We start from the raw sequence: 45,524 nt of genomic DNA, 5'->3' as shown, positions 1-45,524 counted from the left end.
CCTCGAGGCCGTCCCCGCCGCCCCCGCACGCCGTCAGGGGTACGAGGAGGGCGGCGGTGAGCGCGGCGAGACGGGGCCCTCTGCTGTGCCACAGGCCTTAGGGGTAGACCGGCAATCCGTCCGTGGAGATGGTCCACTCGGCGATGGTGACGTAGCGGGGCCCTCGGGCGTCTGATGGGTCTCGGTTATGAGGTGGGTCTCTCGGGGCGGGTGGTGTAGGCGTACCCGTCGGCTCGTTGGAGGAGGCGGAAGTGTTTGTGGTGGATGCCCTGGATAAGGCCTTTGGTGGTTTTGATATTGAAGCTGCCGGTGGTGCGGACTGCGATGCGGCCGGTGTGGGTGCCGGTCTTCTTGCCGGTGGGGACGACGGCGCGGGCGAGGTCTCCGGTCTGGTAGCCGAAGAACTGCTTTTGCCTCGGCAGACGTAGGCGGGGGAAGCCGTACTTGTCGGTGCGGGTGCGGGTGTAGGTACCGCGTCCGGTCGCGGTGACCGCAAGGACGCGGACCGGCGTTCGGGTCACAGAGCTGAGTTCGCCGACGCACAGGGCGTCGAGGCTGTGGGTTTTGGGCAGGCCGGTCCGCTGCCGGTTCCATTTGGTGCGGCCACCCGATGCGGTGCGCACCGCGGGGAACGCGCTATCGAGAGCGTTCCACAGCGCCCAGCGGGTGCCGTTGACGGCTGCCGCGTCGCGGAGCGAGGCCTTGGCCTGGGCGAGGATGCGGGCCAACTGGCGCGGGGATTCTTTGAGGAAGTCTTCGACCGGCTGGTTGGACTTCTTCTGGTTGCAGGGGATGCAGGCGGTGCACAGGTTGGAGATGCGGTCGCTGCCGCCGCGTGAGCGGGGTGGATGTGGTCGATGTTGAGGGGTACTCCGGTGGCGCCGCAGTAGGCGCAGGACCGGCCCCATTTGGCGAGGGTGGTCCACGACATGGTGGTGTCCACGCGGTGACGCAGCGACGGGGCGAGCCAGCCCTTGGGACGGGCCCGGTTGGAGAATCGAGGTGCGCGGTAACGCAGGTTGCGCGTACGCCGGCCACGTCGGTAGGCGGCACGAGCTGTGAGCTTGTCCCGGATGGCGCCGCCCCGGTGGGCGAGTTCGACCGCGTACAGGCCACGACGTACGCCGTCCTTCGCGCTGAACACAGCGATGCCGGTGTGTTTGGAGCCGGGGTCGATCCCGAGTTCCACACCGTCTACCTGCGACTCATCCATAGTGCGGTCTTTCAACCTGATCACGAACGGAGTGTGCCGGGCAACGACGGCCCGCCCCTGATGGAGGAGCTTGCGGGCCCTGGCGGGGCTGGTGGGTTGCAGCGGTGTGCCGTGCTTGTCCAGGACGAACACGACGGGATGGCCCGCACGGGCCTTCTCCCCAACCTCGCGGTTGGGGGTGACGCCATCGATGCCAGGTGAAGCATCGGCGGTCTCCCCTCGCACATGTTCCACGCCGGTTACCGCAGAGCGGTGTTCGAGTCCCGTTTCGTTCCCGATCCGGGGGGTGTCTGCTGACTCGAATTCCAGAGCAGCCCGCTGAGGAAGCACGGACTGGTGGGTCTTCTCACCTACGTGGAACGTAGCCAACTTCGTTCACCTCCACATCCGCGTTGGCTCGTGCTGGTAACGGCGGCCCTCAACCACATTGGCTGAGAGCCCCCTCCTTCAGGAGAGGGATCCCGTTACGCCAGGCAGCCTCCGTCGTCTCGGTACGGCACTCGCCGCACAGGCCCGGCTCAGGGGCGCGGAAGGCGAGGCCGCACTCCTCGTCCTGGCAGGTCTGGAACGGATCCGGTGGCACGTACGGGGCCTGGCGCGGTACGTCCGCCAGCTCGGGGGGCAGCTGGACGGTGAGCCGGTAGGCGACCAGGCCGGCCGGGTTGTGTGGCTGCGGCGGAAGGTTCGAGGCCAAGGCGGTGGTGATGGCGGCGGGGCGGACCCCCCGTTCCAGCCAGGCCTCCACGGCGGGCGCCAGCCGCTCGATGTCCTGAGTGCCGAGGGTGAGGCGGGAGTCGACGCGGCGCAGCTCGCGGAGGATCTCTGTGGCGGCGAGGCTCCGCCAGGGGTTGCCAGTGTCGGCGGGCCGGGGGAGTGGGGCGGGTGCGGGTGAGGGATCCGCGGGCGGGGCGGGGGCTGCGGGGGCCGGGGGTGGGGCCGGGGCCGGGTTCTGCGGTGCGCGCAGGTGCGCGGCCTCCTCGGCGGCGGACAGGTACCCGGGCCGGTTGTAGGAGACCGTACGGGTCACCACCTGGCCCCCGGGCAGCCGCTCGCGGGTGCGCTTGAGGTAGCCGTGGGCCTCCAGCTCGCGCAGGGCGCGGGCGACGCGGTGCTCGCTCTCGGGGAACCGCGCGGCGAGGTCCTTGATGCCGATGCGGGCCCCGGTCGGCAGCGACTGGATGTGCAGCGCCAGACCGATCGCCACCAGCGACATCTCGGCGTGCTGGGCGAGGTGGTTGCCGACGACGGTGAAGCTCCGGGTGTGCCGGACGCTGACGTGGACGACACCGGATCGGGGGGTCTCGCCGTGATTCCGGGCGGACGCGCGGCCGAGCACGATAGGGTTCGGAACATCCATGAGGAAGGTGCTACTTCCTTGCTGGTAGGCCCTCGGCCGGGATTGCGAGTCCCGCCGGGGGCCGACGTATTTCTGGAGCTGTTGCCGCGAGGATATGCCAGCGTCCCCCCTGAATTGCCAGCCCAGTTGGCGTAGTTCACCCGTGTGGGGGACGGGCTCGGTGCGGGGGGCTGGTGGGGTCTGGCAATGGTTCTTTGCTTCCGAAGTACTCATACCTATACGTCTAAGGCCACCAGGTCTCCCGCCACCGGGACGCGGCCCCCCTGACCCGGTCGGGCCCTGGTCGGGGACATGTCAGTGAGCTGTGAAAAACTCCGCAACGCACGGTGCGAACAGGGCGCCGGGGTATTCACAGGGGTGGGACGCATGGGGCAGCAGGACGCCGGCGGGCCGGAGATCTCCGACGAGGAGTGGGCCCGGTTCGCCGCCGAGGCGGGGAGGGGGAGCGGGGAGGTTCCCAAGGAGCCGTCCGCGCGGGCGCGGATGGTGACGGAGCGGCTGCGGCGCGAGGACGAGGAACGGGCGAAGGCGGCGCGGGGGCGGTTCGGGCGCAGGCCGAAGACCGTGCGCGACGATCCGCCCGGATGGCGGACCGGGCCCGCATGGCAGGAGATGGAAGGCCGGGGCAGGGGTCGGCGGCGGGTGAAGGCCGCGCTGGCGATCGTCTTCGTCGTGGGGCTGGCCCTGGTGGCCCTGCGGCCGGAGCTGGTGATCGACCGGCTGACGGGGAAGGCCGAGGCCCGCAAGGAGGCCGCCGTCCCGCTGGCCGCGGAGTCCGTACGTCCCACCGCGCCGCCCCCGCCGGTCCACCCGGACGAGGGGACCCTGGCGGATCCCTTCCGGGGCTCCCCGGCCCTCCAGTGGGCCGACGGGGCCGCCGGCATCGAGGTCCCGCAGGCAGAGGCCGTCGGCGGAATGTCCAAGGACCAGGTCGCGGACGCGCTGGCGAAGGCGAAGCAGTTCCTGGTCGCGGCCAATCTGGACCCCGCGACCCTGCGCGGGGAGCGGCCCGAGGCTGCGCTGGCCCTGCTCGACCCGAAGGACGACAGGACGTCGCAGGAGGTGGACCGTGCGTACGCCCGGCCCAGCTCCGAGCACGACCCGCTGAGCCTGTTCACCCGGTACGACCCGGCGGAGCTGAAGCCCGTGGGTGATGTGGTCAAGGTGCGCGGCCGGATGTGGGTGCGGGCCGGGCAGAACCCCGGGCAGGCCGAGATCCTGGTCGACTACTCCTTCGTCTACCCGCTGACGAAGGTCGGGGCGGGCTCCCAGCAGCGGGTGTCGCGGACGATCGTGCGCCGCGAGGCCACCTTCTCCATCGCCGACCCGCGCAAGTGGACGGCGACCCCCGGAAAGCTCTGGCTCGTCGCGTACCGGCAGGACATCGCGAACAGCGCGTGCGACCGGTACGACGGATACATGCACCCGGCCTTCGACGACGACCCGGTGACCGGACCCACCCCGTCCGGCACGCCGATGGACCCGTACGACCGGAGCAAGGGCATCGAGGAGACCCCGGCCGAGAGCTGCGGGAGCGTGTCCCGGTCCTGAGGGGCGGTCCGGCCTGCGGCAACCCCGCCGGGGGAGGGCGCGTGGTGCGGTTTGACGTGTTCGTGCGGCCGGGTATTGTCTTCCGCCCGATTGGCCAGGTACGTGCCTCGTATGGCAGACTACTCAAGTTGCTCGGTTGAGTATCGATGCTGCGCGCCTCCCGCCGGGAGGACCGGAAGCGAGTCCCACAGTACTCGTCGTCCTTAATCTGCCTCTCGGGGCAGCAATGAGGACGGACGTACGGGAATCTTCTGGGAAGCGTCCGCACGGTGCCCACCAGGCACTCGGCGGGTGTCTCTCCCCCGATACGCGGCCCAGGGCCGCACCCCCTTCGAGAGGGAATTTCCGTATGGGAATTTTCTGTAGAGGGTGTGCGACACGCCCGACCGCGTGGGTCGGAGAAGAGACCGCGGGACCTGATCCCGCAGCCGGCCGAGGGGCCAGAGCGTTTCCACATACAGACAGGACTACGGAGTAGCCATGGCGGGACAGAAGATCCGCATCCGGCTCAAGGCCTACGACCACGAGGTCATCGATTCGTCGGCGAAGAAGATCGTCGAGACGGTGACGCGCACTGGTGCGTCGGTCGCGGGCCCGGTGCCGCTGCCCACTGAGAAGAACGTGTACTGCGTCATCAAGTCGCCGCACAAGTACAAGGACTCGCGCGAGCACTTCGAGATGCGCACGCACAAGCGCCTGATCGACATCCTCGACCCGACTCCCAAGACCGTTGACTCGCTGATGCGCCTGGACCTTCCGGCCGGCGTTGACATCGAGATCAAGCTCTGAGAGGCGTCGAGAAGATGGCAAAGCAGATCAAGGGCGTCCTGGGCGAGAAGCTCGGCATGACCCAGGTCTGGGACGAGAACAACCGTGTCGTCCCGGTGACCGTGGTCAAGGCCGGGCCCTGCGTTGTGACCCAGGTCCGTACGAACGACATCGACGGCTACGAGTCGGTCCAGATCGCCTTCGGCGAGATCGACCCGCGCAAGGTGAACAAGCCCCTCAAGGGCCACTTCGCCAAGGCCGACGTGACCCCGCGCCGCCACCTGGTGGAGCTCCGCACCTCCGACGCCAGCGAGTACACGCTCGGCCAGGAGATCACTGCTGAGGTGTTCGAGTCCGGCGTCAAGGTCGACGTCACGGGCAACAGCAAGGGCAAGGGCTTCGCCGGTGTCATGAAGCGTCACAACTTCAAGGGCCTCGGCGCCGGCCACGGCGTCCAGCGCAAGCACCGCTCCCCCGGTTCGATCGGTGGCTGCGCCACCCCTGGGCGTGTCTTCAAGGGCATGCGCATGGCCGGTCGCATGGGCAACGAGCGCGTCACCACCCAGAACCTGACCATCCACGCGGTTGACGCGGAGAAGGGTCTGCTCCTCATCAAGGGCGCGGTCCCCGGTCCGAACGGCGGCCTCGTCCTGGTCCGTACCGCGGCCAAGGGGGCTTGAGGTAATGAGCACCATTGACATCCTTTCGCCGGCAGGCGACAAGGCCGGTACCGTCGAGCTCCCCGCGGAGATCTTCGACGCGAAGACCAGCATTCCGCTGATCCACCAGGTCGTTGTCGCCCAGCTGGCAGCTGCCCGTCAGGGCACGCACAAGACCAAGCGTCGTGGCGAAGTCCGTGGTGGTGGCCGCAAGCCGTACCGCCAGAAGGGCACCGGCCGCGCTCGCCAGGGTTCGACCCGCGCTCCGCAGTTCGTGGGCGGTGGCGTCGTACACGGCCCGCAGCCGCGTGACTACTCGCAGCGGACCCCCAAGAAGATGAAGGCCGCCGCTCTCCGTGGTGCGCTTTCGGACCGTGCGCGTCACTCCCGCATCCACGTCATCACCGGCGTGGTCGAGGGTGCCGCCTCCACGAAGGCCGCCAAGACGCTGTTCGGCAAGATCTCGGAGCGCAAGAACCTGCTCCTGGTCGTCGACCGCGCCGACGAGGCCGCGTGGCTGTCCGCCCGCAACCTGCCCCAGGTTCACATCCTGGAGCCGGGCCAGCTGAACACGTACGACGTGATCGTCTCTGACGACGTGGTCTTCACTCAGGCCGCTTTCGAGTCCTTCGTGTCTGGGCCCAAGGCTCATGAGACCGAAGGGAGCGACGCCTGATGTCTGAGGCGACCGTTACCAGCAAGACCTTCACTGACCCGCGCGACCTGCTGATCAAGCCGGTTGTCTCGGAGAAGAGCTACGCGCTGCTGGACGAGAACAAGTACACGTTCATCGTCGCGCCCGGCGCCAACAAGACCCAGATCAAGCAGGCCGTCGAAGCGGTCTTCTCGGTCAAGGTCACCGGGGTCAACACGATCAACCGTCAGGGTAAGCGCAAGCGCACCAAGACCGGTTTCGGCAAGCGCGCGAACACCAAGCGCGCCATCGTGACCCTCGCTGAGGGCGACCGAATCGACATCTTCGGCGGCCAGGGCTCCTAACGGAGTCCTGAGTCGTCCGGAATCGGACGAGGACTGAGAAATGGGTATCCGCAAGTACAAGCCGACGACCCCGGGCCGTCGTGGCTCCAGCGTCGCCGACTTTGTCGAGATCACGCGGTCCACGCCGGAGAAGTCGCTGGTTCGCCCGCTGCACAGCAAGGGCGGCCGTAACAACACCGGTCGGATCACCGTTCGCCACCAGGGTGGTGGACACAAGCGCGCCTACCGCGTGATCGACTTCCGTCGTCACGACAAGGACGGCGTGCCGGCCAAGGTCGCGCACATCGAGTACGACCCCAACCGCACCGCGCGCATCGCGCTGCTGCACTACGCCGACGGCGAGAAGCGCTACATCATCGCGCCGCGCGGTCTGCAGCAGGGTGACCGGATTGAGAACGGCCCGACGGCCGACATCAAGCCCGGTAACAACCTGGCGCTCCGCAACATCCCGGTCGGTACCACGATCCACGCGATCGAGCTCCGTCCCGGTGGCGGCGCCAAGTTCGCGCGCTCCGCTGGTGCTTCGGTGCAGCTGCTGGCGAAGGAGGGCACCATGGCCCACCTTCGTATGCCGTCCGGCGAGATCCGTCTCGTCGACGCCCGCTGCCGCGCCACGGTCGGCGAGGTCGGCAACGCCGAGCAGTCGAACATCAACTGGGGCAAGGCCGGCCGCATGCGCTGGAAGGGCGTTCGCCCGTCCGTCCGCGGTGTCGCGATGAACCCGGTTGACCACCCGCACGGTGGTGGTGAGGGCAAGACCAGTGGTGGTCGCCACCCGGTCTCCCCGTGGGGTCAGAAGGAGGGTCGTACTCGCTCGCCGAAGAAGGCTTCGAGCAAGTACATCGTCCGCCGCCGCAAGACGAACAAGAAGCGCTAGGAGCGGGTTTAGATGCCGCGCAGTCTCAAGAAGGGGCCCTTCGTCGACGACCACCTCGTAAAGAAGGTGGACGTCCAGAACGAAGCCGGCACCAAGAACGTCATCAAGACCTGGTCCCGTCGCTCGATGATCATCCCCAGCATGCTGGGTCACACCATCGCGGTGCACAACGGCAAGACCCACGTCCCGGTGTTCGTCACCGAGTCGATGGTCGGCCACAAGCTCGGCGAGTTCTCGCCGACTCGCACCTTCCGCGGCCACGTCAAGGACGACCGGAAGTCGAAGCGCCGCTAAAGGCGGGGTGGTTACGACTATGACTTACACCGAAGGGACAACCATGGAAGCCAGGGCCCAGGCGCGGTACATCCGCGTCACGCCCATGAAGGCCCGCCGAGTGGTGGACCTTATCCGTGGCATGGATGCCACGGAGGCTCAGGCGGTCCTGCGTTTCGCCCCGCAGGCCGCGAGCGTGCCGGTCGGCAAGGTGCTTGACAGCGCCATTGCCAACGCCGCACACAACTACAACCACCCGGACGCCTCCACGCTGGTCATCAGCGAGGCGTACGTGGACGAGGGCCCGACCCTGAAGCGGTTCCGTCCGCGTGCCCAGGGCCGTGCCTACCGGATCCGCAAGCGGACCAGCCACATCACCGTGGTCGTCAGCAGCAAGGAAGGTTCCCGGTAATGGGCCAGAAGGTAAACCCGCACGGGTTCCGGCTCGGCATCACCACCGACTTCAAGTCGCGTTGGTACGCCGACAAGCTGTACAAGGACTACGTCAAGGAAGACGTCGCCATCCGTCGGATGATGACGTCCGGCATGGAGCGCGCCGGCATCTCGAAGGTTGAGATCGAGCGCACCCGTGACCGCGTGCGTGTGGACATCCACACCGCTCGTCCGGGCATCGTCATCGGCCGCCGTGGCGCCGAGGCCGACCGCATCCGCGGCGACCTCGAGAAGCTCACGGGCAAGCAGGTCCAGCTGAACATCCTCGAGGTCAAGAACCCCGAGCTCGATGCCCAGCTGGTTGCCCAGGCCGTTGCCGAGCAGCTCTCCTCCCGCGTCTCCTTCCGTCGCGCCATGCGTAAGAGCATGCAGGGCACGATGAAGGCCGGCGCCAAGGGCATCAAGATCCAGTGTGGCGGCCGTCTCGGCGGCGCCGAGATGTCCCGCTCCGAGTTCTACCGCGAGGGTCGTGTGCCGCTGCACACGCTGCGCGCGAACGTGGACTACGGCTTCTTCGAGGCCAAGACCACCTTCGGCCGTATCGGTGTGAAGGTCTGGATCTACAAGGGCGACGTCAAGAACATCGCCGAGGTTCGCGCCGAGAACGCTGCGGCCCGTGCGGGTAACCGCCCGGCCCGTGGCGCCGCCGGCGCAGGCGAGCGTCCCGCCGGCCGTGGTGGCCGTGGTGGCGAGCGCGGCGGCCGTGGTGGCCGCAAGCCGCAGCAGGCTGCTGGTGCCGAGGCCCCCAAGGCCGACGCTCCCGCCGCCGCTCCGGCCGAGAGCACCGGAACGGAGGCCTGACCGACATGCTGATCCCTCGTAGGGTCAAGCACCGCAAGCAGCACCACCCCAAGCGCCGCGGTATGGCCAAGGGCGGTACTGAGGTCTCGTTCGGCGAGTACGGCATCCAGGCGCTTACCCCGGCCTACGTGACGAACCGCCAGATCGAGGCGGCTCGTATCGCGATGACCCGCCACATCAAGCGTGGCGGCAAGGTCTGGATCAACATCTACCCGGACCGTCCGCTGACGAAGAAGCCTGCCGAGACCCGCATGGGTTCCGGTAAGGGTTCTCCCGAGTGGTGGATCGCGAACGTGCACCCGGGCCGGGTCATGTTCGAGCTGTCCTACCCGAACGAGAAGATTGCTCGTGAGGCGCTCACCCGCGCTGCTCACAAGCTTCCGATGAAGTGCCGGATTGTTCGGCGCGAGGCAGGTGAGTCGTGATGGCGACGGGAACCAAGGCGTCCGAGCTGCGTGAGCTCGGTAACGAGGAGCTCGTTGGCAAGCTGCGCGAGGCCAAGGAAGAGCTGTTCAAGCTGCGCTTCCAGGCGGCCACGGGTCAGCTGGAGAACAACGGCCGGCTCAAGTCCGTCCGTAAGGACATCGCTCGCATCTACACCCTGATGCACGAGCGTGAGCTCGGTATCGAGACGGTGGAGAGCGCCTGATGAGCGAGAACAAAGTGACTGAGACGACCGAGCGCGGCTTCCGCAAGACCCGTGAGGGTCTCGTCGTCAGCGACAAGATGGACAAGACCGTCGTCGTCGCTGTCGAGGACCGTGTGAAGCACGCCCTGTACGGCAAGGTCATCCGCCGTACGAACAAGCTCAAGGCTCACGACGAGCAGAACGCTGCCGGCGTCGGCGACCGCGTCCTCATCATGGAGACGCGTCCGCTGTCGGCGAGCAAGCGGTGGCGCATCGTCGAGATCCTCGAAAAGGCCAAGTAAGTATCTGAGGCCCCGGGAGCAATCCCGGGGGCCCCTCAGGTTCGTTCCGCCAGGCTCGGTGGGGGCCGCAGCTCTTCGGAGTGAAGCCCCCGCCGGGAACCGGCAGACAAACAGGAGATAGACGTGATCCAGCAGGAGTCGCGACTGCGTGTCGCCGACAACACTGGTGCCAAGGAGATCCTTTGCATCCGTGTTCTCGGTGGCTCCGGTCGCCGCTACGCGGGCATCGGTGACGTCATCGTTGCCACCGTCAAGGACGCGATCCCCGGTGGCAACGTGAAGAAGGGTGACGTCGTCAAGGCGGTCATCGTTCGCACCGTGAAGGAACGCCGCCGCCAGGACGGCTCGTACATCCGCTTCGACGAGAACGCCGCTGTCATTCTCAAGAACGACGGCGACCCTCGTGGCACCCGTATCTTCGGCCCCGTGGGCCGTGAGCTGCGCGAGAAGAAGTTCATGAAGATCATCTCGCTCGCGCCGGAGGTGCTGTAAGCATGAAGATCAAGAAGGGCGACCTGGTTCAGGTCATCACCGGCAAGGACAAGGGCAAGCAGGGCAAGGTCATCGTTGCCTTCCCTACTGAGAACCGTGTCCTCGTCGAGGGTGTCAACCGGGTCAAGAAGCACACCAAGGCCGGCCAGACCGCTGGTGGCGCGCAGACCGGTGGCATCGTGATCACCGAGGCGCCGATCCACGTCAGCAACGTTCAGCTGGTTGTGGAGAAGGACGGCCAGAAGGTCGTCACGCGTGTCGGTTTCCGCTTCGACGAAGAGGGCAACAAGATCCGCGTTGCCAAGCGGACGGGTGAGGACATCTGATGGCTACCACTCCGCGTCTCAAGACGAAGTACCGCGAGGACATCGCGGGCAAGCTGCGTGAGGAGTTCTCCTACGAGAACGTCATGCAGATTCCCGGCCTCGTCAAGATCGTGGTCAACATGGGTGTGGGCGACGCCGCCCGCGACTCCAAGCTGATCGACGGCGCCATCCGCGACCTGACGACGATCACCGGTCAGAAGCCGGCCGTCACGAAGGCCCGCAAGTCCATCGCGCAGTTCAAGCTGCGCGAGGGTCAGCCGATCGGCTGCCACGTCACCCTCCGTGGTGACCGCATGTGGGAGTTCCTGGACCGTACGCTGTCGCTCGCGCTGCCGCGTATCCGTGACTTCCGTGGTCTGTCGCCGAAGCAGTTCGACGGCCGTGGCAACTACACCTTCGGTCTCACGGAGCAGGTCATGTTCCACGAGATCGACCAGGACAAGATCGACCGTACCCGGGGTATGGACATCACCGTGGTCACCACGGCGACCAACGACGACGAGGGCCGCGCCCTCCTTCGTCACCTCGGCTTCCCCTTCAAGGAGGCGTAAGCGAGATGGCGAAGAAGGCTCTCATCGCGAAGGCTGCCCGTAAGCCCAAGTTCGGTGTGCGTGCGTACACCCGCTGCCAGCGCTGCGGTCGCCCTCACTCCGTGTACCGCAAGTTCGGCCTGTGCCGCGTGTGCCTTCGTGAGATGGCTCACCGTGGCGAGCTGCCGGGCGTGACCAAGAGCTCCTGGTAATTCCCTTCCGTCCGTAAGGACTTGGGAAGTTCCAGAGACTCTCGGTAAGCATCTGGTCGGCGGATGCCCGGCCCCGCATGCCTTAGGCTTGTGTGGTTGGGCGTCCGCCGCCCATAACGACTTACTACGCCGTAGGTCCCCGCGCCGCACCCGTCCCGCCTCTGAGTGGGGAGAGGGATGGCGCATACAGGAAACCCCGGCGAGAGAGGCCGAAGGCCACTTCATGACCATGACTGACCCGATCGCAGACATGCTCACGCGTCTGCGTAACGCTAACTCGGCGTACCACGACACTGTCGTGATGCCGCACAGCAAGATCAAGTCGCACATCGCGGAGATCCTCAAGCAAGAGGGTTTCATCACCGGCTGGAAGGTCGAGGACGCCGAGGTCGGCAAGAACCTCGTCCTCGAGCTGAAGTTCGGGCCGAACCGTGAGCGCTCCATCGCGGGCATCAAGCGGATCTCGAAGCCCGGTCTGCGCGTGTACGCGAAGTCCACCAACCTGCCGAAGGTCCTCGGCGGTCTGGGCGTGGCGATCATCTCCACGTCCCACGGCCTCCTGACCGGCCAGCAGGCAGGCAAGAAGGGCGTAGGTGGGGAAGTCCTCGCCTACGTCTGGTAGTCGGGAAAGGAAGGAAAGCTCATGTCGCGAATCGGCAAGCTCCCCATCCAGGTTCCCGCCGGTGTGGACGTCACCATCGATGGCCGTACGGTCGCGGTGAAGGGCCCCAAGGGTTCCCTCTCGCACACCGTCGCCGCGCCGATCGAGATCGTCAAGGGTGAGGACGGCGTTCTGAACGTCACCCGCCCCAACGACGAGCGTCAGAACAAGGCCCTGCACGGCCTGTCCCGCACGCTGGTGGCGAACATGATCACCGGTGTGACCACGGGGTACGTCAAGGCTCTCGAGATCAGCGGTGTCGGTTACCGTGTCGCCGCGAAGGGCTCCGACCTGGAGTTCCAGCTTGGCTACAGCCACCCGATCCTGATCGAGGCGCCCGCGGGCATCACGTTCAAGGTCGAGTCGCCGACCAAGTTCACGGTCGAAGGCATCGACAAGCAGAAGGTCGGCGAAGTCGCCGCCAATATCCGCAAGCTGCGGAAGCCCGACCCGTACAAGGCCAAGGGTGTCAAGTACGCCGGCGAAGTCATCCGCCGCAAGGTCGGAAAGGCTGGTAAGTAGCCATGGCATACGGTGTGAAGATCGCCAAGGGTGACGCGTACAAGCGCGCTGCCAAGGCTCGCCGCCACATCCGCATCCGCAAGAACGTCTCGGGTACGGCGGAGCGTCCGCGCCTCGTCGTGACGCGTTCCAACCGCAACATCGTTGCTCAGGTCATCGACGACCTCCAGGGTCACACCCTGGCGTCCGCGTCGACCCTGGACGTTTCGATCCGCGGTGGCGAAGGCGACAAGAGCGCTCAGGCCCAGCAGGTCGGCGCACTCGTCGCCGAGCGTGCCAAGGCCGCGGGTGTCGAGACCGTCGTGTTCGACCGCGGTGGCAACCGATACGCCGGGCGCATTGCCGCTCTGGCTGACGCCGCCCGCGAAGCCGGGCTGAAGTTCTAAGCCCCGGTTCCGGGACTCACGGACGTAACAGAGAGAGGTAATCCAATGGCTGGACCCCAGCGCCGCGGAAGCGGTGCCGGTGGCGGCGAGCGGCGGGACCGGAAGGGTCGCGAAGGTGGCCCTGCCGCCGAGAAGACCGCTTACGTTGAGCGCGTTGTCGCGATCAACCGCGTCGCCAAGGTTGTCAAGGGTGGTCGCCGCTTCAGCTTCACCGCGCTGGTCGTGGTGGGCGACGGTGACGGCACTGTAGGTGTCGGTTACGGCAAGGCCAAGGAAGTTCCCGCGGCCATCGCCAAGGGTGTCGAGGAAGCCAAGAAGAGCTTCTTCAAGGTCCCGCGCATCCAGGGCACGATCCCTCACCCGATCACGGGCGAGCGTGCCGCTGGCGTCGTGCTCCTGAAGCCGGCTTCCCCCGGTACCGGCGTTATCGCCGGTGGCCCGGTGCGCGCCGTTCTGGAGTGCGCCGGCGTTCACGACATCCTGTCGAAGTCGCTCGGCTCTTCGAACGCGATCAACATCGTGCACGCGACCGTGGCGGCCCTCAAGGGCCTCCAGCGTCCCGAGGAGATCGCGGCTCGCCGTGGTCTGCCGCTCGAGGACGTCGCCCCGGCGGCGCTCCTTCGTGCGCGTGCTGCGGGAGCGGGTGCGTAATGGCCCGTCTCAAGATCACGCAGACCAAGTCGTACATCGGCAGCAAGCAGAACCACCGCGACACTCTGCGTTCGCTCGGGCTCAAGCGCCTGAACGACGTGGTCGTCAAGGAGGACCGCCCCGAGTTCCGCGGAATGGTGCAGACCGTCCGCCACCTCGTGACGGTTGAGGAGGTTGACTAACATGGCTGAGAACAGCCCGCTGAAGGCCCACAACCTCCGTCCCGCCCCCGGTGCCAAGACCGCGAAGACCCGTGTCGGTCGTGGTGAGGCGTCGAAGGGTAAGACGGCCGGTCGTGGTACGAAGGGCCAGAAGGCCCGTTACCAGATCCCGGTGCGCTTCGAGGGTGGGCAGATGCCCCTCCACATGCGCCTGCCGAAGCTCAAGGGCTTCAAGAACCCGTTCCGCACCGAGTTCCAGGTCGTGAACCTGGACAAGCTCGGCGCTCTCTACCCCGAGGGTGGAGAAGTCACGGTGGCCGACCTGGTCGCCAAGGGCGCGGTTCGCAAGAACAGCCTCGTCAAGGTCCTGGGCCAGGGCGAGATCTCCGTGGCGCTGCAGGTTTCGGTTGACGCCGTCTCCGCATCCGCCAAGGAGAAGATCGCCGCCGCTGGTGGCACTGTGACCGAGCTCGTCTAAGACGAAACTCAGTGACAAATAGCTAGAAACCCGACCGGGGATGCCTCACATATGGGGCATCCCCGGTTGGTCGTTCCACGGGGGGCGCAGTCGCCGGTAAGGTGGCCTGCACCTTTGCATGTACGTATTCGTCGATCCCTCAGACCGTCACCTCTGACGCAGTAGCGCGGGGGTCGCAGGAGGCACCGTGCTCACCGCGTTCGCCCGGGCGTTCAAGACGCCCGACCTGCGCAAGAAGCTGCTCTTCACGCTCGGCATCATCGTGCTGTTCCGGCTCGGGTCCCATATCCCGGTACCCGGCGTGAGCTACAAGAACGTTCAGATCTGTGTGGACCAGATGGGGAGCGGCAACAACAGCCTCTTCGGTCTCGTCAACATGTTCAGCGGTGGCGCGCTGCTGCAGATCACGATCTTCGCGCTCGGCATCATGCCGTACATCACGGCGAGCATCATTCTGCAGCTGCTGACCGTGGTCATCCCGAAGCTGGAGACCCTCAAAAAAGAGGGCCAGTCCGGCACGTCGAAGATCACTCAGTACACGCGCTATTTGACGGTCGCACTCGCGATCCTGCAGGGCACCGGCCTCGTGGCCACCGCCCGCACGGGTGCCCTGTTCTCGACCTGCTCCGTCGGCCAGCAGATCGTTCCCGACCGGTCGATCTTCACCACCGTCGTCATGGTGATCACCATGACCGCCGGCACCTGTGTCGTCATGTGGCTCGGTGAGCTCATCACCGACCGCGGCATCGGCAACGGCATGTCGATCCTGATGTTCATCTCGATCGCCGCCGGCTTCATCGGCGCCCTGTGGGCCATCAAGGAGCAGGGCAAGATCGCCGACGGCTGGGTCGAGTTCGGTGTCGTGATGCTCGTCGGGCTCGCGATGGTCGGCCTGGTGGTCTTCGTCGAGCAGGCGCAGCGCAGGATTCCCGTCCAGTACGCGAAGCGCATGATCGGCCGCCGTGCCTACGGCGGTACCTCGACCTACATCCCGCTCAAGGTGAACCAGGCGGGCATCATCCCCGTCATCTTCGCCTCGTCGCTGCTCTACATCCCGGCGCTCGTCGTGCAGTTCAGCGGTTCCACCGCGGGCTGGGCCACCTGGATCAACAAGCACTTCGTCAAGGGCGACCACCCGTACTACATCGCCGTCTACTTCCTGCTGATCGTCTTCTTCGCGTTCTTCTACGTGGCGATCTCGTTCAACCCCGAGGAAGTTGCGGACAACATGAAGAAGTATGGTGGGTTCATCCCGGGCATCCGCGCCGGCCGGCCCACCGCCGAGTACCTGAGCTACGTACTCAACCGGATCACCTGGCCGGGGTCGCTGTACCTGGGTCTCATCGCTCTTGTGCCGACGATGGCGTTGGCGGGCTTCGGGGCGAACCAGAACTTCCCGTTCGGCGGGACGAGCATCCTGATCATCGTGGGTGTGGGTCTGGAAACCGTGAAGCAGATCGAGAGCCAGCTCCAGCAGCGCAATTACGAAGGGTTCCTCCGCTGATGCGAATCGTCCTCGTCGGACCCCCGGGTGCGGGCAAGGGAACGCAGGCCGCGTTCCTCGCCAAGAACCTTTCGATCCCGCACATCTCCACGGGCGACCTCTTCCGCGCCAACATCAGCCAGAACACGGAGCTGGGCCGGCGCGCGAAGGCGTTCATGGACGCCGGTGACCTCGTCCCCGACGAGATCACCATCGGCATGGCCAAGGACCGCATGGAGCAGCCGGACGCCGCGGGCGGCTTCCTGCTCGACGGCTTCCCGCGCAACGTCTCGCAGGCCGAGGCGCTCGACGTGATGCTCCAGGCCGAGGACATGAAGCTGGACGCCGTCCTCGACCTGGAGGTCGAGGAGGACGAGGTCGTCAAGCGGATCGCCGGTCGTCGGATCTGCCGCAACGACTCCGCGCACGTCTTCCACGTCACGTACGCCCCGCCGAAGGCCGCGGGCGTCTGCGACACCTGTGGCGGCGAGCTGTACCAGCGCGGTGACGACTCCGAGGACACGGTCCGCAACCGGCTCGAGGTCTACCACACGCAGACCGAGCCGATCATCGATTACTACAAGGCCCAGGGCCTGCTGGTGACCATCCCCGCCCTCGGTGAGGTCGCGGACGTCACGCGGCGCGCGATGGACGCCCTGAAGAAGTAGTCATGTGAGTGCGCGTAACCCTTTGTGAGTGCGTGCTGTGAGTGCAGGTCGGCCGCGGTGTCCTCTGGGCATCGCGGCCGTACTGTTGAGACGACCCGTTTCGAAGCTGGGAAGGCATTTTTCATGGTCCAGATCAAGACCCCCGAGCAGATCGCGAAGATGCGCGAGGCAGGGCTGGTCGTCGCCGCGATCCACGCGGCGACCCGTAAGGCGGCCGTTCCGGGCGCCACGACGCGGGATCTGGACATGGTGGCCCGCAAGGTGATCGCGGACGCCGGGGCCAAGTCCAACTTCCTCGGCTACGGCGGCTTCCCCGCGACCATCTGCACCTCGGTCAACGAAGTCGTCGTCCACGGCATCCCGGACGACAAGACGGTCCTCAAGGACGGCGACATCATCTCCATCGACGCCGGCGCGATCGTCGACGGCTGGCACGGTGACGCGGCCTACACGGCCTTCGTGGGCACCGGGCACGCCCCGGAGCTCATCGAGCTGTCCCGGGTCACCGAGGAGTCGATGTGGGCCGGTATCGCGGCCATGAAGCTCGGCAACCGCCTGGTCGACATCTCGAAGGCGATCGAGACGTACATCAAGCGCCAGCCGCGCCCGTCCACCGGCGACCACAGCCTCGGCAAGTTCGGGATCATCGAGGACTACGGCGGCCACGGCATCGGCTCCGAGATGCACATGGACCCGCACCTGCTGAACTACGTCTCGCGCAAGCGGGGCAAGGGCATCAAGCTGACCCCGGGCGTCTGCCTGGCGATCGAGCCCATGGTCTCCCTGGGCACCGCCCAGACGGAGGTACTGGCGGACGACTGGACGGTCATCACGACGGACGGCACCTGGTCCTCGCACTGGGAGCACTCCATCGCGCTGACGGAGGCCGGTCCGATCGTCCTGACCAGCCCGGACTGCGGCAAGGCGAAGCTGGCGGAGTACGGCGTGACCACCGCGCCCGACCCGCTGGGGTGATCCGGCCGGCAAGGCGACAGCCGGGCTGTACCCCCAGGGTCGACGGACGGAGTCCGGCGCAGCCTCGCGAAGCTTGTGAGGCGCGCCGGCGCCGAGCCCGCGAGCGGGCGTCGGGAAATGGTCGGCACTTGGTCCTCGCACTGGGAGCACTCCATCGCGCTGACGGAGGCCGGTCCGATCGTCCTGACCAGCCCGGACTGCGGCAAGGCGAAGCTGGCGGAGTACGGCGTGACCACCGCGCCCGACCCGCTGGGGTAGCCGCAGGTTAATGATCTAGACTCATGGGCAAACTTTCCGGATTCGTCTTTCTGGGTGCCCTGACGTAGACTGACTCGTCGGCTCTCGTGCACATCCATGCCTGGGAGCCGATCAAGGTAGCCGATTCGAAAGGCGAAGCGTGGCCAAGAAGCAAGGTGCCATCGAAATCGAGGGCACCGTGATCGAGTCCCTCCCGAACGCGATGTTCAAGGTGGAACTCCAGAACGGTCACAAGGTCCTCGCGCACATCAGCGGCAAGATGCGCATGCACTACATCCGCATCCTCCCTGATGACCGGGTTGTCGTGGAGCTTTCCCCGTACGACCTCACGCGTGGCCGGATCGTCTACCGATACAAGTAGATCTTGTCCTCACTCCTGCCTGGGCGTCTTGTCCCGGTGCGGGTGGTGGCACTGACCCGGAGAACCTCACCCACATGAAGGTCAAGCCGAGCGTCAAGAAGATCTGCGACAAGTGCAAGGTGATCCGCCGTCATGGTCGGGTCATGGTCATCTGCGACAACCTGCGCCACAAGCAGCGCCAGGGCTGACGCACGCCGACCGACCTGCACTACGCAGTTCTTCGCGCGACGTAAGAAAACGTACATACGCAGAACCCGCCCAGCCCTCCAGAGGGGCCGGCGGTACCTCCGGCGGGGGCCGGGGACCCGGACGTACCATCACCCATTCGGGTGGTCGGCGGTCGGGACTGGTTCTGCGGAAGACCCCCGAACACACAGGAGCCATTGAATGGCACGCGTTTCCGGTGTTGACATCCCGCGCGAAAAGCGTGTGGAGATCGCACTTACCTACGTCTTCGGTGTCGGTCGCACCCGGTCCAAGGAAATCCTTGCGGCCACCGGTGTGAACCCGAACACCCGCGTTCGTGACCTGGCCGAAGAGGACCTCGTCAAGATCCGCGAGTACGTGGACGCCAACCTCCGCACCGAGGGTGACCTCCGCCGCGAGATCCAGGGCGACATTCGCCGCAAGATCGAGATCCAGTGCTACCAGGGCATCCGCCACCGTCGTGGCCTGCCGGTGCACGGTCAGCGCACCAGCACGAACGCACGTACCCGCAAGGGTCCGCGTCGCGCGATCGCCGGTAAGAAGAAGCCGGGCAAGAAGTAGTCCTGTTCAGCGGTCTTGCGCTGTAGGACCGACCACCTCCCGTAGGAGATTTAGATGCCCCCCAAGGGTCGTCAGGGCGCTGCCAAGAAGGTGCGCCGCAAGGAAAAGAAGAACGTCGCTCATGGGCACGCCCACATCAAGAGCACGTTCAACAACACCATCGTGTCGATCACGGACCCCGCGGGCAACGTGATCTCCTGGGCCTCCGCCGGCCACGTCGGCTTCAAGGGCTCGCGCAAGTCCACCCCCTTCGCCGCGCAGATGGCCGCCGAGTCGGCCGCCCGCCGCGCGCAGGAGCACGGCATGCGCAAGGTTGACGTCTTCGTCAAGGGTCCGGGCTCCGGCCGCGAGACCGCGATCCGCTCCCTCCAGGCCACTGGCCTCGAGGTCGGCTCGATCCAGGACGTCACCCCCACCCCGCACAACGGCTGCCGCCCGCCGAAGCGCCGCCGCGTCTGACGCAGCGGACGCACTTGTGCGTTCTTGAGTGTCCGGGCGGTACGAACCCTTCGCGGGGGACGTGCCGCCCGTACCCTTGTAAGTCCGCAGCTCGCGCTGCGTCCGTCGGGCGTCAAATAGTGGGCGTCCACGACTGAAGGAACACAGACATGCTTATCGCTCAGCGTCCTTCGCTGACCGAAGAGGTCGTCGACGAGTACCGCTCGCGGTTCGTGATCGAGCCGCTCGAGCCGGGCTTCGGCTACACCCTCGGCAACTCCCTGCGCCGTACCCTCCTGTCCTCGATCCCGGGTGCAGCGGTCACCAGCATCCGCGTGGACGGCGTCCTGCACGAGTTCACCACCGTGCCGGGTGTCAAGGAAGACGTCACCGACATCATCCTCAACATCAAGCAGCTGGTCGTCTCCTCGGAGCACGACGAGCCGGTCGTGATGTACCTGCGCAAGCAGGGTCCCGGCCTGGTCACCGCTGCCGACATCGCGCCCCCGGCCGGTGTCGAGGTGCACAACCCGGACCTGGTCCTCGCCACGCTCAACGGCAAGGGCAAGCTGGAGATGGAGCTGACCGTCGAGCGCGGTCGCGGCTACGTCTCCGCCGTCCAGAACAAGCAGCTGGGCCAGGAGATCGGTCGCATCCCGATCGACTCCATCTACAGCCCGGTCCTCAAGGTCACCTACAAGGTCGAGGCGACCCGAGTCGAGCAGCGCACCGACTTCGACAAGCTGATCGTCGACGTCGAGACCAAGCAGGCCATGCGCCCGCGTGACGCCATGGCGTCCGCCGGTAAGACCCTGGTCGAGCTGTTCGGTCTGGCGCGCGAGCTCAACATCGACGCCGAGGGCATCGACATGGGCCCGTCCCCGACGGACGCCGCGCTCGCCGCCGATCTGGCGCTGCCGATCGAGGAGCTCGAGCTCACGGTCCGCTCGTACAACTGCCTCAAGCGCGAGGGCATCCACTCCGTGGGTGAGCTCGTGGCCCGCTCCGAGGCGGACCTGCTCGACATCCGCAACTTCGGTGCGAAGTCGATCGACGAGGTCAAGGCGAAGCTGGCCGGCATGGGCCTGGCCCTCAAGGACAGCCCGCCCGGATTCGACCCGACCGCTGCCGCCGACGCCTTCGGCGCCGACGACGACGCGGACGCCGGTTTCGTCGAGACCGAGCAGTACTGATTCTTCCCGTCGCCGGCGGCTGAGGCTCTCGCCTCAATCGCCGGCCGGGCTTGTTCTACTTCCGCGGGGCAGCCGCTCCGGGGGAACTGACACCGGTACCTGACACGGCCGGTGCAGATATGAAGGAGTAATTCCATGCCGCGTCCCGCAAAGGGTGCCCGTCTGGGCGGCAGCGCCGCGCACGAGAAGCACCTCCTCGCGAACCTCGCGAAGGCGCTCTTCGAGCACGGCCGCATCACCACCACCGAGGCCAAGGCCCGCCGCCTGCGTCCCTACGCCGAGCGTCTGGTCACCAAGGCCAAGAAGGGCGACATCCACAACCGTCGCCTGGTGCTGCAGACGATCACGGACAAGAGCATCGTGCACACGCTGTTCACCGAGATCGCCCCGCGCTACGAGAACCGCCCCGGTGGTTACACGCGCATCACCAAGATCGGCAACCGTCGTGGCGACAACGCCCCGATGGCGGTCATCGAGCTGGTCGAGGCCCTGACGGTCGCCCAGCAGGCCACTGGTGAGGCCGAGGCCGCCACCAAGCGCGCGGTCAAGGAGGCGGAGGCCAAGGCCGAGGCCACCGAGACCCCCGCTGAGCCCGCCGACGAGTCGGCTAAGTAGTTAGGTCAAGGAGGCCTGATCCTTCGGGATCACGCTTGCTTGAACGGCTCTGAACGGGCCCGCCCCCTTCCGGGGCGGGCCCGTTTGCCGTTCGTCCGAAAGACGCAGCGAGAGGATCGGTCACGTGAGTGACGAGGTGGAGCCCGGACACGTCCGGGTGCGGCTGGACCTGAGTTACGACGGCAAGGACTTCTCCGGCTGGGCGAAGCAGCGCGTGCTGCGGACCGTGCAGGGGGAGCTGGAGTCCGCCCTGAAGACCGTGATGCGGCTGTCCGAGCCGGTCGAGCTGACCGTGGCCGGGCGGACGGACGCCGGTGTGCACGCCCGCGGGCAGGTCGCGCAGTTCGACCTGGCCGAGGAGGTGTGGGCCGAGCACCAGGACAAGCTGCTGCGCCGCCTCGCGGGCCGCCTCCCGCACGACGTACGGGTCTGGAGGGCCGCGCGGGCCCCCGAGGGCTTCAACGCCCGGTTCTCGGCCATCTGGCGCCGCTACGCCTACCGGGTCGGCGACCACCGGGCCGGCGTGGACCCGCTTCGCCGTGGGCACGTGCTGTGGCACCAGTGGCCGCTCGACGTGGACGCCATGAACCAGGCGGCCGCCGTGCTGCTCGGGGAGCACGACTTCGCCGCGTACTGCAAGAAGCGCGAGGGCGCCACGACCATCCGTACGCTCCAGCAGCTCAGCTGGGAGCGGGCCGAGGACGGGATCGTCACCGCGACCGTCCGCGCCGACGCCTTCTGCCACAACATGGTCCGCTCGCTGGTCGGCGCCCTGCTGCACGTGGGCGACGGGCACCGGCCGGTGGAGTGGCCCGGACAGGTGCTGGCCGCGGGCGTACGGGACTCCTCGGTGCACGTGGTGAAGCCGCACGGGCTCACCCTGGAGGAGGTCGGCTACCCGGCGGACGAGCTGCTGGCCGCCCGCAGCAAGGAGGCGCGGAACCTGCGCACCCTGCCCGGAGCCGGCTGCTGCTGAGCGGGGACGTTTATCGGTTTGGGCGGATCGCGCCCTGCCTGGACAATGCGCGGCATGGGACATCTCGAAGCCGGCCACCTGGAGTACTACCTTCCCGACGGGCGGGTACTGCTCCCCGACGTCTCCTTCCGCGTGGGGGAGGGCTCGGTCGTCGCCCTGGTGGGGGCGAACGGGGCGGGCAAGACCACCCTGCTCAAGCTGATCTCGGGGGAGCTCCAGCCGCACGGCGGCGGGGTCTCCATCAGCGGCGGGCTCGGTGTGATGTCGCAGTTCGTGGGGTCCGTCCGGGACGAGACGACCGTGCGTGACCTGCTGGTATCGGTGGCGCAGCCGCGGATCCGGGAGGCGGCGAAGGCCGTCGACCGGGCCGAGCACCTGATCTTGACGGTGGACGACGAGTCCGCCCAGATGGCGTACGCGCAGGCGCTCAGCGACTGGGCCGACGTCCAGGGCTACGAGGCGGAGACCCTGTGGGACGTCTGCACCATGGCCGCGCTGGCGATCCCGTACGACAGCGCGCAGTACCGCGAGGTGCGCACGCTGTCGGGCGGTGAGCAGAAGCGGCTGGTGCTGGAGGCGCTGCTGCGCGGGCCGGACGAGGTGCTGCTGCTCGACGAGCCGGACAACTACCTCGACGTCCCCGGCAAGCGGTGGCTGGAGGAGCAGCTCAAGGTCACCCGCAAGACCGTGCTGTTCGTCTCGCACGACCGGGAGCTGCTGTCCCGGGCGGCCGAGAAGATCATCAGCCTGGAGCCGGGCCCGATGGGCACGGACGTGTGGGTGCACGGCGCGGGCTTCGACACGTACCACGAGGCCCGCAAGGAACGTTTCGCCCGCTTCGAGGAGCTCAAGCGCCGCTGGGACGAGGAGCACGCCCGGCTGAAGGCCCTGGTGCTGCGGCTGCGCAACCAGGCGGCGAGCAGCCCCGACATGGCCTCGCGCTACCGGGCGATGCAGACCCGCTTCCAGAAGTTCGAGGAGGCCGGCCCGCCGCCGGAGCCGCCGCGCGAGCAGGACATCCGGATGCGGCTCAAGGGCGGCCGTACGGGCGTGCGGGCGCTGACGGTGGAGAACCTGGAGCTGACCGGCCTGATGAAGCCGTTCTCGCTGGAGGTCTTCTACGGGGAGCGGGTCGCGGTGCTCGGCTCGAACGGCTCCGGGAAGTCGCACTTCCTGCGGCTGCTGGCGGGCGAGGACGTCAAGCACTCGGGCACGTGGAAGCTGGGCGCGCGGGTGCTTCCCGGCCATTTCGCGCAGACGCACGCCCACCCGGAGCTGTTCGGCCGCACGCTCGTCGACATCCTGTGGGCGGAATGCTCCAAGGACCGGGGCGCGGCGATGTCCGTGCTGCGCCGCTACGAGCTGGAGCGTCAGGGTGACCAGCCGTTCGAGAAGCTCTCGGGCGGCCAGCAGGCGCGTTTCCAGATCCTGCTGCTGGAGCTGGCCGGTACGACGGCGCTGCTGCTGGACGAGCCGACGGACAACCTGGACCTGGAGTCGGCGGAGGCCCTCCAGGACGGCCTGGAGGCGTACGACGGCACTGTGCTGTGTGTCACGCACGACCGTTGGTTCGCGCGCACATTTGACCGTTATCTGGTCTTCGGTTCGGACGGTGTTGTACGGGAGACTCAGGAACCCGTGTGGGACGAACGTCGGGTCGAACGCAAGCGCTAGGGGCGACCACCCCTCGGCGGGTCGAGGGGGAGGCGCTGTGGGGCTGCGGCCTAGCATCTGGCTCATGCGTATCTGGTTCGCGCGGCGGGACCACGCGTCCACGGGGGACCGGCTGGTGGCCTGGCTGCTGAGGCCGGCGCCCCGGTCCTTGCGGGTGGTCTCCCTCGTCGTCCTCCTCGCCATCGCGGTCTCGACGAGCCTGCGGGCGAACTGGGGATCGGACAACGCCTTCGTGGTCAAGGCGGCCGACGCGCTGCTGGCGGGGGTCTCCCCGTACGAGGACAAGCGGTTCCTGTACCTGCCGAGCGCCGTGATCATGGCGGTGCCGGAGGCGCTGGTGCCGCAGGCGGCGCTGCGCTGGCTGTTGCCGCTGGGGATGTCGGGGCTGCTGGGGCTCGGGTGGTGGGCCGCTCTGCGGCTGTTCTCGGTGCCGGTGTGCTCGCGCTTCGCGGTCGGTGGTTTCGCGCTGTTCGCGCTCGCCTACAAGCCGTACCTGAACCTGGTGCTGATCGGGAACTGGACGGCGATCTCGGCGGCCGCGCTGCCGGTGGCCCTGCTGCTCGCCCACCGGCGGTCGTGGGTGGCCGCCGGGCTGGTGGTGGGGCTGGCGATCGCCTGTAAACCGATGCTCGTGCCGCTCGGGCTGCTCTTCGTACTGGCCCAGCGGTGGCGGGGGCTGGCCGTGGCGGTGGGCGTGCCGGTGGGGCTGTCGCTGGCCGGGGCGCTGCTGATGCCGAACCCGACGCTGTTCTTCACCAAGACACTGCCGTTCCTACTCCAGGGGCAGGACTCCTACGCGCTGCCCTGGGACGCGTCGCCGATCGCCGCGCTGCCCCGGCTCGGGGTGCCGGCGCCGCTGGCGGTGCTGGTGGCCTTCGCGGGGGCCGGGTGCGGGCTGTGGGCGGCCTGGCGGCGCTGGCGGCGTCCGGAGGCCGCCGACGGCGACGGGGGCGAGCTGAGGCTGGTGGAGACGGCCTGCATGGTGATGCTCGCCGCATTCCTGGTGTCGCGGCCGTCCTTCGACCACTACCTGCTGGTGGTGCTTCCGCTGCTGCTGGCGTCGGGGGTGCGGGCGGGCTCGATGCCGCGCTCGCCCTGGTTCTGGCTGGCTCTGGTGCCCCAGACGGCGGGCATTCCGTGGCCCTCGGAGTTGGAGGCCAAGCGGCGGGCGTTCCGGGACATGGTGACCTTGTGCGCGCTCTCCGGGCTGCTGGCGCGGCGCGCGCTGCGGCCCGGCCGGGTTAGGCTGGAGGCCGTACGAACTGCGGGGTCCCCACCCAGGACCGATCCGGAGTGCACCGCGACCCCCGTCGAGACGGGGTCGCGGACCGCGTTTTGACCCTTCCAGGTCTTCACGGGTATCCTGCTGGTTCGTTATGCGTATTGGCTTGCTCATTCTCACGTGAATTGGCCTTACGCCGGTCCACCGGGCCGATGACCAGCGGTACACACGGGTTGCGTCCCCGATGTGAACCAGGGCTGTCGTGATCGTCCGTGGTGACCCATGTCAGGACCCGTCCCTTCGGGCTCACCCCCCGGGGATGACCCACCACTGAAGAAGCGAAGGCATACGCGTGCGTACGTTCAGCCCCAAGCCCGGCGACATCTCGCGCCAGTGGCTCGTCATCGACGCCCAGGACGTGGTCCTCGGCCGTCTGGCGACCCAGGCCGCTGCCCTCCTGCGGGGCAAGCACAAGCCGACCTATGCCCCCCACATGGACATGGGCGACTTCGTCATCATCGTCAACGCCGACAAGGTTCACCTGTCCGGCAACAAGGCGACCCAGAAGATGGCGTACCGCCACTCCGGTTACCCGGGTGGTCTGCGTTCGGTCCGCTACGACGACCTCCTGGCGAACAACCCGGAGAAGGCCGTCGAGAAGGCCATCAAGGGCATGCTCCCCAAGAACACCCTGGGCCGTCACATGCTTTCGAAGCTGAAGGTCTACTCGGGCGACCAGCACCCCCACGCTGCCCAGCAGCCGGTGCCGTTCGAGATCACCCAGGTCGCGCAGTAGTTCCGGCCACACCCCCTAAGACGTAGAAAATTCTGAGGAGCATCGTGGCCGAGACCACCGCCGAGACGACCCCCGTCGAAGAGTTCGAGGGCAACGTCGAGGAGTACACCAGCGAGTCCGAGGCCGTCGTCGAAGGCGACTACACCTCCGAGTCCCTTGCCGGCCGCTTCGGCGACCCCCAGCCGGCCGCCGGCCTGGGCCGTCGCAAGAACGCCATCGCCCGCGTCCGGATCGTTCCGGGCACCGGCAAGTGGAAGATCAACGGTCGCACCCTTGAGGACTACTTCCCCAACAAGGTGCACCAGCAGGAAGTCAACGAGCCGTTCAAGCTCCTTGAGCTCGACAACCGCTACGACGTCATCGCCCGCATCTCGGGTGGCGGCGTCTCCGGTCAGGCCGGTGCCCTGCGCCTCGGCGTGGCCCGTGCGCTGAACGAGGCGGACGTCGACAACAACCGCCCGGCGCTGAAGAAGGCCGGCTTCCTCTCCCGCGACGACCGTGCGGTCGAGCGCAAGAAGGCCGGTCTCAAGAAGGCCCGTAAGGCTCCGCAGTACAGCAAGCGTTAATCTGCGCCTGCTGTTCTGCAACGAAACCGCCCCGGCAGCACTCTCTGTGCTGTCGGGGCGGTTCGTTTACCGCCACAAGCGGCAAATACCTGTCACAAGCGGTCACAAGCGAAGCGTGAACTCGGGAGGACAACAGTGGGACGACTCTTCGGGACGGACGGTGTACGAGGCGTCGCCAACGCGGATCTGACGGCTGAGCTCGCGCTCGGCCTCTCCGTGGCGGCCGCACATGTACTGGCCGAGGCGGGCACCTTCGCGGGCCACCGGGCCACCGCGGTCGTCGGCCGCGATCCTCGTGCGTCGGGCGAGTTCCTGGAGGCCGCGGTCGTCGCGGGCCTCGCGAGCGCGGGCGTGGACGTCCTGCGCGTCGGTGTGCTGCCCACCCCGGCGGTGGCGTATCTCACCGGTGCGCTGGGCGCCGACCTCGGCGTGATGCTCTCCGCCAGCCACAACGCGATGCCCGACAACGGCATCAAGTTCTTCGCGCGCGGCGGCCACAAGCTCGCCGACGACCTGGAGGACCGGATCGAGTCCGTCTACGAGGAGCACCGTACGGGCGCGCCCTGGGACCGGCCCACCGGCTCCGGCGTCGGCCGGGTCTCCGACTACGACGAGGGCTTCGACAAGTACGTCGCCCACCTCATCGGCGTCCTGCCGAACCGGCTCGGCGGGCTCAAGGTCGTCCTGGACGAGGCGCACGGCGCGGCCGCCTTCGTCTCGCCCGAGGCCTTCACCCGGGCGGGTGCGGAGATCGTCACCATCGGCGCCGAGCCCGACGGGCTGAACATCAACGACGGCTGCGGCTCCACCCACCTGGACCTGCTGAAGCAGGCCGTCGTCGAGCACGGGGCCGACCTCGGCATCGCGCACGACGGCGACGCCGACCGCTGCCTCGCGGTGGACGCCACCGGCGCGGAGGTGGACGGAGACCAGATCCTCGCGGTGCTGGCCCTGGCCATGCGCGAAGCGGGCGGGCTGCGCGAGAACACCGTGGTCGGCACCGTCATGTCCAACCTGGGCTTCAAGCTGGCCATGGAGTCCGAGGGCATCGCGGTCGTGCAGACCGGGGTCGGCGACCGCTACGTGCTGGAGTCGATGAAGGAGAACGGCTACGCGCTCGGCGGTGAGCAGTCGGGCCACGTGATCATCCTCGACCACGCGACGACCGGCGACGGCACGCTCACCGGGCTGCTGCTGGCGGCGCGGGTCGCGGCCACCGGGCGCACGCTGGCCGACCTGGCCGGGGTCATGAAGCGGCTCCCGCAGATCCTGATCAACGTGCCCGACGTGGACAGGTCCCGGGTCGGGACCTCGGCCGAGCTGGCGGTCGCCGTCGCCGACGCCGAGCGCGAGCTGGGCGCCACCGGGCGGGTGCTGCTGCGTCCGTCCGGTACGGAGCCACTCGTACGGGTGATGGTGGAGGCCGCCGACATCGAGCAGGCCCGCGCGGTCGCCGGGCGGCTGGCGGACGTCGTGAAGTCGGCGCTGGGCTAGGGCGTGTTTCGAAAGTAGCGCCGTCCGCCCGCAGGGCGGGGCCCACGGCGTCTGGTGCGTGCAATCGCAAGGCGGAGGATCATCCTCGTACTGGACGTACTTGGATGACTCCGACAACGCAGCGAGTGCGCGTGCCAGGCGTCGCGGGCCAGGCGGGACTTTCGAAACACGCCCTAGCCCTTCACATGGTGGTGCGTCACATGGTGGTGCGTCACTTGACGATGCGTGGTGGCACATCCGGCGACCGGAGCATCCGGTTCTGCTGGGTGCGCCACAGCAGTTTCTGGGCCAGGAGCGTCAGGGAGCCCGCGAGCATGATGCCGCCGAGGTTCAGCAGGAGCTGCTCGGCGGAGCCCCACATCTGGCCGAGGTCGCCGTAGCTGAGCGCCACGGCGGCGTTGGCGGCGGCCGGAACGGTGGTCACCGAGATGGCCACGCCGACCAGCGCGCCGGACTTCGCCGAGGTCAGCGACAGGACCCCGGCCGCGCCGGCCAGCAGGGCCACGATGAAGGAGAACGGGTCCGGCTGCCAGATGAAGCTCGTGTTCGGGCGCGGGTTGTCGAGCATGCCGGGGTCGAACTGGCCGAGCGAGTCCATCAGCAGGCTGAACCCGGTGGTCGCCACGATCGCCGTCGCGAAGCCCACCAGCAGCGCGGTCAGCGAGCGCGCCGCCAGCCGCGGCACCCGCTGGACCAGACCCGTACAGACACCGGCGAGCGGGCCGAACTCCGGGCCGACCGCCATCGCGCCCACGATCAGGATCGCGTTGTCGAGCACCACACCGCAGGCCGCGATCATCGTCGCGAGGGAGAGGAACGCCAGGTAGGTGACGGAGAGGGTGGACTCCTCGTGGGTCGCCTCGGTCAGCTGCTCCCAGATCACCGCGTCGGCGGGATCCCCCGGAGCCTCGTCCTCCGCCTCGTCGGCCGTCCGGGAGAGGGAGAGGTCGATGTTCTCGACGGCGATGGAACCCCGCTCGTCCAGCCGTATGGCGCGGAGCTCGGCGAGCAGCTCGTCGGCGGATTCACGGGCCACGTCACACATCACCACATCGCCCACCGGATCGCGGGCAGCGCCCGCCAGTACGGCCAGATGGGTGGTCCCGACCGTCTTCTCGACGAGCGAGACCACTTCGTCGGTGAGGTCGTGCGGGGTGATCATCCGCAGATGCAGCATCCCCGCACCTTAGCCAGTGGATCGGCTACAGCTTGCGCAGACTGAGTTTCTGCACCTTGTGATCCGGGCCCTTGCGGACGACGAGGGTGGCACGGCCGCGGGTGGGGGCCACGTTCTCCAGCAGGTTGGGCCGGTTGATGGTCCGCCACATCGTCTGCGCGTACTCCATGGCCTCCTCCTCGGAGACCTGCGTGTACTTGCGGAAGTAGGAGAAAGGATTCTGGAAGGCGGTCTCGCGCAGCTTGCGGAAGCGGCCCAGGTACCAGCGCTCGATGTCCTCGGGGCGCGCGTCCACGTACACGCTGAAGTCGAAGTAGTCGGCGAGGCCGACGCGGGTCCGGCCGTCCTTGCCCGGCAGGGCGGGCTGGAGGACGTTGAGCCCCTCGACGATGAGGATGTCCGGGCGGCGTACGACGAGCTGCTCGCCCGGGACGATGTCGTAGATCAGGTGCGAGTAGACCGGGGCCGTGACCTCGTCCTTGCCCGCCTTGATGTCGGCGACGAAGCGGGTGAGCGCACGGCGGTCGTAGGACTCCGGGAAGCCCTTGCGGGAGGTCAGGCCGCGCCGCTGGAGCTCCTTCATCGGGTAGAGGAAGCCGTCCGTGGTGACCAGCTCCACACGGGGGTGCTCGGGCCAGCGGGCGAGCAGTGCCTGGAGCAGACGGGCCACGGTGGACTTGCCGACGGCGACCGAGCCGGCGACCCCTATGACGAAGGGGGTGCCCTGCTGGGCGCCGTGGCCGTTGCCCGCGTCACCGAGGAAGGTGTTCAGGGTGCCGCGCAGGTTGCTGGTGGCGCCGACGTAGAGGTTCAGGAGGCGCGAGAGCGGGAGGTAGACGTCCCGCACCTCGTCGAGGTCGATGACGTCGCCGAGGCCGCGCAGCCGCTCGACCTCGTCCGCCGTCAGCGGCAGGGGCGTCCGCTCGCGCAGGGCGCTCCACTCCGCACGGGTGAGGTCGACGTAGGGGGAGGCGTCGGGCACCCGGCGGGGGCCGGTGCGCTCCGTTGCGCGGTCCGGCGTGCAACGCGTCGGCGATGTGATCACACGGCCATTGTCGGGGCTCGGCGGCCGTTGTGGGTGGTGGGGTCGGTCACGTAGGGCGGGGAGGGCGTCCGGTGAGGTTGTACGCGATCCGGTCTCGATCAGGGCCACAGCGGATCTCGTCGCCATCACGATCGGGCGTGGGCCGGAAAATCGGCCGGTCGCGTGATCGATTGACCCGTACATTACTGATCACCGCAGCCTGGATCACTGGATTCCGGCTGTCCTGTCGTTCCCTGGGGGAGATCCTTCGTGCGTACCGCTCTTGTCCGTCGTACCGTCCTGACCGCGTCCGCGGTGTCCCTGGCCGTGCTGGCCACCGCCTGCGGCTCCGGTGACGCCGACAAGAAGACGGACGCCAAGCCGTCCGCCGGGGCCAGCGCCCCGGCGACCTCCGCGGCGCCCGCCGCGAAGGGCAAGACGGACGCCGAGGTGGCGGCTCTGGTCGTCACCCAGGCGGAGCTCCCGGACCAGAAGGTCTCGCCCGAGAGCGCCGCCAAGGCCGCCCTGGTCGCGGCCGAGGCCGACAACGCCGCCTGCAAGCCGCTGGTCCAGATCCAGTCGGCCGCGAAGATCGGCGCAGCCACCGGCATCGGCCGTACCGGCGCCAAGGTCAAGGCCAAGGAGCTGGGCGCGGACGCCACCCCCGAGCAGAAGATCGAGGCCGCCCTGCTGGCGATCGGCGGGGCCCAGACCCTGGTCACCGTCACCTCGTACGACGGCAAGGGCGCCGAGGAGGCCTTCGCCTCCGTCAAGGCCGCGGGCACTGCGTGCGCCGCCGGGTACACGGTCACCTCCGAGGGCGAGAAGCTCAAGCTCAACAACGTCACCCCGGGCGCGGCCGTCACCGGCGGCGACGAGGCCCTGTCCTACACCGCGCCCATGGACCTGGAGGACGGCGAGAAGTCCACCACCCACTTCGTGGTCGTGCGCAAGGGCAACTCCCTGGCCACCTTCTACACCTGGGGCCTGAAGACCGAGCTGCCCAAGAGCATCGTCGACGCGCAGGTCAAGAAGCTGGGCTGAAGCCCGCCCGCCCGGTGGGGCGCGCTTGTTCGAACGGCCGTCAGCCCTGCTCCGGTGAATTCACCGGAGCGGGGTTTTCGTCTTGTCGGGGTACCCGGTCGACGGACAACTACGGCGTACCCTGCGGCCTATGTGCGGAATTGTGGGTTACGTAGGAGCGCAGTCGGCGCTCGATGTGGTCATCGCCGGACTGAAGCGGCTGGAGTACCGCGGCTACGACTCGGCGGGTGTCGCCGTGCTCGCCGACGGGGGACTCGCCAGCGTCAAGAAGGCCGGAAAGCTCGTCAACCTCGAGAAGGAACTGGTCGCGCGCCCCCTGCCCGCCGGCTCCACGGGCCTGGGGCACACCCGTTGGGCGACCCATGGCGGGCCCACCGACGTCAACGCCCATCCCCACCTGGACAACGCCGGCCGGGTGGCCGTCGTACACAACGGCATCATCGAGAACTTCGCCGCGCTGCGCGCCGAACTGGCCGAGCGCGGGCACCGGCTGGAGTCCGAGACGGACACCGAGGTCGTGGCGCACCTGCTGGCCGAGCACTTCGCGCGCACCGGGGACCTCACCGAGGCGATGCGGCAGGTCTGCCGGCTGCTGGAGGGCGCGTTCACGCTGGTCGCGGTGCACGCCGACGAACCGGACGCCGTGGTCGGCGCGCGGCGGAACTCGCCCCTGGTGGTGGGCGTTGGAGAAGGTGAGAACTTCCTCGCCTCGGACGTGGCCGCGTTCATCGCCCACACCCGGTCCGCGATCGAGCTGGGGCAGGACCAGGTCGTCGAACTCCGCCGCGACGGGGTCACGGTGACCGACTTCTACGGTGCGCCCGCGTCCGTTCGGGCGTACCACGTGGACTGGGACGCCTCGGCGGCCGAGAAGGGGGGCTATGACTACTTCATGCTCAAGGAGATCGCCGAGCAGCCGAAGGCTGTCGCCGACACCCTCCTGGGCAGGATCGACGCGAGCGGCCTGCTGACCCTGGACGAGGTGCGCATCCCCACCTCGGTGCTCCGGGAGGTCGACAAGGTCGTGATCGTGGCGTGCGGTACGGCGTACCACGCGGGCATGATCGCGAAGCTGGCCATCGAGCACTGGACCCGCATCCCGTGCGAGACCGAGCTGGCCAGTGAGTTCCGCTACCGCGACCCGATCCTGGACCAGCGGACGCTGGTGATCGCGATCTCGCAGTCCGGCGAGACCATGGACACCCTGATGGCGCTGCGGCACGCGCGGGAACAGGGTGCGAGGGTGCTGGCCGTCTGCAATACGAACGGGTCGACGATCCCCCGCGAATCGGACGCGGTGCTGTACACGCACGCCGGTCCGGAGGTGGCCGTCGCCTCGACCAAGGCGTTCCTGACGCAGCTGGTCGCCTGCTACCTCGTCGCGCTGTACCTGGGACAGGTGCGGGGCACGAAGTGGGGCGACGAGATCGAGGCGGTGATCCGGGAGCTGTCGGACATCGCCGCGGCGGTGGACACCGTACTGGAGACGATGGAGCCCGTACGGGCGCTGGCGCGCTCGCTCGCGGACAAGAACACCGTGCTGTTCTTGGGGCGGCACGTCGGGTACCCGGTGGCGCTGGAGGGTGCGCTCAAGCTCAAGGAGCTGGCGTACATGCACGCCGAGGGCTTCGCGGCGGGCGAGCTCAAGCACGGGCCGATCGCGCTCATCGAGAAGGACATGCCGGTGGTCGTGGTCGTGCCGTCGCCGCGCGGGCGGTCGGTGCTCCACGACAAGCTCGTGTCGAACATCCAGGAGATCAGGGCGCGCGGTGCGCGGACGATCGTGATCGCGGAGGAGGGTGACGAGGCGGTGGTCCCGTACGCCGACCACCTGATCCGCATCCCCGCGACGCCGACGCTGCTCCAGCCGCTGGTGGCGACGGTGCCGCTCCAGGTCTTCGCGTGCGAGCTGGCGACGGCGCGGGGGAACGAGGTCGACCAGCCGCGTAACCTCGCCAAATCGGTCACTGTGGAGTAGTTGGGTTGGGGTTGTCGTTGTGATTATCGGTGTGGGGATCGACGTTGCGGAGATCGACCGGTTCGGCGCGGCGCTGGAGCGGACGCCGAACATGGCGCAACGGCTGTTCGTCGACGCCGAGTTGACGCTGCCCAGCGGCGAGCGGCGCGGAATCGCCTCGCTCGCCGCGCGGTTCGCCGCCAAGGAGGCACTGGCCAAGGCCCTGGGCGCGCCCGGCGGAATGCTGTGGACCGACGCCGAGGTCTACGTGGAGGACTCCGGCCGGCCGCGGCTGCGGGTGTGGGGCACGGTCGAGGCCCGGGCCGTGGCGCTGGGCGTGAAGTCCTGGCACATCTCGCTGAGCCACGATGCCGGTGTCGCGTCCGCCGTGGTGATCGCCGAGGGATGACGGGCAGGGCAGGCTGGTGTCATGCGTACTGCTTACAGCGTGGAGACCGTACGGGCCGCCGAGCGCGAGCTGATGAGCCGGCTGCCGGAAGGCGCCCTGATGCAGCGGGCGGCGGCCGGACTGGCCGCCGTGTGCGCGGGGCTGCTGGGACGGCGGCGGGAGCGGCTGTACGGGGCGCGGGTGTACGGGGCGCGGGTCGTGCTGCTGGTGGGGCCGGGGGACAACGGCGGCGACGCGCTGTACGCCGGAGCCCGCCTGGCCCGGCGCGGCGCCGGGGTGACGGCCGTACCGCTGGACTCCGCGCGGGTGCACGTGGGCGGGATGGCCGCGCTGCTGGCCGCCGGCGGCCGGGTGAGCGGCTCCGTACCGGCGCGGGCGGACCTGGTACTGGACGGGCTCGTCGGAATCGGCGGCCAGGGCGCGCTGCGGCCCGGCGCCGCCGCACTGGTGGAGCGGATCCCCGACGGCGCGGTCGTGGTCGCCGTGGACCTGCCCAGCGGGGTGGACGCGGACACCGGCGAACTCGCCGGGCCCGCCGTCACGGCCGACGTGACGGTGACCTTCGGGGCGTACAAGCCGGGACTGCTGATCGACCCAGGGGCGTCGAAGGCGGGCACGCTGCGGCTGGTGGACCTCGGGCTGGAACTGCCGTCACCCGAGGTGGAGGCCCTGGATCACGCCGACGTGGCGGGGCTGCTGCCGGTGCCGACGCCGTCCAGCGACAAGTACCGGCGCGGCGTTGTCGGCATCGTCGCCGGGTCGACCCGCTACCCGGGGGCGGCGGTGCTGGCCGTGGCCGGAGCGCTGCGCGGCGGCGCGGGGGCGGTGCGGTACGTGGGCCCTGCGGCGGACGCCGTGCTGGCCCGGTATCCCGAGACGCTGATCGGGCACGGGCGGGTGCAGGCCTGGGTGGTCGGCCCCGGGCTCGGCGACGAGCGCGGCCCGGAGGTCGCGCGGGCCCTCGCGGACACGGACGTACCGGTGCTGGTGGACGCCGACGGGCTGCGCGGGCTGGACGACGGGGTCGTGCGGGCGCGCCGGGCGGCGACCCTGCTGACCCCGCACGCCGGGGAGGCGGCGGCGCTGCTGGGGGTGTCGCGGGAGTCGGTGGAGGCCGGGCGGCTCGGCGCCGTACGGGAACTGGCCGGGCGGTACGGGGCCACCGTCCTGCTGAAGGGCTCGACGACGCTGGTGTCCTGCGGCGGTGTGGTCCGGGTCAACCCCACCGGGACCCCGTGGCTCGCCACCGCCGGGAGCGGCGACGTGCTGTCCGGGCTGGCGGGGTCGCTGCTGGCCGGCGGGCTGGACGGGGTCGACGCGGGCGCGGTGGCCGCCTATCTGCACGGGGTGGCCGGTCGGCTGGCCGCCGGTCGGCTGGCCGCCGGTGGTGCGCCGGTGTTGGCCCAGGAGGTGGCCGAGTTCCTGCCGGTCGCGTGGCGGGAGGTCACGGGCTGACCCCGCGGCGCCGTCGCGCGAGCGGCCCCGGGCTGCGCCCGGGCTTCCCGGGGCTCCGCCCCGGACCCCGCGCCTCAAACGCCGGCGGGGCCGGATTGGGCTGGGGTGGGCGTCGCGGGGGTTCTGAGAGACTGTGGGGGATGAACGAGACACCGACGCGCGTGTACGCCGAGATCGATCTTGACGCGGTACGGGAGAACGTACGCGCACTGCGCGCACGGGCGCCCCGGGCCGAGCTGATGGCCGTCGTCAAGGCGAATGCCTACGGGCACGGGATGCTGCAGTGCGCCCTCGCGGCCCAGGAGGCCGGCGCCACGTGGCTCGGGACCGCCACCCCCGACGAGGCGCTCGCGCTGCGCGCCGCCGGGGTCGAGGGGCGGATCATGTGCTGGCTCTGGACCCCCGGCGGGCCCTGGCGGGAGGCCGTCGAGGCCGACCTGGACGTGTCCGTCAGCGGCCTGTGGGCCCTGGACGAGGTACGGGCCGCCGCGCGCGCGGCCGGCCGTAGCGCCCGTATCCAGCTCAAGGCCGACACCGGCCTCGGCCGCAACGGCTGTCAGCCCGCCGACTGGGCCGAGCTGGTGGGCGCGGCCGTCGCCGCCGAGGCGGAGGGCACCGTCCGAGTCACGGGTATCTGGTCGCACTTCGCCTGCGCGGACGAACCCGGCCACCCCTCCATCCAGCTCCAGCTCGACGCCTTCCGCGACATGCTCGCGTACGCCGAGAAGGAGGGCGTCGAGCCGGAGGTCCGGCACCTCGCCAACTCGCCGGCCACCCTGACCCTTCCCGACAGCCACTTCGACCTGGTGCGCCCCGGCATCGCCCTCTACGGCGTGTCGCCCGCGCCCGAGCTCGGCACTCCCGCCCAGCTCGGCCTGCGCCCCGCCATGACCCTCAAGGCCTCTCTCGCGATGGTCAAGCGGGTCCCCGCCGGGCACGGGGTGAGCTACGGCCACCACTACGTCACCGAGGCCGAGTCGAACCTCGCCCTGATCCCGGCCGGTTACGCCGACGGCATCCCGCGCAGCGCATCCGGCCGCGGGCCGGCCCTGGTCGGCGGCCGGATCCGGCAGGCCGCCGGGCGGATCGCCATGGACCAGTTCGTCGTGGACCTCGGCCAGGACCTCGCCCGCGTCGGTGACGAGGTCGTCCTCTTCGGGGACGCCGAGCGTGGCGAACCCACCGCCGAGGACTGGGCTCGAGCGGCGCACACGATCGCGTATGAGATCGTCACTCGTATCGGAGGCCGGGTGCCCCGGGTGTACCTGGGCGGCTGAGTGAGGACGGCGACGGCGTGAGCGAGAACTGGCGCAAGGCAGGCTGGGCCGGCGCGGCCATCGGTGTCCTGGCGGCGGGCGCCGCGGCCGGTGTCGCGGTCGAACGGATCACCGTGGGCCGCGGCATCCGCATGCGGGCGCGACTCGCGCTGGACGCCGCCGGGGATTACGGGTCCTTGCGCGGCACCGAGGGGATCTGCCGGGCCGAGGACGGCACCGAGCTCTACTTCGAGGCCGACGAAGTGCCCGAGGAGGGCAGGAAACGGCGCCTGGGGCGCAAGGAAACGGCCGCCGCCACCGTCGTCTTCTGCCACGGCTACTGCCTGGGCCAGGACTCCTGGCACTTCCAGCGGGCCGCCCTGCGCGGCGTCGTCCGCTCCGTCTACTGGGACCAGCGCAGCCACGGCCGCAGCGCGCGCGGCCTGGCCCAGGCCGACGGCGAAGCGGTGACCATCGACCAGCTCGGCCGCGACCTGAAGGCCGTCATCGACGCCGCCGCGCCCGCCGGTCCGCTGATCCTCGTCGGTCACTCGATGGGCGGAATGACCATCATGGCCTTCGCCGAGCAGTTCCCGGAGCTGGTCCGCGACCGGGTGCTCGCCGTGGCCCTCGTCGGCACCTCCAGCGGCCGGCTCGACGAGGTCACCTACGGCCTGCCCGCCGTCGGGATGAGCGCCGTACGCCGCGTCCTGCCGGGCGTGCTCAGGGCGCTCGGCTCGCAGGCGGAGCTGGTGGAGAAGGGCCGACGGGCCACCGCGGACCTCTTCGCGGGCATGATCAAGATGTACTCGTTCGGCTCGCGGGACGTGGATCCGGGCGTCGCGCGCTTCGCCGAGCGGCTGATCGAGGCGACCCCGATCGACGTGGTCGCCGAGTTCTACCCGGCCTTCCAGACCCACGACAAGGGCGCCGCCCTCCAGCTGTTCGCGAACATCCCCGTCACCGTCGTCGCCGGGGACCGGGACATGATCACCCCGCCCGGGCACAGCGTGGTCATCAAGGAGGCGCTGCCGGCCGCCGAGCTGGTGGTGCTGGAGAACGCCGGCCACCTGGTGATGCTGGAGCACCCCGACGCCGTGACCGGGCTGCTGGCCGACCTGATCGCGCGCACCGGAGCCGTCCCCGCAGCGACTAACGTGGGGACGTATGGAAGAAGTACCGCGGGAAGCGCCGCGCAGCCCGGCGGCTGAGGTCCTGGCCGAGGCCGCCGCCGAAACCCTGATCACCGTCGACTCGCCCGACTCCATGCAGGAGCTGGGCCGCCGCCTCGCCGGCCTCCTGCGCCCCGGCGACCTCGTCCTGCTGAGCGGCGAGCTCGGCGCGGGCAAGACCACTCTGACCCGGGGCCTCGGTGAGGGGCTCGGCGTCCGCGGGGCGGTGACCTCGCCGACCTTCGTGATCGCCCGGGTGCACCCGTCCCTCGGCGGCGGACCGGCGCTGGTGCACGTCGACGCGTACCGGCTCGGCGGCGGGCTGGACGAGATGGAGGACCTGGACCTCGACGTGTCGCTGCCCGAATCCGTGGTGGTCGTGGAATGGGGCGACGGCAAGGTGGAGGAGCTCTCCGAGGACCGGCTGCACGTGGTCATCGGGCGGGCGGTCGGCCACGAGGAGGTCCTGGACGACGTGCGCGAGGTGGCGGTGCGCGGGGTCGGGGCGCGCTGGGCCGGTACGGAGCTGGCCGGGCTGAGCGCGCGGTAGGCACCGGGCGCGCCGGGGACCGCGGGGGCGCCCGGGGACCGAGGGGGGCGCCCCCGGCAAAACGTACCGACAACGCGTCGGGAAAATATTGCGCTGGTGGAGGGCCGCGTGATGACATGGTACCGAGCGCTGGTTAGGTCTACCTAAGTACAGCGTCCCGGGTTCAGGAGGAGCCATGTCGCCAGCAGGTGCGGAGCAGCGAGAGCCCGCCGTGTCCATGCGGGCGCTGCTCGCGGCGGGCGCGGCCGCCACGGCCGTGTCCACGCCGCCGCGCGCGCGGCCCGCGGTGCGGGAGCCGGATCCGGATCTCGAATCGGAGCCGGAGTCGGAAGCCGGCCCGGAACCGGCGCATACGCGAGAGGCCGCCCCGGAGTCCGAGGCGGCCTGACGTTCCCGTACGGGTGAAGGTGGCGCGTCAGGGAACGACGACGACCTTCGAACTGATCGTCGCGAAGGCCCACATCGCGTCGCCGTCCGCGCGCGTCATCCGGATGCCGCCGGTCTTGCGGGTCGGGTCCGGCTCCGGCAGCGAACCGTCCACGCGGGCGCTGAAGCCGATCACGATGCCGTCCGTGCTGGTGAACCGTACGACGTGCTCGATCGACACCCCGTCCGAGCCGGTGACCGCGCCCGAGCGCGAGCTGACCGCGTAGCTGCCCGGCGCCGGGTGCACGGTGCTGGGCTTCACCGCGAACGACCGGGGCTCCCGGCCGTCCTCGGCCACCAGCCACACCCGCTTCTGGGACACCGAGTACACGACCCGCACCCCGGTCCCCGAATCGGCCGGCAGCGCTGCCGGCTTCGAGGGGTCCTGCTTGGCGGGGGACTGACTCGTCGACGGGTCCGAAGGGGCCTGCGGGGCCGCCTTCGCGGGGCGTGCGGGCGCGGTCGCCGAAGCCTGGTAACCGAGGAATCCGATGGCGACGATCGCCGCGGCGGTGAGCCCGGCCACGATTCCCGAGCTGCTGCGTGCCACCCTTGCTCCACCTCTCCGAGCTGCCTAGACAGTACGGTCGAAAGGTAGCAGCCGAGCCGCCCGCCGCCCGGCCGCAATTGCGGCCCCGCCCGGAGTCGTAGGCTGTTCGCGTGCTCCTGCTCGCTGTAGATACCGCCACGCCCGCCGTCACCGTCGCCCTGTACGACGGGGAGTCCGTGCTCGCCGAGTCGAACCAGGTCGACGCCCGCCGCCACGGGGAGCTCCTGCTGCCCTCCGTGGACGCGGTCCTCGCCGAGGCCGGGGTGAAGCTCGAAGCCGTCACCGGCGTCGTCGTCGGCGTCGGCCCCGGCCCCTACACCGGACTGCGCGTCGGCCTCGTCACCGCCTCCACCTTCGCCGCCGTCCTCGGCGTCCCGGTCCACGGCCTGTGCACCCTCGACGGGCTCGCGTACGCCGCGGGCACCGCCGGTATCGAGGGCCCCTTCACCGTCGCCACCGACGCGCGGCGCAAGGAGGTCTACTGGGCGCGGTACGAGGACCCCCGCACCCGGATCGGGGAGCCCGCCGTGGACCGCCCGGCCGACATCGCCGAGCGCGTCGCGGGCCTCCCCGCGGTGGGCCAGGGCGCGGCGCTGTACCCCGAGGTCTTCCCCGACGCGCGCGAGCCCGTGCACCAGTCGGCCGCCGCCCTCGCGGCGCTGGCCGCGGAACGGCTGGCGGCCGGGACGCCGTTCGAGAACGCCGGCGGCCTGCCGCCGACCCCCCTCTACCTGCGCCGGCCCGACGCGCAGGTGCCCAAGAACTACAAGGTGGTCACCCCCAAGTGACGGCCCCGACCGCCACGCTGCGCGACATGCGCTGGTGGGACATCGAGCCCGTACTGGAACTGGAGCACGAGTTGTTCCCCGAGGACGCCTGGTCCGCCGGAATGTTCTGGTCCGAACTCGCCCACGCGCGCGGCCCGCTGGCCACCCGCCGCTACCTCGTCGCCGAAGAGCCCGGAACCGGCCGCATCGTCGGCTACGCCGGGCTGTCCGCCGCGGGCGACCTGGCCGACGTACAGACCATCGCCGCCGCGCGCGACCAGTGGGGGACCGGGCTCGGTGCCCGGCTCCTCACCGAGCTGCTGCGCGCCGCGACCGCCTTCGAGTGCGCCGAGGTGCTGCTGGAGGTGCGGGTGGACAACACCCGCGCCCAGAAGCTCTACGAGCGCTTCGGCTTCGAGCCCATCGGCTTCCGGCGCGGCTACTACCAGCCCGGCAACGTCGACGCGCTCGTCATGCGACTGACCGACCCCGCACAAGCACGAACTGAGAGCTGTGAGAGCAATGGCTGACGAACCTCTCGTCCTCGGCATCGAGACCTCCTGCGACGAGACCGGCGTCGGCATCGTCCGCGGCACCACGCTGCTCGCGGACGCGATCGCGTCGAGCGTCGACGAGCACGCCCGCTTCGGCGGCGTCGTGCCCGAGGTGGCCTCGCGGGCCCACCTGGAGGCGATGGTCCCCACCATCGAGCGCGCACTGAAGGAGGCCGGGGTCAGCGCCCGCGACCTCGACGGCATCGCGGTCACCGCCGGTCCGGGCCTGGCGGGGGCGCTGCTGGTGGGCGTCTCGGCGGCGAAGGCGTACGCGTACGCCCTGGGCAAGCCGCTCTACGGGGTCAACCACCTCGCCTCCCACATCTGCGTCGACCAGCTGGAGCACGGGCCGCTGCCGGAGCCCACCATGGCGCTGCTGGTGTCCGGCGGTCACTCCTCGCTGCTGCTGGCCCCGGACATCACCTCCGACGTCCGGCCGCTCGGCGCGACCATCGACGACGCCGCGGGCGAGGCCTTCGACAAGATCGCCCGCGTGCTCCAGCTGGGCTTCCCCGGCGGTCCGGTCATCGACCGGCTCGCGCGCGAGGGCGACCCGAAGGCGATCCACTTCCCGCGCGGGCTGACGGGGCCGCGCGACGCGGCGTACGACTTCTCCTTCTCCGGCCTCAAGACGTCGGTGGCCCGCTGGATCGAGGCGAAGCGCAAGGCGGGGGAGGAGGTGCCGGTGCGCGACGTGGCGGCGTCCTTCCAGGAGGCCGTGGTGGACGTGCTGACGCGCAAGGCGATCCGCGCGTGCAAGGACGAGGGCGTCGACCACCTGATGATCGGCGGCGGTGTGGCGGCCAACTCCCGGCTGCGCTCGCTCGCGCAGGAGCGCTGTGACGACGCGGGGATCATCCTGCGGGTGCCGCGGCCGAAGCTGTGCACGGACAACGGCGCGATGGTCGCGGCGCTGGGCGCGGAGATGGTCAAGCGGAACCGGCCGGCCTCCGACTGGGACCTGTCCGCCGACTCCTCGCTGCCGGTGACGGAACCGCACGTGCCGGGCGCCGAGCCCCATGGCCACGGCCACGGCCACACCCACGACCATGACCACGTGCACGAGCTGAGCAAGGACAACCTCTACTCATGAGCACCGTCGCGCTGATGTGGGAAGCCCGCGCCGTCGACGGGCGGGGCAACGAGCTGCTGGAGTGGGCCCGCTCGCAGGTCCTCGCCCGGGAGCCGGTGCGCCGCGAGGTCCTGCGCGGCGCGCAGGACCGGGTGCTCGTGATCACCTGGTGGGAGACCGCCGAGGGGCTCGCGGCGGAGCTGCCCGAACTGCCGGAGCCGGCCGCCGACCTGATCGCCCGGGCGGTGCACCGCTGGCGGTTCGAGTCGGTGGAGGTCACGGAGGGCTGAGCCGCCGGGCGCTCGAAGCGGCCTCCGGCGCGCTTGGACGCCGTGACGCTATGGTCATGCGCATGTCTAGTCGCGACCTCCCGCCTCCTCCTCCACCCGCGCACCTGCGCGAGTGGCTGGACGAGGCCGTCTTACGGGCCGACCGTGCGCGTTTCCTGGCGGACCTGAGCCGGCGCAGTCTGGGCCTCGGGCGGTTGCTGCTGTTCTGGGCCGTCGCGGCCGTCTTCGTGCTCGGCTGGAGCTTCGTCGGCATGGCCGCGATGTCCTTCGAGTCGGGCGACCCGATCTCGTACCTCTTCGGGGTGGTCTTCGGCCTGATCGGGCTCGGCGTGCTGGTGCCCGCCGGACTCTGGTTCGCGTGGGGCGTCCGGCAGGAGCGGCGGGTGCGCCGGCTGCTGCACGCCTGGTTCGAGGCGGGCCACGACCCCGCCACCGACAGCCGGCTGCGCGCCCCCGCCCGGAGCCTGGTGTGGCTGACGGCCTCCCTCGCGCTCGGCGTGACCGGGCTCTGCGTGGCCTTCGCGGCCGCGGGCGGGGTGCGGCCGGGCGAGAGCGCGTACGGGGAGTTCACGTACTTCATGGGAGTCGGCATGATCCTGTGGATCACCGGCCTGCTGGGCGCTGCCAAGGCGGGCACCCACTACCGCTGGGCGGTACGCGCCTTCCGCCGCCCGCCGCTGACCGCCCCGGCGCTCGCGGACCGGCCGGGCTGACCCCCGGCCCGGCGCCATGCGGGGCGCCTACTCCACCGCCGGCGAGCCGATCAGCATCGACGGAGCCCCCGCGACCCGGGTCAGGAAGACCGTCGCGGAGTGCGGACCCTGCGGTTTGACCTTCCTGCGCAGCTCCTCCGGCTCGATCGCCGAGCCGCGCTTCTTCACGGTCAGGATCCCGACCTCGCGCTCGCGCAGCAGCGCCTTCAGCTTCTTCAGGCCGAAGGGCAGCACGTCCGTGATCTCGTACGCGGTGGCGTACGGGGTCGCGCGCAGTTCGTCGGCGGTGATGTAGGCGATGGTCGGGTCGATGAGCCGGCCGCCGAGCTGCTCCGCGACCTCGGCGACGAGGTGGGCGCGGATCACGGCCCCGTCCGGCTCGTAGAGCCAGCGGCCGACCGGGCCCGCCTCCGGGTCGGGCAGCGGGTCGGCGGTCCGCAGCTCGCGCGGTCCGGGCAGCAGGGTGGCGCGCACGGTGCCGGGGGCCGTCCCGAACCACAGCACAGCCTCCTTCACGTCCCCGTGGTCGGAGATCCACTCGGCCTCGGCGTCCTGCGGCACCGCCTCGTGCGGGATCCCGGGGGCGATCTTGATGGCGGCGTGTTCCGCCGTACGGGCCGCCTCCACGGCCCAGGACAGCGGCGGCGAGTACGACTCCGGGTCGAAGATCCGGCCGCGCCCGCCGCGCCGCGCCGGGTCGATGAACACCGCGTCGTACGCGGACACGTCCACGTCCGTCACATCCGCCTGGCGGACCTCGATCAGGTCCGCCAGGCCCAGAGCCTCGGCGTTGGCCCGCGCGACCGCGACGGTCAGGGGGTCGAGGTCCACCGCGAGCACCCGGATCCCGAGCCGGGCCAGGGCGAGGGCGTCCCCGCCGATGCCGCAGCACAGGTCCGCGACGCTCCGTACGCCGAGCGCCGCCAGCCGGCCCGCGCGGTACGAGGCCACCGAGGCGCGGGTGGCCATCTCGCCGCCGCCGGGCGTGAAGTACATCCGGAACGCGTCCTCGGCCCCGAACTTCGCCACCGCCCGCTGACGCAGCCGGGCCTGCCCGAGTGCGGCCGAGACGAGCCCGGCGGGGTGCTCGCGCCGCAGCCGGGTGGCGACGGCGATCTCCTGGGCGGGGTCGTAGTCGCGGAGCGAGTCCAGGAGGGCGCGGCCGGGCGGGGTGAGGAGCGCGGCGAAGTCTTCGGGGGTCACCAGTTCATTGTGGGCCAGCCGGTGGAAGGGCGGAGCCCGGCCGTGGTGTCGGCCGTGCGGCGCGGCTGAGTGGTGTAAGGATCCGCTGCTATGCAGCTTGTACGACAAAAGGGAAATATCACGCAGTTTGGTCACCGGCCCGCGGCGCGTCCGCGCGGCCGGTACGGGGTCGCCCTCGCCGCACTGCTCGTGGCCGCTCTGGGGACGGGATGCGGCGCGGGGGAGTCCGAGAAACCGGCCAAGGCCAAGCCCGGCCAGGGCGCCGGGGCCGCCGCGGGGGCGGCGGGCGCGCACCTCAGCCAGGCCGAGAAGGCCAAGGCGGCCCAGCAGGCCCGGATCGCCGCCGTGAAGCGATGGGGCCTGGCCAAGATGCCGCTCACCGCCCCGGCCGCGCCCAAGGAGAAGCCGGAGATCGAAACCCGCGACGGCTTCGAGGTGGAGGACGGCGACGAACTGCCGCCGGTCTTCACCACCGTCCCGACGGAGGACAAGGTCGTCTTCCTGACGATCGACGACGGCGCGGAGAAGGATCCCGAGTTCCTGAAGATGATGCGGGAGCTGAAGATCCCGTACACGGCGTTCCTCAGCGACTACCTCGTGCGCGAGAACTACCCGTACTTCAAGCAGATGCAGGCCGCGGGCGTCACCCTGAACAACCACACCCTCAACCACCGCTACATGCCGGCGCTGTCGTACGAGAAGCAGCGCCAGGAGATCTGCGGCCAGCAGGACACGATCCAGAAGCAGTTCGGCAAGCGGCCGACCCTCTTCCGGCCGCCGTACGGCAACTACAACCAGGACACCCTGCGCGCGGCGAAGTCCTGCGGCATCAAGGCGGTTCCGCTGTGGAACGCCGAGGCGTTCACGAACCGCATGGACTACCGGGAATGGGACCGCGACCTCCACCCCGGTGACATCATCCTGACGCACTTCCGGGGCAAGGAGGACTGGAAGGGCACGATGCCTGACATGATCCGTCATGTCATGAAGACCGTCACGGAAAAGGGGTACGCCGTGGCCCGCTTGGAGGACTACCTGTGATGGACGCGCGCCGGCTGGTGGCCGGAACACTGGCGGCCGGCGCGCTCGCGCTGTCCCTGACGGGGTGCGGGAACAGCGTGGACCCGATCGAACGGCTGGGCCGCAAGGCCGCGGACGCGGGGACGCCCTCGGCGTCCCCGCCCGCCTCGCGCCCGGCGCAGGCGGGGACGGCGGCGCCGGGGTCGGCGGCGGGGACGGGCGGGACGGCGGCGGACGAGGCGTACCGGAAGTGGGGCCTGACGGCCCCCGTCCAGTACGCCCCCAAGCCCGCCCAGAAGCCCCAACTCCCCAAGCCCGCCCCGGGCAAGGCGGCCGTACTGGACCGAATACCCGTCGCGCCGACGGACAAGGTCGTCTTCCTGACCTTCGACGACGGCGCCGAGAAGGACCCCGAGTTCCTGAAGATGGCGGCCGACCTCAAGCTGCCGATCAGCATGTTCCTGACAGACAACGTGGCCTCGTCGGACTACGGGCACTTCGAGAAGCTCCGAGACAACGGCTCCGGCAGCACGATAAACAACCACACCCTGACGCATCCGAACCTGCGCACGCTGCCCTTCGCGGCGCAGAAGACGGAGATATGCGGCCAGCAGGAGCGCCTGGAGAAGCGCTTCGGCTCACGCCCGACGCTCTTCCGGCCGCCGTTCGGCAACTACAACGACGACACCCTCAAGGCGGCGTCCGAGTGCGGTATCTCCTCGGTCGTCCTGTGGCGCGCGTCGATGCAGATAAACGACTTCCAGTACGCCGAGGGCTCCGACCTCAAACCCGGCGACATCGTCCTGGCCCACTTCCGCGGCCCCTCGGAACTCAAGGGCACGACGGAACCCCAGATGACGACCCGCATGCTCCGGCGCATACAGGAGCAGGGATACAGGATCGGGCGGCTGGAGGACTACCTGTAAGGGCGGGCGGGGGCGGGCGGCGTCCGTGGGGCGGGGACGTTGAAGCGTGGCGGGGGTGTGGGGGTCGGGGGCCCGTTATCCGGGATCAGGGAGGGTATGGGGGTTTCCCGTCAGTCTCATCGTCTCTCCGTGTCGGGCCGGCCCCTCAAGGGCGCTCCTCCTCGTTCCTCGT

At 69.4% G+C, this 45,524-nt stretch carries 58 protein-coding genes and 2 pseudogenes; 53 read left to right on the top strand and 7 right to left on the bottom strand.

Annotated features, from left to right (window positions below; genetic code table 11):
- Nucleotides 1–185: 185 nt before the first annotated feature.
- The 3 genes and pseudogenes from ACWDYJ_RS25745 to ACWDYJ_RS25735 all read right to left on the bottom strand — a co-directional run bounded on the left by ACWDYJ_RS25745 (nt 186) and on the right by ACWDYJ_RS25735 (nt 2,570).
- A complete protein-coding gene (locus tag ACWDYJ_RS25745) occupies nt 186–908 on the bottom strand; it encodes an HNH endonuclease (RefSeq protein ID WP_451567945.1) in 723 nt (240 codons plus the stop codon).
- Nucleotides 909–976: 68 nt separating this feature from the next.
- Nucleotides 977–1,345 (bottom strand): annotated as a pseudogene (locus tag ACWDYJ_RS25740) (RRXRR domain-containing protein); the annotation flags it as partial.
- Nucleotides 1,346–1,631: 286 nt separating this feature from the next.
- Nucleotides 1,632–2,570: a helix-turn-helix domain-containing protein gene (locus ACWDYJ_RS25735; RefSeq protein WP_451567944.1), complete on the bottom strand. Its 939-nt coding sequence runs from the start codon at nt 2,568–2,570 to the stop codon at nt 1,632–1,634.
- A gap of 366 nt (nt 2,571–2,936) precedes the next feature.
- Here ACWDYJ_RS25735 and ACWDYJ_RS25730 point away from each other — a divergent pair, with 366 nt between their 5' ends.
- The 38 genes and pseudogenes from ACWDYJ_RS25730 (at nt 2,937) to glmM (ending at nt 27,787) form a co-directional block, all read left to right on the top strand.
- Nucleotides 2,937–4,121 carry a hypothetical protein gene (locus tag ACWDYJ_RS25730; RefSeq protein ID WP_451567943.1) on the top strand — a complete coding sequence of 395 codons (1,185 nt, stop codon included), beginning with the start codon at nt 2,937–2,939 and terminating at the stop codon, nt 4,119–4,121.
- A 480-nt stretch (nt 4,122–4,601) separates the two neighbouring features.
- Entirely contained in the window at nt 4,602–4,910 is a 309-nt protein-coding gene (gene rpsJ / locus ACWDYJ_RS25725) for a 30S ribosomal protein S10 (protein ID WP_003948644.1), read from the top strand.
- A gap of 14 nt (nt 4,911–4,924) precedes the next feature.
- On the top strand, nt 4,925–5,569 hold the full coding sequence (gene rplC / locus ACWDYJ_RS25720; RefSeq protein ID WP_281204232.1) for a 50S ribosomal protein L3: 645 nt from the start codon (nt 4,925–4,927) through the stop codon (nt 5,567–5,569).
- A gap of 4 nt (nt 5,570–5,573) precedes the next feature.
- On the top strand, nt 5,574–6,224 hold the full coding sequence (gene rplD, locus ACWDYJ_RS25715) for a 50S ribosomal protein L4 (RefSeq protein WP_451567942.1): 651 nt from the start codon (nt 5,574–5,576) through the stop codon (nt 6,222–6,224).
- The gene (gene rplW, locus ACWDYJ_RS25710) at nt 6,224–6,547 is read left to right on the top strand and encodes a 50S ribosomal protein L23 (protein ID WP_073912895.1); all 324 of its coding nucleotides are present in this window, start codon (nt 6,224–6,226) and stop codon (nt 6,545–6,547) included. Before rplD ends, rplW begins: the two co-directional genes overlap by 1 nt.
- A gap of 40 nt (nt 6,548–6,587) precedes the next feature.
- Nucleotides 6,588–7,424 carry a 50S ribosomal protein L2 gene (rplB, locus tag ACWDYJ_RS25705; RefSeq protein ID WP_136213227.1) on the top strand — a complete coding sequence of 279 codons (837 nt, stop codon included), beginning with the start codon at nt 6,588–6,590 and terminating at the stop codon, nt 7,422–7,424.
- Between the two features lie 12 nt (nt 7,425–7,436).
- Nucleotides 7,437–7,718 carry a 30S ribosomal protein S19 gene (gene rpsS / locus ACWDYJ_RS25700; protein WP_008739713.1) on the top strand — a complete coding sequence of 94 codons (282 nt, stop codon included), beginning with the start codon at nt 7,437–7,439 and terminating at the stop codon, nt 7,716–7,718.
- Between the two features lie 43 nt (nt 7,719–7,761).
- Nucleotides 7,762–8,109 (top strand): 50S ribosomal protein L22, encoded by a 348-nt coding sequence (rplV, locus tag ACWDYJ_RS25695; protein WP_007265904.1) that lies wholly within the window; start codon nt 7,762–7,764, stop codon nt 8,107–8,109.
- Nucleotides 8,109–8,951 (top strand): 30S ribosomal protein S3, encoded by an 843-nt coding sequence (gene rpsC / locus ACWDYJ_RS25690; protein WP_451567941.1) that lies wholly within the window; start codon nt 8,109–8,111, stop codon nt 8,949–8,951. The genes rplV and rpsC overlap by 1 nt, the downstream gene beginning before the upstream one ends.
- 5 nt (nt 8,952–8,956) lie before the next feature.
- A complete protein-coding gene (gene rplP / locus ACWDYJ_RS25685) occupies nt 8,957–9,376 on the top strand; it encodes a 50S ribosomal protein L16 (RefSeq protein ID WP_030026326.1) in 420 nt (139 codons plus the stop codon).
- Nucleotides 9,376–9,600, top strand: coding sequence for a 50S ribosomal protein L29 (gene rpmC / locus ACWDYJ_RS25680; protein WP_008739703.1), 225 nt, complete (start codon nt 9,376–9,378; stop codon nt 9,598–9,600). Before rplP ends, rpmC begins: the two co-directional genes overlap by 1 nt.
- A complete protein-coding gene (rpsQ, locus tag ACWDYJ_RS25675) occupies nt 9,600–9,881 on the top strand; it encodes a 30S ribosomal protein S17 (RefSeq protein ID WP_451567940.1) in 282 nt (93 codons plus the stop codon). The genes rpmC and rpsQ overlap by 1 nt, the downstream gene beginning before the upstream one ends.
- A 123-nt stretch (nt 9,882–10,004) precedes the next feature.
- Nucleotides 10,005–10,373: a 50S ribosomal protein L14 gene (rplN, locus tag ACWDYJ_RS25670; RefSeq protein WP_003956455.1), complete on the top strand. Its 369-nt coding sequence runs from the start codon at nt 10,005–10,007 to the stop codon at nt 10,371–10,373.
- A 2-nt stretch (nt 10,374–10,375) separates the two neighbouring features.
- Nucleotides 10,376–10,699, top strand: a complete 324-nt coding sequence (rplX, locus tag ACWDYJ_RS25665) for a 50S ribosomal protein L24 (protein ID WP_451567939.1) — start codon at nt 10,376–10,378, stop codon at nt 10,697–10,699.
- Nucleotides 10,699–11,250 carry a 50S ribosomal protein L5 gene (gene rplE, locus ACWDYJ_RS25660; protein ID WP_030298216.1) on the top strand — a complete coding sequence of 184 codons (552 nt, stop codon included), beginning with the start codon at nt 10,699–10,701 and terminating at the stop codon, nt 11,248–11,250. Before rplX ends, rplE begins: the two co-directional genes overlap by 1 nt.
- 5 nt (nt 11,251–11,255) lie before the next feature.
- Nucleotides 11,256–11,441 (top strand): type Z 30S ribosomal protein S14, encoded by a 186-nt coding sequence (locus ACWDYJ_RS25655; protein WP_003956452.1) that lies wholly within the window; start codon nt 11,256–11,258, stop codon nt 11,439–11,441.
- Nucleotides 11,442–11,664: 223 nt separating this feature from the next.
- The gene (rpsH, locus tag ACWDYJ_RS25650; RefSeq protein ID WP_007265911.1) at nt 11,665–12,063 is read left to right on the top strand and encodes a 30S ribosomal protein S8; all 399 of its coding nucleotides are present in this window, start codon (nt 11,665–11,667) and stop codon (nt 12,061–12,063) included.
- A gap of 21 nt (nt 12,064–12,084) precedes the next feature.
- Nucleotides 12,085–12,624 carry a 50S ribosomal protein L6 gene (gene rplF, locus ACWDYJ_RS25645; RefSeq protein ID WP_451567938.1) on the top strand — a complete coding sequence of 180 codons (540 nt, stop codon included), beginning with the start codon at nt 12,085–12,087 and terminating at the stop codon, nt 12,622–12,624.
- A gap of 2 nt (nt 12,625–12,626) precedes the next feature.
- Complete coding sequence (gene rplR / locus ACWDYJ_RS25640) at nt 12,627–13,010, top strand: 50S ribosomal protein L18 (protein ID WP_451567937.1); 384 nt, start codon at nt 12,627–12,629, stop codon at nt 13,008–13,010.
- A 45-nt stretch (nt 13,011–13,055) separates the two neighbouring features.
- The gene (gene rpsE, locus ACWDYJ_RS25635; RefSeq protein WP_451567936.1) at nt 13,056–13,661 is read left to right on the top strand and encodes a 30S ribosomal protein S5; all 606 of its coding nucleotides are present in this window, start codon (nt 13,056–13,058) and stop codon (nt 13,659–13,661) included.
- Complete coding sequence (rpmD, locus tag ACWDYJ_RS25630) at nt 13,661–13,843, top strand: 50S ribosomal protein L30 (protein ID WP_053682614.1); 183 nt, start codon at nt 13,661–13,663, stop codon at nt 13,841–13,843. The genes rpsE and rpmD overlap by 1 nt, the downstream gene beginning before the upstream one ends.
- 1 nt (nt 13,844) lies before the next feature.
- Nucleotides 13,845–14,300: a 50S ribosomal protein L15 gene (gene rplO / locus ACWDYJ_RS25625; RefSeq protein ID WP_403621515.1), complete on the top strand. Its 456-nt coding sequence runs from the start codon at nt 13,845–13,847 to the stop codon at nt 14,298–14,300.
- Between the two features lie 187 nt (nt 14,301–14,487).
- A complete protein-coding gene (secY, locus tag ACWDYJ_RS25620; protein ID WP_451567935.1) occupies nt 14,488–15,804 on the top strand; it encodes a preprotein translocase subunit SecY in 1,317 nt (438 codons plus the stop codon).
- Nucleotides 15,804–16,451, top strand: a complete 648-nt coding sequence (locus tag ACWDYJ_RS25615) for an adenylate kinase (RefSeq protein ID WP_451567934.1) — start codon at nt 15,804–15,806, stop codon at nt 16,449–16,451. The genes secY and ACWDYJ_RS25615 overlap by 1 nt, the downstream gene beginning before the upstream one ends.
- Nucleotides 16,452–16,574: 123 nt before the next feature.
- Nucleotides 16,575–17,426, top strand: coding sequence for a type I methionyl aminopeptidase (map, locus tag ACWDYJ_RS25610; protein ID WP_451567933.1), 852 nt, complete (start codon nt 16,575–16,577; stop codon nt 17,424–17,426).
- A gap of 123 nt (nt 17,427–17,549) precedes the next feature.
- Nucleotides 17,550–17,684: pseudogene (locus tag ACWDYJ_RS25605) on the top strand (type I methionyl aminopeptidase); the annotation flags it as partial.
- Between the two features lie 139 nt (nt 17,685–17,823).
- The gene (gene infA, locus ACWDYJ_RS25600; protein WP_003956442.1) at nt 17,824–18,045 is read left to right on the top strand and encodes a translation initiation factor IF-1; all 222 of its coding nucleotides are present in this window, start codon (nt 17,824–17,826) and stop codon (nt 18,043–18,045) included.
- Between the two features lie 74 nt (nt 18,046–18,119).
- Nucleotides 18,120–18,233, top strand: coding sequence for a 50S ribosomal protein L36 (gene rpmJ / locus ACWDYJ_RS25595; RefSeq protein ID WP_003956441.1), 114 nt, complete (start codon nt 18,120–18,122; stop codon nt 18,231–18,233).
- Between the two features lie 199 nt (nt 18,234–18,432).
- Nucleotides 18,433–18,813 (top strand): 30S ribosomal protein S13, encoded by a 381-nt coding sequence (gene rpsM, locus ACWDYJ_RS25590; RefSeq protein WP_069921529.1) that lies wholly within the window; start codon nt 18,433–18,435, stop codon nt 18,811–18,813.
- Between the two features lie 54 nt (nt 18,814–18,867).
- Nucleotides 18,868–19,272, top strand: coding sequence for a 30S ribosomal protein S11 (rpsK, locus tag ACWDYJ_RS25585; protein WP_006376016.1), 405 nt, complete (start codon nt 18,868–18,870; stop codon nt 19,270–19,272).
- Between the two features lie 149 nt (nt 19,273–19,421).
- Nucleotides 19,422–20,444: a DNA-directed RNA polymerase subunit alpha gene (locus ACWDYJ_RS25580; RefSeq protein ID WP_008739666.1), complete on the top strand. Its 1,023-nt coding sequence runs from the start codon at nt 19,422–19,424 to the stop codon at nt 20,442–20,444.
- 135 nt (nt 20,445–20,579) lie between these two features.
- The gene (rplQ, locus tag ACWDYJ_RS25575; RefSeq protein ID WP_384537100.1) at nt 20,580–21,059 is read left to right on the top strand and encodes a 50S ribosomal protein L17; all 480 of its coding nucleotides are present in this window, start codon (nt 20,580–20,582) and stop codon (nt 21,057–21,059) included.
- 124 nt (nt 21,060–21,183) lie between these two features.
- Complete coding sequence (gene truA, locus ACWDYJ_RS25570) at nt 21,184–22,035, top strand: tRNA pseudouridine(38-40) synthase TruA (protein ID WP_451567932.1); 852 nt, start codon at nt 21,184–21,186, stop codon at nt 22,033–22,035.
- Nucleotides 22,036–22,089: 54 nt separating this feature from the next.
- Nucleotides 22,090–23,709 (top strand): ABC-F family ATP-binding cassette domain-containing protein, encoded by a 1,620-nt coding sequence (locus ACWDYJ_RS25565; RefSeq protein ID WP_451567931.1) that lies wholly within the window; start codon nt 22,090–22,092, stop codon nt 23,707–23,709.
- 64 nt (nt 23,710–23,773) lie between these two features.
- Nucleotides 23,774–25,048 (top strand): glycosyltransferase family 87 protein, encoded by a 1,275-nt coding sequence (locus ACWDYJ_RS25560; protein ID WP_451567930.1) that lies wholly within the window; start codon nt 23,774–23,776, stop codon nt 25,046–25,048.
- A 235-nt stretch (nt 25,049–25,283) separates the two neighbouring features.
- Nucleotides 25,284–25,727: a 50S ribosomal protein L13 gene (gene rplM, locus ACWDYJ_RS25555; protein ID WP_451567929.1), complete on the top strand. Its 444-nt coding sequence runs from the start codon at nt 25,284–25,286 to the stop codon at nt 25,725–25,727.
- Between the two features lie 44 nt (nt 25,728–25,771).
- A complete protein-coding gene (gene rpsI, locus ACWDYJ_RS25550; protein WP_451567928.1) occupies nt 25,772–26,293 on the top strand; it encodes a 30S ribosomal protein S9 in 522 nt (173 codons plus the stop codon).
- Between the two features lie 135 nt (nt 26,294–26,428).
- Nucleotides 26,429–27,787 (top strand): phosphoglucosamine mutase, encoded by a 1,359-nt coding sequence (gene glmM / locus ACWDYJ_RS25545; RefSeq protein WP_451567927.1) that lies wholly within the window; start codon nt 26,429–26,431, stop codon nt 27,785–27,787.
- 211 nt (nt 27,788–27,998) lie between these two features.
- Here glmM and ACWDYJ_RS25540 read toward each other — a convergent pair whose 3' ends face one another.
- Nucleotides 27,999–28,964 carry a DUF389 domain-containing protein gene (locus ACWDYJ_RS25540; protein WP_451567926.1) on the bottom strand — a complete coding sequence of 322 codons (966 nt, stop codon included), beginning with the start codon at nt 28,962–28,964 and terminating at the stop codon, nt 27,999–28,001.
- A 25-nt stretch (nt 28,965–28,989) separates the two neighbouring features.
- Nucleotides 28,990–30,009, bottom strand: coding sequence for a type I pantothenate kinase (coaA, locus tag ACWDYJ_RS25535; RefSeq protein ID WP_451567925.1), 1,020 nt, complete (start codon nt 30,007–30,009; stop codon nt 28,990–28,992).
- 249 nt (nt 30,010–30,258) lie between these two features.
- Here coaA and ACWDYJ_RS25530 point away from each other — a divergent pair, with 249 nt between their 5' ends.
- The 8 genes from ACWDYJ_RS25530 to ACWDYJ_RS25495 all read left to right on the top strand — a co-directional run bounded on the left by ACWDYJ_RS25530 (nt 30,259) and on the right by ACWDYJ_RS25495 (nt 38,219).
- A complete protein-coding gene (locus ACWDYJ_RS25530; protein ID WP_451567924.1) occupies nt 30,259–31,032 on the top strand; it encodes a hypothetical protein in 774 nt (257 codons plus the stop codon).
- 130 nt (nt 31,033–31,162) lie between these two features.
- Nucleotides 31,163–33,010 carry a glutamine--fructose-6-phosphate transaminase (isomerizing) gene (gene glmS, locus ACWDYJ_RS25525; protein ID WP_451567923.1) on the top strand — a complete coding sequence of 616 codons (1,848 nt, stop codon included), beginning with the start codon at nt 31,163–31,165 and terminating at the stop codon, nt 33,008–33,010.
- A 19-nt stretch (nt 33,011–33,029) separates the two neighbouring features.
- Nucleotides 33,030–33,398: a holo-ACP synthase gene (locus ACWDYJ_RS25520; protein ID WP_451567922.1), complete on the top strand. Its 369-nt coding sequence runs from the start codon at nt 33,030–33,032 to the stop codon at nt 33,396–33,398.
- Between the two features lie 21 nt (nt 33,399–33,419).
- Nucleotides 33,420–34,853, top strand: coding sequence for an NAD(P)H-hydrate dehydratase (locus ACWDYJ_RS25515; RefSeq protein WP_451567921.1), 1,434 nt, complete (start codon nt 33,420–33,422; stop codon nt 34,851–34,853).
- Between the two features lie 140 nt (nt 34,854–34,993).
- Nucleotides 34,994–36,130, top strand: coding sequence for an alanine racemase (gene alr, locus ACWDYJ_RS25510; protein WP_451567920.1), 1,137 nt, complete (start codon nt 34,994–34,996; stop codon nt 36,128–36,130).
- A 17-nt stretch (nt 36,131–36,147) separates the two neighbouring features.
- Nucleotides 36,148–37,320: an alpha/beta fold hydrolase gene (locus ACWDYJ_RS25505; RefSeq protein WP_451567919.1), complete on the top strand. Its 1,173-nt coding sequence runs from the start codon at nt 36,148–36,150 to the stop codon at nt 37,318–37,320.
- Complete coding sequence (gene tsaE / locus ACWDYJ_RS25500; RefSeq protein ID WP_451567918.1) at nt 37,277–37,831, top strand: tRNA (adenosine(37)-N6)-threonylcarbamoyltransferase complex ATPase subunit type 1 TsaE; 555 nt, start codon at nt 37,277–37,279, stop codon at nt 37,829–37,831. The genes ACWDYJ_RS25505 and tsaE overlap by 44 nt, the downstream gene beginning before the upstream one ends.
- Before the next feature lie 175 nt (nt 37,832–38,006).
- Nucleotides 38,007–38,219, top strand: a complete 213-nt coding sequence (locus ACWDYJ_RS25495) for a hypothetical protein (RefSeq protein ID WP_451567917.1) — start codon at nt 38,007–38,009, stop codon at nt 38,217–38,219.
- 27 nt (nt 38,220–38,246) lie between these two features.
- On the opposite strand, the gene ACWDYJ_RS25490 is transcribed toward ACWDYJ_RS25495, so the two are convergent.
- On the bottom strand, nt 38,247–38,807 hold the full coding sequence (locus ACWDYJ_RS25490) for a hypothetical protein (protein WP_451567916.1): 561 nt from the start codon (nt 38,805–38,807) through the stop codon (nt 38,247–38,249).
- Nucleotides 38,808–38,917: 110 nt separating this feature from the next.
- Here ACWDYJ_RS25490 and tsaB point away from each other — a divergent pair, with 110 nt between their 5' ends.
- The 5 genes from tsaB (at nt 38,918) to ACWDYJ_RS25465 (ending at nt 42,203) form a co-directional block, all read left to right on the top strand.
- Nucleotides 38,918–39,595 (top strand): tRNA (adenosine(37)-N6)-threonylcarbamoyltransferase complex dimerization subunit type 1 TsaB, encoded by a 678-nt coding sequence (gene tsaB, locus ACWDYJ_RS25485; protein ID WP_451567915.1) that lies wholly within the window; start codon nt 38,918–38,920, stop codon nt 39,593–39,595.
- On the top strand, nt 39,592–40,104 hold the full coding sequence (gene rimI / locus ACWDYJ_RS25480) for a ribosomal protein S18-alanine N-acetyltransferase (protein WP_451567914.1): 513 nt from the start codon (nt 39,592–39,594) through the stop codon (nt 40,102–40,104). Before tsaB ends, rimI begins: the two co-directional genes overlap by 4 nt.
- Nucleotides 40,097–41,221 carry a tRNA (adenosine(37)-N6)-threonylcarbamoyltransferase complex transferase subunit TsaD gene (gene tsaD / locus ACWDYJ_RS25475; RefSeq protein WP_451567913.1) on the top strand — a complete coding sequence of 375 codons (1,125 nt, stop codon included), beginning with the start codon at nt 40,097–40,099 and terminating at the stop codon, nt 41,219–41,221. The genes rimI and tsaD overlap by 8 nt, the downstream gene beginning before the upstream one ends.
- Complete coding sequence (locus ACWDYJ_RS25470; protein WP_451567912.1) at nt 41,218–41,490, top strand: hypothetical protein; 273 nt, start codon at nt 41,218–41,220, stop codon at nt 41,488–41,490. Before tsaD ends, ACWDYJ_RS25470 begins: the two co-directional genes overlap by 4 nt.
- Before the next feature lie 62 nt (nt 41,491–41,552).
- A complete protein-coding gene (locus ACWDYJ_RS25465; protein ID WP_451567911.1) occupies nt 41,553–42,203 on the top strand; it encodes a hypothetical protein in 651 nt (216 codons plus the stop codon).
- Between the two features lie 27 nt (nt 42,204–42,230).
- Here ACWDYJ_RS25465 and ACWDYJ_RS25460 read toward each other — a convergent pair whose 3' ends face one another.
- Complete coding sequence (locus ACWDYJ_RS25460) at nt 42,231–43,406, bottom strand: class I SAM-dependent methyltransferase (RefSeq protein ID WP_451567910.1); 1,176 nt, start codon at nt 43,404–43,406, stop codon at nt 42,231–42,233.
- A 90-nt stretch (nt 43,407–43,496) separates the two neighbouring features.
- On the opposite strand from ACWDYJ_RS25460, the gene ACWDYJ_RS25455 reads away from it, so the two are divergent.
- Nucleotides 43,497–44,447, top strand: coding sequence for a polysaccharide deacetylase family protein (locus ACWDYJ_RS25455; protein WP_451567909.1), 951 nt, complete (start codon nt 43,497–43,499; stop codon nt 44,445–44,447).
- Nucleotides 44,447–45,352, top strand: coding sequence for a polysaccharide deacetylase family protein (locus ACWDYJ_RS25450; RefSeq protein ID WP_451567908.1), 906 nt, complete (start codon nt 44,447–44,449; stop codon nt 45,350–45,352). The genes ACWDYJ_RS25455 and ACWDYJ_RS25450 overlap by 1 nt, the downstream gene beginning before the upstream one ends.
- Nucleotides 45,353–45,524: the final 172 nt, after the last annotated feature.

This window comes from Streptomyces sp. NPDC003042 (assembly GCF_053591315.1).
Note: the sequence above shows the minus strand (reverse complement) of the source record. Positions and strands in the feature narration are given on the sequence as shown.

Bases quoted from the DNA above. Each gene is read 5' to 3' on its own strand.
- ACWDYJ_RS25730 (WP_451567943.1), top strand. From the start codon at position 2,937: ATGGGGCAGCAGGACGCCGGCGGGCCGGAGATCTCCGACGAGGAGTGG.
- rplD (WP_451567942.1), top strand. From the start codon at position 5,574: ATGAGCACCATTGACATCCTTTCGCCGGCAGGCGACAAGGCCGGTACC.
- rplP (WP_030026326.1), top strand. From the start codon at position 8,957: ATGCTGATCCCTCGTAGGGTCAAGCACCGCAAGCAGCACCACCCCAAG.
- rplV (WP_007265904.1), top strand. From the start codon at position 7,762: ATGGAAGCCAGGGCCCAGGCGCGGTACATCCGCGTCACGCCCATGAAG.
- rplF (WP_451567938.1), top strand. From the start codon at position 12,085: ATGTCGCGAATCGGCAAGCTCCCCATCCAGGTTCCCGCCGGTGTGGAC.
- alr (WP_451567920.1), top strand. From the start codon at position 34,994: ATGAACGAGACACCGACGCGCGTGTACGCCGAGATCGATCTTGACGCG.
- rpsC (WP_451567941.1), top strand. From the start codon at position 8,109: ATGGGCCAGAAGGTAAACCCGCACGGGTTCCGGCTCGGCATCACCACC.
- rplQ (WP_384537100.1), top strand. From the start codon at position 20,580: ATGCCGCGTCCCGCAAAGGGTGCCCGTCTGGGCGGCAGCGCCGCGCAC.
- ACWDYJ_RS25450 (WP_451567908.1), top strand. From the start codon at position 44,447: ATGGACGCGCGCCGGCTGGTGGCCGGAACACTGGCGGCCGGCGCGCTC.
- rplB (WP_136213227.1), top strand. From the start codon at position 6,588: ATGGGTATCCGCAAGTACAAGCCGACGACCCCGGGCCGTCGTGGCTCC.
- rplR (WP_451567937.1), top strand. From the start codon at position 12,627: ATGGCATACGGTGTGAAGATCGCCAAGGGTGACGCGTACAAGCGCGCT.
- ACWDYJ_RS25735 (WP_451567944.1), bottom strand. From the start codon at position 2,570: ATGGATGTTCCGAACCCTATCGTGCTCGGCCGCGCGTCCGCCCGGAAT.
- ACWDYJ_RS25580 (WP_008739666.1), top strand. From the start codon at position 19,422: ATGCTTATCGCTCAGCGTCCTTCGCTGACCGAAGAGGTCGTCGACGAG.
- rpmC (WP_008739703.1), top strand. From the start codon at position 9,376: ATGGCGACGGGAACCAAGGCGTCCGAGCTGCGTGAGCTCGGTAACGAG.
- ACWDYJ_RS25655 (WP_003956452.1), top strand. From the start codon at position 11,256: ATGGCGAAGAAGGCTCTCATCGCGAAGGCTGCCCGTAAGCCCAAGTTC.
- ACWDYJ_RS25615 (WP_451567934.1), top strand. From the start codon at position 15,804: ATGCGAATCGTCCTCGTCGGACCCCCGGGTGCGGGCAAGGGAACGCAG.
- rpsM (WP_069921529.1), top strand. From the start codon at position 18,433: ATGGCACGCGTTTCCGGTGTTGACATCCCGCGCGAAAAGCGTGTGGAG.
- ACWDYJ_RS25455 (WP_451567909.1), top strand. From the start codon at position 43,497: ATGCAGCTTGTACGACAAAAGGGAAATATCACGCAGTTTGGTCACCGG.
- rplX (WP_451567939.1), top strand. From the start codon at position 10,376: ATGAAGATCAAGAAGGGCGACCTGGTTCAGGTCATCACCGGCAAGGAC.
- ACWDYJ_RS25465 (WP_451567911.1), top strand. From the start codon at position 41,553: ATGTCTAGTCGCGACCTCCCGCCTCCTCCTCCACCCGCGCACCTGCGC.
- glmS (WP_451567923.1), top strand. From the start codon at position 31,163: ATGTGCGGAATTGTGGGTTACGTAGGAGCGCAGTCGGCGCTCGATGTG.
- tsaD (WP_451567913.1), top strand. From the start codon at position 40,097: ATGGCTGACGAACCTCTCGTCCTCGGCATCGAGACCTCCTGCGACGAG.
- rpsH (WP_007265911.1), top strand. From the start codon at position 11,665: ATGACCATGACTGACCCGATCGCAGACATGCTCACGCGTCTGCGTAAC.
- rpsE (WP_451567936.1), top strand. From the start codon at position 13,056: ATGGCTGGACCCCAGCGCCGCGGAAGCGGTGCCGGTGGCGGCGAGCGG.
- rpmJ (WP_003956441.1), top strand. From the start codon at position 18,120: ATGAAGGTCAAGCCGAGCGTCAAGAAGATCTGCGACAAGTGCAAGGTG.
- rplO (WP_403621515.1), top strand. From the start codon at position 13,845: ATGGCTGAGAACAGCCCGCTGAAGGCCCACAACCTCCGTCCCGCCCCC.
- map (WP_451567933.1), top strand. From the start codon at position 16,575: ATGGTCCAGATCAAGACCCCCGAGCAGATCGCGAAGATGCGCGAGGCA.
- rpsK (WP_006376016.1), top strand. From the start codon at position 18,868: ATGCCCCCCAAGGGTCGTCAGGGCGCTGCCAAGAAGGTGCGCCGCAAG.
- rpsQ (WP_451567940.1), top strand. From the start codon at position 9,600: ATGAGCGAGAACAAAGTGACTGAGACGACCGAGCGCGGCTTCCGCAAG.
- rplE (WP_030298216.1), top strand. From the start codon at position 10,699: ATGGCTACCACTCCGCGTCTCAAGACGAAGTACCGCGAGGACATCGCG.
- ACWDYJ_RS25560 (WP_451567930.1), top strand. From the start codon at position 23,774: ATGCGTATCTGGTTCGCGCGGCGGGACCACGCGTCCACGGGGGACCGG.
- rpsS (WP_008739713.1), top strand. From the start codon at position 7,437: ATGCCGCGCAGTCTCAAGAAGGGGCCCTTCGTCGACGACCACCTCGTA.
- ACWDYJ_RS25540 (WP_451567926.1), bottom strand. From the start codon at position 28,964: ATGCTGCATCTGCGGATGATCACCCCGCACGACCTCACCGACGAAGTG.
- ACWDYJ_RS25515 (WP_451567921.1), top strand. From the start codon at position 33,420: ATGCGTACTGCTTACAGCGTGGAGACCGTACGGGCCGCCGAGCGCGAG.
- tsaE (WP_451567918.1), top strand. From the start codon at position 37,277: ATGGAAGAAGTACCGCGGGAAGCGCCGCGCAGCCCGGCGGCTGAGGTC.
- rpmD (WP_053682614.1), top strand. From the start codon at position 13,661: ATGGCCCGTCTCAAGATCACGCAGACCAAGTCGTACATCGGCAGCAAG.
- ACWDYJ_RS25470 (WP_451567912.1), top strand. From the start codon at position 41,218: ATGAGCACCGTCGCGCTGATGTGGGAAGCCCGCGCCGTCGACGGGCGG.
- rpsJ (WP_003948644.1), top strand. From the start codon at position 4,602: ATGGCGGGACAGAAGATCCGCATCCGGCTCAAGGCCTACGACCACGAG.
- ACWDYJ_RS25745 (WP_451567945.1), bottom strand. From the start codon at position 908: ATGGGGCCGGTCCTGCGCCTACTGCGGCGCCACCGGAGTACCCCTCAA.
- rplW (WP_073912895.1), top strand. From the start codon at position 6,224: ATGTCTGAGGCGACCGTTACCAGCAAGACCTTCACTGACCCGCGCGAC.
- rplC (WP_281204232.1), top strand. From the start codon at position 4,925: ATGGCAAAGCAGATCAAGGGCGTCCTGGGCGAGAAGCTCGGCATGACC.
- ACWDYJ_RS25495 (WP_451567917.1), top strand. From the start codon at position 38,007: ATGTCGCCAGCAGGTGCGGAGCAGCGAGAGCCCGCCGTGTCCATGCGG.
- ACWDYJ_RS25565 (WP_451567931.1), top strand. From the start codon at position 22,090: ATGGGACATCTCGAAGCCGGCCACCTGGAGTACTACCTTCCCGACGGG.